The 57,671-nt window shown below is 65.1% G+C and carries 43 protein-coding genes (2 of these 43 cut by a window edge); 23 read left to right on the forward strand and 20 right to left on the reverse strand.

The features are described from left to right. Together EA187_RS06300 and EA187_RS06305 are read left to right on the forward strand one after the other, a co-directional pair. On the forward strand, positions 1-3,141 hold the 3' portion of the coding sequence (locus tag EA187_RS06300; RefSeq protein WP_164856060.1) for a DUF7107 domain-containing protein. Its footprint begins 249 nt before the window's first position; the window shows 3,141 of its 3,390 coding nt (coding positions 250-3,390); the start codon falls outside the window, past its left edge; it ends in the stop codon at positions 3,139-3,141. Positions 3,142-3,496: 355 nt separating this feature from the next. Continuing rightward, a complete protein-coding gene (locus EA187_RS06305) occupies positions 3,497-4,063 on the forward strand; it encodes a radical SAM protein (RefSeq protein WP_347343333.1) in 567 nt (188 codons plus the stop codon). 100 nt (positions 4,064-4,163) lie between these two features. Here EA187_RS06305 and EA187_RS06310 read toward each other — a convergent pair whose 3' ends face one another. Both EA187_RS06310 and EA187_RS06315 read right to left on the reverse strand, forming a co-directional pair. Continuing rightward, on the reverse strand, positions 4,164-4,469 hold the full coding sequence (locus EA187_RS06310; protein WP_488226193.1) for an HU family DNA-binding protein: 306 nt from the start codon (positions 4,467-4,469) through the stop codon (positions 4,164-4,166). 238 nt (positions 4,470-4,707) lie between these two features. Further along, the gene (locus EA187_RS06315; protein ID WP_115606691.1) at positions 4,708-5,985 is read right to left on the reverse strand and encodes a double zinc ribbon and FHA domain-containing protein; all 1,278 of its coding nucleotides are present in this window, start codon (positions 5,983-5,985) and stop codon (positions 4,708-4,710) included. 305 nt (positions 5,986-6,290) lie between these two features. On the opposite strand from EA187_RS06315, the gene rpmB reads away from it, so the two are divergent. The 3 genes from rpmB (at position 6,291) to EA187_RS06330 (ending at position 9,701) form a co-directional block, all read left to right on the forward strand. Further along, positions 6,291-6,533 carry a 50S ribosomal protein L28 gene (gene rpmB, locus EA187_RS06320; RefSeq protein ID WP_115606689.1) on the forward strand — a complete coding sequence of 81 codons (243 nt, stop codon included), beginning with the start codon at positions 6,291-6,293 and terminating at the stop codon, positions 6,531-6,533. Positions 6,534-6,796: 263 nt separating this feature from the next. Continuing rightward, complete coding sequence (locus tag EA187_RS06325) at positions 6,797-8,746, forward strand: GAF domain-containing protein (RefSeq protein ID WP_127779596.1); 1,950 nt, start codon at positions 6,797-6,799, stop codon at positions 8,744-8,746. A gap of 1 nt (position 8,747) precedes the next feature. Then, positions 8,748-9,701 (forward strand): HEAT repeat domain-containing protein, encoded by a 954-nt coding sequence (locus EA187_RS06330; protein ID WP_127779598.1) that lies wholly within the window; start codon positions 8,748-8,750, stop codon positions 9,699-9,701. 6 nt (positions 9,702-9,707) lie between these two features. Here the strand turns inward: EA187_RS06330 and EA187_RS06335 are convergent, their stop codons facing one another. Continuing rightward, positions 9,708-12,110: a YncE family protein gene (locus tag EA187_RS06335; RefSeq protein WP_127779599.1), complete on the reverse strand. Its 2,403-nt coding sequence runs from the start codon at positions 12,108-12,110 to the stop codon at positions 9,708-9,710. An 87-nt stretch (positions 12,111-12,197) separates the two neighbouring features. Then, positions 12,198-13,490 (reverse strand): YncE family protein, encoded by a 1,293-nt coding sequence (locus EA187_RS06340; protein ID WP_127779601.1) that lies wholly within the window; start codon positions 13,488-13,490, stop codon positions 12,198-12,200. A gap of 529 nt (positions 13,491-14,019) precedes the next feature. Between EA187_RS06340 and rpmG the strand changes: the two genes are divergently transcribed. From rpmG to EA187_RS06360, 4 genes are all read left to right on the forward strand, one after another. Continuing rightward, positions 14,020-14,175 carry a 50S ribosomal protein L33 gene (gene rpmG, locus EA187_RS06345; RefSeq protein ID WP_111731220.1) on the forward strand — a complete coding sequence of 52 codons (156 nt, stop codon included), beginning with the start codon at positions 14,020-14,022 and terminating at the stop codon, positions 14,173-14,175. 42 nt (positions 14,176-14,217) lie between these two features. Then, a complete protein-coding gene (gene rpsR / locus EA187_RS06350; RefSeq protein WP_115606679.1) occupies positions 14,218-14,460 on the forward strand; it encodes a 30S ribosomal protein S18 in 243 nt (80 codons plus the stop codon). A 391-nt stretch (positions 14,461-14,851) separates the two neighbouring features. Beyond that, positions 14,852-16,612, forward strand: a complete 1,761-nt coding sequence (locus EA187_RS06355; RefSeq protein WP_127779602.1) for a hypothetical protein — start codon at positions 14,852-14,854, stop codon at positions 16,610-16,612. Positions 16,613-16,874: 262 nt separating this feature from the next. Further along, the gene (locus EA187_RS06360; protein WP_127779604.1) at positions 16,875-19,013 is read left to right on the forward strand and encodes a WD40 repeat domain-containing serine/threonine protein kinase; all 2,139 of its coding nucleotides are present in this window, start codon (positions 16,875-16,877) and stop codon (positions 19,011-19,013) included. 21 nt (positions 19,014-19,034) lie between these two features. Here EA187_RS06360 and EA187_RS06365 read toward each other — a convergent pair whose 3' ends face one another. After that, positions 19,035-20,150 carry an MJ1255/VC2487 family glycosyltransferase gene (locus EA187_RS06365; protein ID WP_127779606.1) on the reverse strand — a complete coding sequence of 372 codons (1,116 nt, stop codon included), beginning with the start codon at positions 20,148-20,150 and terminating at the stop codon, positions 19,035-19,037. A gap of 402 nt (positions 20,151-20,552) precedes the next feature. Between EA187_RS06365 and EA187_RS06370 the strand changes: the two genes are divergently transcribed. The 4 genes from EA187_RS06370 (at position 20,553) to EA187_RS06385 (ending at position 24,918) form a co-directional block, all read left to right on the forward strand. Further along, positions 20,553-21,323 (forward strand): Stp1/IreP family PP2C-type Ser/Thr phosphatase, encoded by a 771-nt coding sequence (locus tag EA187_RS06370; protein WP_115606804.1) that lies wholly within the window; start codon positions 20,553-20,555, stop codon positions 21,321-21,323. Between the two features lie 24 nt (positions 21,324-21,347). Continuing rightward, positions 21,348-22,259 carry an RNase adapter RapZ gene (rapZ, locus tag EA187_RS06375; protein WP_115606672.1) on the forward strand — a complete coding sequence of 304 codons (912 nt, stop codon included), beginning with the start codon at positions 21,348-21,350 and terminating at the stop codon, positions 22,257-22,259. A 106-nt stretch (positions 22,260-22,365) separates the two neighbouring features. Next, entirely contained in the window at positions 22,366-23,817 is a 1,452-nt protein-coding gene (locus EA187_RS06380; RefSeq protein WP_115606670.1) for a multiheme c-type cytochrome, read from the forward strand. Positions 23,818-23,883: 66 nt separating this feature from the next. Continuing rightward, positions 23,884-24,918, forward strand: a complete 1,035-nt coding sequence (locus tag EA187_RS06385) for a nitrogen regulation protein NR(II) (protein WP_115606669.1) — start codon at positions 23,884-23,886, stop codon at positions 24,916-24,918. Between the two features lie 56 nt (positions 24,919-24,974). Here the strand turns inward: EA187_RS06385 and EA187_RS06390 are convergent, their stop codons facing one another. Together EA187_RS06390 and EA187_RS06395 are read right to left on the reverse strand one after the other, a co-directional pair. After that, a complete protein-coding gene (locus tag EA187_RS06390; RefSeq protein WP_115606667.1) occupies positions 24,975-25,478 on the reverse strand; it encodes a DUF2231 domain-containing protein in 504 nt (167 codons plus the stop codon). Between the two features lie 4 nt (positions 25,479-25,482). After that, complete coding sequence (locus EA187_RS06395) at positions 25,483-25,830, reverse strand: hypothetical protein (RefSeq protein ID WP_206524206.1); 348 nt, start codon at positions 25,828-25,830, stop codon at positions 25,483-25,485. 829 nt (positions 25,831-26,659) lie between these two features. Between EA187_RS06395 and EA187_RS06400 the strand changes: the two genes are divergently transcribed. From EA187_RS06400 to EA187_RS06425, 6 genes are all read left to right on the forward strand, one after another. After that, complete coding sequence (locus EA187_RS06400) at positions 26,660-27,838, forward strand: class I SAM-dependent rRNA methyltransferase (RefSeq protein ID WP_164856061.1); 1,179 nt, start codon at positions 26,660-26,662, stop codon at positions 27,836-27,838. A 157-nt stretch (positions 27,839-27,995) separates the two neighbouring features. Then, complete coding sequence (locus EA187_RS06405; RefSeq protein WP_115606664.1) at positions 27,996-28,679, forward strand: hypothetical protein; 684 nt, start codon at positions 27,996-27,998, stop codon at positions 28,677-28,679. Further along, a complete protein-coding gene (locus EA187_RS06410; RefSeq protein WP_127779609.1) occupies positions 28,676-30,352 on the forward strand; it encodes an FAD-binding oxidoreductase in 1,677 nt (558 codons plus the stop codon). The genes EA187_RS06405 and EA187_RS06410 overlap by 4 nt, the downstream gene beginning before the upstream one ends. Then, on the forward strand, positions 30,349-31,461 hold the full coding sequence (locus EA187_RS06415; protein ID WP_164856062.1) for an FAD-binding oxidoreductase: 1,113 nt from the start codon (positions 30,349-30,351) through the stop codon (positions 31,459-31,461). The genes EA187_RS06410 and EA187_RS06415 overlap by 4 nt, the downstream gene beginning before the upstream one ends. Further along, positions 31,461-32,663: a (Fe-S)-binding protein gene (locus EA187_RS06420; protein ID WP_127779612.1), complete on the forward strand. Its 1,203-nt coding sequence runs from the start codon at positions 31,461-31,463 to the stop codon at positions 32,661-32,663. Before EA187_RS06415 ends, EA187_RS06420 begins: the two co-directional genes overlap by 1 nt. 60 nt (positions 32,664-32,723) lie before the next feature. After that, positions 32,724-33,734, forward strand: a complete 1,011-nt coding sequence (locus EA187_RS06425; RefSeq protein WP_127779614.1) for a diacylglycerol/lipid kinase family protein — start codon at positions 32,724-32,726, stop codon at positions 33,732-33,734. Between the two features lie 15 nt (positions 33,735-33,749). Here the strand turns inward: EA187_RS06425 and EA187_RS06430 are convergent, their stop codons facing one another. Next, positions 33,750-36,227: a heavy metal translocating P-type ATPase gene (locus EA187_RS06430; protein WP_127779616.1), complete on the reverse strand. Its 2,478-nt coding sequence runs from the start codon at positions 36,225-36,227 to the stop codon at positions 33,750-33,752. 443 nt (positions 36,228-36,670) lie between these two features. Here EA187_RS06430 and EA187_RS06435 point away from each other — a divergent pair, with 443 nt between their 5' ends. Next, positions 36,671-37,543 (forward strand): M50 family metallopeptidase, encoded by an 873-nt coding sequence (locus EA187_RS06435; protein WP_127779618.1) that lies wholly within the window; start codon positions 36,671-36,673, stop codon positions 37,541-37,543. 31 nt (positions 37,544-37,574) lie between these two features. Next, entirely contained in the window at positions 37,575-37,988 is a 414-nt protein-coding gene (locus EA187_RS06440) for a J domain-containing protein (protein ID WP_115606652.1), read from the forward strand. A gap of 19 nt (positions 37,989-38,007) precedes the next feature. Here EA187_RS06440 and EA187_RS06445 read toward each other — a convergent pair whose 3' ends face one another. From EA187_RS06445 to EA187_RS06480, 8 genes are all read right to left on the reverse strand, one after another. Continuing rightward, positions 38,008-38,412 (reverse strand): PilZ domain-containing protein, encoded by a 405-nt coding sequence (locus EA187_RS06445; RefSeq protein ID WP_115606650.1) that lies wholly within the window; start codon positions 38,410-38,412, stop codon positions 38,008-38,010. An 81-nt stretch (positions 38,413-38,493) separates the two neighbouring features. Continuing rightward, positions 38,494-40,236: a carcinine hydrolase/isopenicillin-N N-acyltransferase family protein gene (locus EA187_RS06450; RefSeq protein WP_127779620.1), complete on the reverse strand. Its 1,743-nt coding sequence runs from the start codon at positions 40,234-40,236 to the stop codon at positions 38,494-38,496. Between the two features lie 20 nt (positions 40,237-40,256). After that, positions 40,257-41,186, reverse strand: a complete 930-nt coding sequence (locus EA187_RS06455; RefSeq protein WP_127779622.1) for a CDP-alcohol phosphatidyltransferase family protein — start codon at positions 41,184-41,186, stop codon at positions 40,257-40,259. Further along, complete coding sequence (locus EA187_RS06460; protein WP_127779624.1) at positions 41,183-41,950, reverse strand: phosphocholine cytidylyltransferase family protein; 768 nt, start codon at positions 41,948-41,950, stop codon at positions 41,183-41,185. The genes EA187_RS06455 and EA187_RS06460 overlap by 4 nt, the downstream gene beginning before the upstream one ends. Before the next feature lie 514 nt (positions 41,951-42,464). Continuing rightward, positions 42,465-43,748: an isocitrate lyase gene (gene aceA, locus EA187_RS06465; protein ID WP_115606644.1), complete on the reverse strand. Its 1,284-nt coding sequence runs from the start codon at positions 43,746-43,748 to the stop codon at positions 42,465-42,467. 136 nt (positions 43,749-43,884) lie between these two features. Then, positions 43,885-45,504 (reverse strand): malate synthase A, encoded by a 1,620-nt coding sequence (gene aceB / locus EA187_RS06470; protein ID WP_115606801.1) that lies wholly within the window; start codon positions 45,502-45,504, stop codon positions 43,885-43,887. A 185-nt stretch (positions 45,505-45,689) separates the two neighbouring features. Further along, positions 45,690-46,277 carry a molybdenum cofactor guanylyltransferase gene (gene mobA, locus EA187_RS06475; protein ID WP_115606642.1) on the reverse strand — a complete coding sequence of 196 codons (588 nt, stop codon included), beginning with the start codon at positions 46,275-46,277 and terminating at the stop codon, positions 45,690-45,692. Further along, positions 46,277-46,939, reverse strand: coding sequence for an START domain-containing protein (locus EA187_RS06480; protein WP_164856063.1), 663 nt, complete (start codon positions 46,937-46,939; stop codon positions 46,277-46,279). The genes mobA and EA187_RS06480 overlap by 1 nt, the downstream gene beginning before the upstream one ends. 304 nt (positions 46,940-47,243) lie before the next feature. Between EA187_RS06480 and EA187_RS06485 the strand changes: the two genes are divergently transcribed. Then, positions 47,244-50,729, forward strand: coding sequence for a S41 family peptidase (locus tag EA187_RS06485; RefSeq protein ID WP_127779628.1), 3,486 nt, complete (start codon positions 47,244-47,246; stop codon positions 50,727-50,729). A gap of 9 nt (positions 50,730-50,738) precedes the next feature. Here the strand turns inward: EA187_RS06485 and EA187_RS06490 are convergent, their stop codons facing one another. From EA187_RS06490 to EA187_RS06500, 3 genes are read right to left on the reverse strand one after another with little or no spacing between them, the layout of a single operon-like run. Beyond that, complete coding sequence (locus tag EA187_RS06490) at positions 50,739-51,815, reverse strand: hypothetical protein (RefSeq protein ID WP_127779630.1); 1,077 nt, start codon at positions 51,813-51,815, stop codon at positions 50,739-50,741. Beyond that, positions 51,812-52,690 (reverse strand): c-type cytochrome, encoded by an 879-nt coding sequence (locus tag EA187_RS06495; protein ID WP_127779632.1) that lies wholly within the window; start codon positions 52,688-52,690, stop codon positions 51,812-51,814. The genes EA187_RS06490 and EA187_RS06495 overlap by 4 nt, the downstream gene beginning before the upstream one ends. Then, on the reverse strand, positions 52,690-53,373 hold the full coding sequence (locus EA187_RS06500) for a hypothetical protein (protein ID WP_115606635.1): 684 nt from the start codon (positions 53,371-53,373) through the stop codon (positions 52,690-52,692). The genes EA187_RS06495 and EA187_RS06500 overlap by 1 nt, the downstream gene beginning before the upstream one ends. Before the next feature lie 288 nt (positions 53,374-53,661). On the opposite strand from EA187_RS06500, the gene EA187_RS06505 reads away from it, so the two are divergent. Continuing rightward, complete coding sequence (locus tag EA187_RS06505) at positions 53,662-55,749, forward strand: hypothetical protein (protein ID WP_127779633.1); 2,088 nt, start codon at positions 53,662-53,664, stop codon at positions 55,747-55,749. Positions 55,750-55,769: 20 nt separating this feature from the next. Here the strand turns inward: EA187_RS06505 and recD2 are convergent, their stop codons facing one another. Then, positions 55,770-57,671, reverse strand: the 3' portion of a protein-coding gene (recD2, locus tag EA187_RS06510) for an SF1B family DNA helicase RecD2 (protein WP_206524208.1). The gene runs 282 nt beyond the window's last position; 1,902 of the gene's 2,184 nt are visible here — the last part of the coding sequence; its start codon lies off the right edge, out of view — the gene reads right to left on this strand; its stop codon occupies positions 55,770-55,772.

Raw genomic sequence — 57,671 nt, forward strand, 5'->3', positions numbered from 1 at the left:
CAGTGCGCCGAAGATCAGATCTGTCAGGAGGGAAGCTGCGTCGACGACGGTCCGCTCTGTGAGAGCGCCGACGATTGCCAGCCTGGCGAGCGCTGCGTCGACGGGGACTGCCTGCCGCAATGTGAAGAAAACAGCGATTGTGAGAACGGCGAGCTCTGCGTCGATGGTTTCTGCTCGGAAACCTGCGAATGCGCCGAAGATTCTGATTGTCCCGAATCCCTCACCTGCGATGACGACGCCTGCCAGTGTATCGAAGAACCCGGCTGCCAGAGCGACGATGAGTGCGAAAGTGGCGAGGTCTGCCAGGATGGAAGCTGCGTCATTCCTCAGCCCGAATGCATCATCGATGCGCAGTGCGGCCCCGGTGAGCAATGCGACGACAACCGCTGCGTCCCCGCACCTGAATGCAACCTCGACCAGGACTGCCCCGGAAACGCCATCTGCCTCGACGGCACCTGCCAGGTATTGCCGCCGGAGTGCCGGTTTGACGACGACTGCGGCCCCAACGCCATCTGCCTCGACCAGATGTGCATGCCCATCGATGGCGAATGCCGAGTCAACGCCGACTGCCCGACCAACTTCAACTGCATCGATCAGTTCTGCGTCTTCGTCGGCGAATGCCTGCGCGATGACGAGTGTGCCTTCGGCCAGATCTGCCAGGACGCCACCTGCGTGGCACCCCAGTGCCAGGACGATGCCCAGTGCGGCCCGGGCGGCCAGTGCGTCGAGGGCTCCTGCATATTCATCCCCTGTCAGGGCGACGATCAGTGCCCCGATAACCAATCCTGCCAGGAGGGCATCTGCCAGCCGGTCGAGCTGGAGTGTCGCACCAACGCCGACTGCGGCGCCGGCGAAGTCTGCGCCGACAACGTCTGCCTGCCGCGCCCGCCGGAGTGCTTTGACGACTTTGACTGCGGACTGGGCCAGAGCTGCATCGACGGCCAGTGCTTCGGCGGCCCGCAGTGCCAGAGCGACCAGGACTGCCTGCCCACCGAGATCTGCCGCGCCGGCCAGTGTGTGACCACCCAGGGTTGCCAGATCGACAGTGACTGTGGCCAGGCCGAGATCTGCCTCAGCGGCGACTGCTACTTCGTGGGAGACTGCCGCGCCGATACCGACTGCCGCCGCGATGAGCAGTGCATCGACTTCCGCTGTGAGTTTACCGATCCCTGCCAGGCGATCTCGTGTGAGCCGGGCACCGCGTGCGAGCGTGGCGACTGCGTCCCGGTCGACGGCTGCATCGTCGATACCGACTGCCCCGCCGGCGAAGCCTGCATCAATGGCTCCTGCACCAACCCCAACGAGTGCAGCACCGACGCGGACTGCCGCGCCGATGAGTTCTGCCAGAGCGGCCAGTGCCTGCCCCAGGGCGAGTGCCAGGTCGACGGCGACTGCCGCGAGGGCGAGGTCTGCGAAAACAACTTCTGCACCACCCCGGATCAATGCCGCCGCGATGCGGATTGCCCCCCGGGACAAGAATGTGAATCGCTGACCCGCCAGTGCCAGCCCGCTGTCGAGTGCTCCAGCGCCAACGACTGCCCTGACGGGTTCACCTGCCTCGACGATCGCTGCGTAGACCTGCGCGAGTGCACCGTCGACCGCGACTGCCCCGCCGGCACCATCTGCAACGGCTTTTTCTGCCAGCCTCGCCCTGAATGCAGCGCCGACAACGACTGTGAGACTGGCGAGCGCTGTGACCTGGGCAACTGTGTGGCCACCCGCTGCCAGGGCAATGAGCAATGCCCGCCCTCCTGGCAATGTCTGGCTCAGCGCTGCGTCCCGCCCCTGGCCTGCACCGGCGACCAGGACTGCCCGCTGCCTAACCTTCAGTGCATCAACAATGTGTGTGTTGATCCGGGAGGCTGCCAGTCCGACGCCGAATGCTTCCCCGGCACCAGTTGTGTGGCCGGCATCTGCCTGCCCCTGCCCCCGCCGGAATGCAGCGCTGACAGCGACTGCCGCAACGATCAGATCTGCGAGTTCGGCATCTGCGCGCCGCGCCCCGAATGCACCAGCGATCGCGACTGCTCAGCCACCGAGCGCTGCCTGAACTACCAATGCCAGCGAGTGCGCGAGTGTATGCGCGACGATCAGTGCCCCGAAGGTTCGCAATGCATCGATGAGAGCTGTGTGGCTGTCGAATGCAACGCCGACGGCGACTGCGGCCCCGGTCAGCTCTGTGGCGCCGACGGCCAGTGCGTGCCCAACCCGCCGCAATGCAGCCTGGACGCCGATTGCCCCGACGGTTTTGAGTGCCGCGGCGGCAACTGCCGACCGATCGTCTCGGAGTGCTCCACCGACAACCAATGCGGCCCCAATCAGACCTGCCAGCAGGGCGTATGTGTCGACCCGGTGCCCGAATGCGTCGAAGACAGCGACTGTGCAAACGGCCGCGAATGCGTGCGCGGCTCCTGCCAGACCGCCCCGCCCTGCCGCCGAGACAGCGAATGCGCCGCCGATCAGATCTGCGACGCATTTAGCGGCCGCTGCATCGCCGAGACCACCTGCACCTCCAGCAACACGTGCCCCCAGGGTCAGACCTGCATCGGAGACACCTGCCGTCTGGTGCGCAGTTGCCAGGTCACCGCTGACTGCGCCGCCGGCACCGAATGCATCGAAGGCCTGTGCCGCGTGGCCACGACCTGCTCGATCGATGCCGACTGCTCCGGCGCCGAGCGCTGCGACGCCGGTTACTGCCAGCCCTTCGCCTGCCAGAGCGACAACGATTGCTCCAGCGGCTCGCTCTGTGTTGCCAACCGCTGCACCTCCGAGCCCTTCTGCGAATCCAACGCGGACTGCCCCGCCCCCACAACGTGCATCAACTTCGTCTGCCAGAACCCCGGCGGCTGCTCCGATGACAGCCAATGCCCCCTGGGTCAGGTCTGCTACGCCGGCGCCTGCTTCAGCTTCCCGCCCTCCGAATGCAACCGCGATACCGACTGCGCCCAGGGCAACGAGTGCAACTTCGGCGTCTGCGAAGACACCTCCCCGCCTCAGGCCTGCCGCATTAACTCCGAGTGCCCACCCGGCGAGCTCTGCATCGGTGCGGTCTGCATGGGCGGCACCGAATGCAACTCCAACCAGGACTGCGCCTTCCCCGAGGTCTGCCAGAACAACCAATGCGAGCTCGCCGCTCCCTGAGCGCGCCGTTCTGGCAAACGAGCTTCAACCGGCCATGACCATTGCGCCCGAGCCGCCCCCTGTACTATGGGGGCTGGCTCCGGCCGCCTCTTCGTCAAGGTAGGCCCCCCGCCACGAGCCAAACCCCGGGGCCGGGAAGATCGCCCGCGCCCTGCGCCTTCTTCATCCGCCTGAGCGCCTCAGGTCCCCGCCCCTCGCCCGACCCTCCCCAGGTTTTCTCATGTCTCTGACCACGCCCGCCCAACGCGCCGCTGATATCGCCCAGGAGCGCGGCACCCCCGAACGTGAAGAGCGCAGCTGGCTGCGCCTCACCGAGATCTTTTTCAGCATCCAGGGTGAGTCCAGCTTCGCCGGCATGCCCTGCACCTTCGTGCGCCTCTCGCGCTGTAACCTGCGCTGCACCTGGTGCGACACCACCTACTCCTTCAACGGTGGCGACCGCACCGAGATCGACGACATCATCGATCGCCTCGATGCGATCGGCTGCAAGATCGTCGAGATCACCGGCGGCGAGCCCCTGCTCCAGCGCCCGGTGCATACCCTGATGAGCCGCCTCTGCGACCTGGGCTACACCGTGCTCATCGAGACTTCCGGCTCCCTCGACATCGCCCCCATCGATGAGCGCGTGCACATCATCATGGATCTCAAAGCCCCGGGCAGCGGTGAAGTCGACAAGAACCTCTTCAGCAACATCGCGCACCTCAAGCCCACCGATGAGGTGAAGTTCGTGCTCCTCAACCGCGAGGACTTCGACTGGGCCATCGCCACCATCGAGGAGCATCATCTGCTGGAGCACGCCCAGATCATCTTCTCCCCCGTCCATGGCGAGCTCTCCGGACACGAGCTGGCCAACTGGATCCTGGAGAGCGGCAAGACGATCCGCCTGGGACTGCAGATCCACAAGTTCCTCGACGTCGAATAGATCGCCGAGCGCGCCCCCGCGCCCCGGACAGATATAAAAGCCGGCAGCTCGTGATGAGCGCCGGCTTTTTTGATCTCCCCCTTACAATGCTCGCTCAGGTTCAGGCACCTTCAAGCGTATCGACACGCTCGCGCAGCTCCTTACCCACCTTGAAATGCACCGACTTCTTGGCCGACACCTGCACCTCATCACCGGTGCGGGGGTTGCGTCCCTTGCGCGCGCGGTAGTTGCGAATGGAGAAGCTTCCAAACCCGCGCACCTCGATGCGCTCATCCTCCATCAGCGCGTCGCTCATCGCATCGAAGACCGCGTTAACGATCTCTTCGGCGTGGTTTTTAGGAAGATCAATACGTTGCGACACCAACTCAATGAGTTCCGACTTCGTCATTCTACTACTCGTCCGAATGCAGTTCAGCGGGCACAAATAAGAACATGCTGCCCTTTACGAAAGGCAAAATCCTTAATTCCCACAGCACGTTATCAACACCGGCGTTGATCTGCCACGCCCCCCTTCCGATGTCAACCCGCGATACCCCTTAAGGATGAACACAGGCGCGCACGCACACCCCGACAAAAAAACGCCTCCCCGTAAAGGGAGGCGTTGATGAGGCCGCTCGCCACGGGCATCTGCCCGGTCAGCGCGTTTAGTTCTGCTGCTCCTGATGCACGCGGAAGAGCTGCTGGCCCATAAAGATGTAGTCGCGATGACGCAGACGCGTCTTCTCCCAGATCTTGATCCAGGTGCCGTTCGACGAGTTCAGATCGACCAGGTAGCAGTGGTTATCTTCCCCGGCGTAGATCTGGGCGTGACGACCGCTCATGAACTTATCGTGCGGGAAGACAATATCGCCCTTCTCGCGCCCGAGCACCGCGCCGGCCTCCGGCAGGCAGTAGACATTCTGAATGATGCCGCCGATCCCGACCTGCAGGATCTTGAAGGTGCCCCCCGGTGCCGGGCTCCCCATATAACGGGTGCCGTCACTGCTCTTGGTCTTCGGCGTGATCGACTGCTCAAAGCGCTCAAAACGCAGCACCTGTCGCCCCATCAGGATGGTGTCGCCGGCGGTGAGCCGGGTTTCATCCCGAAGTTTGATGAAGGTGCCGTTGAGGCTGTAGAGATCTTCGATAAAGAGCCTGCCATCGACCACGTGGAAGCGGGCATGACGCGGGCTCAGGAAGGCGTCGGTGGGAAAGCGCTGATCGCCCTCGCGACCCACCGTCGTCTCCAAGAACTCCAGGGCGATTGCGCTTCCGTCGCTGCCATCTTCGTTGATCGAGATGAGCTGAATCGGCCAGGGATTCTTCTGATGGGCAGCTTCGGAGGCCGGCGGGGCTTCGCGACGCTTCTCCACCAGGGCCGAAGCGCCGGCGCCACGGCCGCGCAGGCTCACCTTATGGGTACCGGGCTTCTTGGGCGCGGCCAGCGCACCACCGCACTCCACACAGAACTTCATCGAAGCCGGGTTTTCCGCGTGGCAGGAGGGGCAAACCACCGGGCGCCGACGCTCTTCGAGCGGCTCCACATCGACCATCGGCAGGCTATCGCTGCTCTGACCGACATCTCGCCCCGTGATCGAAACCTCGCCCAGATCTTCAAGCGGCGCCAGGATCACCGGCTCGGCCGTGGCTTCCAGCGCATCGAGCAGAAACCCGGCGTCGACATCCGACGAGCCCTGATCGCTATCGAGGGTCGGCGCGTCTTTAAGCGCCGCACCGCTGAGCGCCGAACTGCTGCGAAAGCGCTTGGCCACCGCGGCGACCGCTTCGTCATCGTCAGGCTGGTAGGTGGGGAGATCGAGGCCACTGGAGCGCGGCGCGCGAATGCGCCCGCCCAACTTAAAGGATAGCCCCTCTGCGCGCTCCTCATGTGCCGTCTCTGTCTGTTCGTCTTTCAACTTCGACGACAGCTTCTGGTCGCTCACCGATTGCCTCCGGAGGTCGATGTTTCGCGAGCTTCCCTCGTGTGGGCGTGCTCGTGGATGGAACGCCCGCAATCTACAAGAGCCCCCCCAACCTTTCAAGGCTGACCGGGGCGTCACCCCGGCGCCCAGGGGAGCTATCTCCCCGCAGTGATCGGAGTTTTAAGACGATCGACTTGACATCACCGACCGGCGCTGCCAGTCTCCCGCCTCCGTAGCGCGCCCGCTTTAGCGCGCCCGGCCAAACGCTCAATGAAGTTGTAGTCACGACACCACGTCGCTGAGACCGTTGATTCATAGGAGATCCCATGGCTCGCAAATGCAAACTGACCGGTAAGAAGCCGCTTGTTGGCAACCGCGTCTCCCACGCGAACAACAAGACCAAGATGCGCCAGCTGCCCAACCTGCAGCAGAAGCGTATTTACATCCCCGAAGAAGACCGCTGGGTCCGCGTGCGCCTCTCGGCCCGCGCGCTGCGCACGGTCACCAAGAAGGGCCTGCTTCCCTTCCTGAAGTCCGAAGGCCTCGCGCTTAAAGACGTGATCGCCTGAGCTTGAAGAGCCGCGACTCCTTCGCGGTCTCTACGCGCTTTTAAAAGCCGCCGCCCCAGCAGGGGTTGGCGGCTTTTTTTTGCCCGCGTCACGCCCTCACAGGGCTCAGGGCCTGTGTGTGACGTCGCGCCGGCATCGGCGCTGTGTTAGGCTTTACGGAGCGCAGCGCGGCGATCGGCCGCTCTCCCCCGGCGTACGCGACGATACGCGACGATAGACGTCGGGTTTTATTGCCCTTTGTTGACGTAGTGCAGGCCTCCGCGATGTCTGAGAAGTCACTAAAGACCCCGCTTCGCGCCCGGCGCGTGCGCCAGATCACCGGCGCGCTCGCCGCGATCCCCACCGCCGCGCCCGATACCCCCGAGATCCTGCGCGATCCCGGCCAGCTCACCGAGCTGAGTCTTCGCCTGCTCAGTGAGGGCGAGAAGATCGAGTTGCTGCTGGCCTTCCGCCGCCAGCTTCAGAAGCAGCAGCGCCGCTACAGCTCCCTCCTGCAGATCAGCAGTTCGCTGGGAGCGACGCTGGATCGCGAGGAGTTCTTAGAGATCACCCTGGAGCAACTCACCGAGCTGATGCGCGCGGAACGCTCCACCCTCTACCTCATCGATCAGAGCACCGGACAACTCTACGGTAAGATCGCCCAGGGCTCCCAGACCCAGATCGTGCTCGACCCGGGCCAGGGCATCGCCGGCTGGGTCGCCCAGAGCGGCCAGAGCATCAACATCCGCGACGCCTACAATGATCCCCGCTTTCACTCCGAGGTCGACTCCCGCACCGGATTTCAGACCCGCTCGATGCTCTGCCAGCCCATTCGCAATATGGAGGGCGAGATCCTCGCGGTGGTCCAGGTGCTCAACAGCGCCGGGGGTAACTTCTCTGAAGACGATGAGAACCTCTTAAGCGCCATCGGCGGCCAGATCTCGATCGCCCTGGAGAACAGCGAGCTCTACCACTCGCTGGTCGACAAAAACGCCCAGCTGCTCAACACCAAGGAGCGCCTGGAGCATAAGATCGCCGAGCTCGACCTGCTCTACAACATCCAGAGCAAGCTGAGTCATCACAGCGATCTGGAGAGCCTGGTGCAGACCATCACCCAGGAGACTCTGGAGTTGGTCAACGGCAAAGCCTGTGCGCTGACCCTGCGCGAGGAGGGCTACCACCGGGTGCATGTGCTCATCGATCGCAGCGAAGATCAGTCCAGAAATTGGGACTTCTACACCCGCGCGGTCACCGACGAGAACACCATCGGTCAGGCGGTGATCGCCAGCGGCCAGCCTTTTGTCTGCCATAGCCAGGCCTGCCAGCATCTGCCCGGTCCCACCAGCGAGGCCAGCGGCCTGCAGGTCGAAAACATCATCGCCGTCCCCCTCTTCGACGATGAAGTCTGCATCGGCGCACTGGAGGTCTTTAACCTGGTGCTCCCCCAGCAGGAGTGTCTGGGATTTACCGATGACGACGTGAAGATCATCACTCTGATCGCCTCCCAGATCGCCGGCACGGTGGCCTCACGCCGCCACCGCGAAGCCCAGGAAAAGGAGCACCGCCTGGCGAGCATCGGGCAGATGATCTCGGGGATCCTGCACGACTTTAAGACCCCCTTCTCCGTGATCAGCGGCTACGTGCAGCTGATGGCCGACACCGACGAGGCCGACGAGCGCCAGGAGTACGCCGGACGGGTCAAGCATCAGATCCAGCAGCTCAACCAGATGACGCGCGAGCTCTTAAAATTCGCCCGCGGCGACTCCCGGATGCTGCTGCGCAAGATCTTTGTGAACGCTTTGATGGATGAGACCCGCGAGCTGCTCGACGCCGAGCTGCGCGACCGCAACATCGAACTTGGTATCGATCTGAACTACCGCGGGGAGGTGCGCATCGATGTGGTCAAGATGAAGCGCGCCATCCTCAACCTGGCCCGAAACGCCGCCGACGCCATGCCCGAAGGCGGCCGCTTTACCATCGGCGTGGATCGCCAGGACGACCAGGTGATCTGGCGCTTTAGCGACACCGGCCAGGGCATCCCGCCGGAGATCCGGGACCACCTCTTTGAGTCCTTTATCACTCAGGGCAAGCAAGACGGCACCGGCCTCGGGCTGGCCGTGGTCAAGAAGATCGTCTCTGACCACGGCGGCACCATCACCTTTGAGAGCAGCCCCGGCCAGGGCACGACCTTTGAGATTCGCACCCCGATCCATCCCCCGGAAGAGCCGAGCTGAGATGAGCACACAACCTCTCCCCCGCACGCTCCTGGCGCTTTTGCTCTGCGCCGCATCTGCCGCCTGCGAGCCCTCCGAGCCCGCCCAGAGCCCGCCGGTAACCGTGCCCGGTGCCCCCAGGCTCGCCGCGTCCAGTCCTGATACATCCACACCACCCGCCTCCCCCGAAGGTGCCGAAGGCCAGCCAGCTCAAGGTGACAATACACGCGCTGAAGACCCGCCGGCCCGCCCCCCTGCAGAACTTCCGCCCGGTACCCCCGAACAGCAGGAAGCCCTGATGCAGGCGAAGATGGCGTTTTTGCAAAATCGCCTGGTCGAGGCTGAAGAGCGCTTTAAAGACATCGCCACCTCCGAGCCCCTCACCAGCGATACGGTTTCGGCAGCGATCGCCCTGGGCCAGATCTACAGTGAGACCGACCGACGTCAGCGCGCGCTGGAGCTCTACAACGATCTTCGCAAACGCGTCAGCGATCTTCCCGAGGTCCTCCTGGTGCTGGCGCGCACCATGGCCGAACTCGACCGCCCCGAGGAGGCCATCGCCACCTACGAAGAGGCGCTCAAAGCGCAGCCGGACTATATCTTTTTGCTCACCGAACTGGCTGAACTGCATATCAAGCAGGGTGATCAGGAGAAGGCCGGCAAGCTGCTCTATACCTACGAGCAGCGGGTGCACACGCTGGCCAACCGCCTCGAAGATCACACCACGGCACCCGAAGATCGCCTCTACCTGGTCGACGTCTTCTCCTTTGTGGACGATGAACGCGGCTACCGCGCGCTGATCGAGGCGCTTAACGATCCCCACCCCCAGGTGCGCCGCGCCGCAGCCATCAGCGTGGGAGAGTTGCAGCTGGATGAGGCGCGCAACATCCTGCAGCGCGTCGCCATTGAGGATGAAGCCACCGAGGTGCGCCTGGCCGCCCGCACCGCTCTGCAGATGATGCAAGAGCAGCGCTGAGCGCCCTCAGCGCACGAAGTTGCCGCCGGTGGTGATGTTATCAAGGGGCGCGACGTAAATGGTGCTCGTGCCCGCATCGACCAGCGCGATCTGGCGGCCAGCACCGATCTCGTCAATCACGATCAACTCCGAGGGGAGTACCGTGCCCAGCGAGGCTCCGGCGACGGCAAACGCCCGGTCCACACGGAAGGTGTAGCTCAACCCCTCACGCGCGCCGACCTCCCCCTCACGGATACGCAGGGTCAGGTAGGGGCCCTCCCAGAGCTCGCCGGAGGCCACCCGGCCCTGGACGCGACCATGGAGCGCGTCATCCCTGAGCACGCAGGTCTGCCCCTCGCGCTCCCACACCGAGGCGAACCCGCTCTGGGTGCCGGTCGCGATCCACTGCTGATGAGCGCGCACCTCGTAGCGCAGGCCCGTATCAAAGCACTCCCGGGTGGGGAGCATCGTCGCAAACCCCTCCTGGTCAATCGGGCTGATCGTCAGCGTTGTCGCGCCGAGCTCGGTGATTTCATAGGTTAAAAACGTCTCACTGCCCTGGAAATCCGCGCAGCCCGCGCCGGCCGCCGGCTCGGAGAGGATACGCAGGCGATCGCCCACCTCCACGCCGGCCGCGCAGTAGTCGACGCCGCCGGAGAGAAATGCCCCTTCGCCCTCGCTGCTGATAAGGCCCCGCTCCTGGCTTCCCACCCCGGGCAACGCGCCCTCGTAGGTGAGCGACCAGCTCTCGTTGCGCAGGCGGACGTCAAAGACCTGACGGTTGATCTCAGCCTCGACACGATTGCCCTCCACCTGGAGCTGAGTTCGGGCAAGCTGCATAAGCTCGGCGCGGGGAGCGTCGATAAAGTTGCGCAGCTCGTCGTCGACGTCGGGTGCCACCGGCTGATCGATGAGCGGGGAGCCACACCCCAGCGCGGTGGACGTGCCGGCCGAAGCCTGACTCATGGCCTCGCGAAGATCATCGGGCTGCTCGCAGCTCGCGCGGCCCACCAGGCGGCCCTGGGTGCCAGCGCCATCGCGCAACGCAAAGACCGGAGTCATGGCCAGCGTGCGATCCTCATCCTCAACGATGCGACGCTCCAGGAGGGCTTCATCGGAGGTATCGGCGCTCGCTTCGAGCGAGGCCAGCGGAAGGGCCGGGAGCTCCAGACAGCGGGACTCCGGATGGGCGTCTCGGAGCTCGATGTTGGCAGCGAAGTCCTCATCGCTGAGCAGCCCCTGGGGCGCCTCAAAGGCGCACTCCACATCGAGGACATCGACGCGGTAGAGGCTGCCGTTATCAGAGGCGACCATCACGCCATAGCGATGCGCCACAAGCGCGGTCGGACCATCGACGAGCACCCGACGCTCAAGCACCGGCACCATCGTGCGGGGCTGGCGCACAAGCGCAATGCCCGGGACATCGGAGGCGCCCACAGTGGTGGGCTCGCTGGCCAGTCGCGCGTCAATGAGCTCACCGCGCTCCCGGTCAATGACCACGACCTGACTCTCAGCCTGCTCAAGCACGTAGATAAACGCGCCGGCCTGATCAAAAGCCACCTCGGTGGCACCAAAGACGGTGCCGCGCTCGCCAGCCCAGTCGATACGGGCGATTTCACAGGGGGCGGCATCACCTTCCAGGCAGCTCGCATCCCCGAGGGCCTCCTCACTCAGCGCAATGAGCGAGAGATCGGCGCGGTCGCGGTAGACGATCGCCGCCACACCTTCCCGTGCGTCGAGCGCGATATCGATGGGCTGTCCGGGCAGCGCGAGTTCCACGGCCGCCTGCTCACCCCAGGTGCAATTTTCGGGGGTATGATCGCGGCGATCGATGGTGCCCTCGGGGCGATCGCAACCGAGCGAGGGCCCAACCCACAGGGCGTTGGGCTCGGCCAGCAGTGCGGCGCTCCCGGCACTCGACGCGTTCTCAAAAGTCTCAATGGCCAGGGGCGTCCCCGGAAGCTCCACGACCTCGGGGAGCGCGCGCATCGTCCAGAGATCGATAGCGCTCAGGGTGCTATCGCCCTGGTTCGCAACCAACGCAGCGGTGCCATCGCGGTTGGCCGCCACATCGATCGGACGCGGCCCCACCTTGACCTGGGTGATGCCCGGGATACGGGTGTCCAGGTTCACCAGACGCGGGATCGACGCCGCCAGGTCAACCACTCCCACACGCTCCGAGACGGTGTTGACCACCAGCCCGAAGCCGCGGGGGCGCTCAACATCGGCACAGCGCGGCAGTGCGGCCGAGGGAATGGAGAAGTCCTCCACATCGAGCGCAGGCAGGCACACCTCGCCACGCACCGCCTCGATAGCCACCGGTGCGTTAAGCCCCTGCGGAGCCACCCGCACCTGCTCCTCACAGCCCGCAGTGGCCAGCGTAAGAAGTCCCAACCCGCTAAGAATCGCGATCGTCCTGGCGTTGCTCATACGCGTTCACATCGTGTGCTACCCACCCCTTCTGCTCGACCCTTATCACCCGGAGTAAACGGGCGGCGAGCCTGTGGGGAGGTGGGGTTATTGAATATGATCGATGACCTGATGAAAGGTCTCACTGGCCGGGTCGAGATCGATGACCGCGATCGCCCCGCAGCTCTTATCGTCGTCGTCACAACGCTCGCCCTTCTGATCGCCGCGCTGGTCAAAGAGCGAGACATAGGCCTGACAGCGATCGCCAGGAGCGTTGCAATAGGCCGGCGAGGGATCGATCACCATATCGTAGGGGCTGCGCCCCACATCAATGATGTCGACCACGGCGCCGAGCTGCGGTTCGACGACCTGAATGATGCCGTTTCGGTACGAGGAGACGTAGACTCGCTCCACCCCGTCGGCGCCCTGATGCACCACCACGCCCGAGGCCTTCGGCTCAAGCGGGATGGTATCGATCACCTCGTGGCGAAGTCCGTTGGTTTCGTCGATACCCACCACAAAAAGCGCTCCGGGATTGCGCGCGGCCACATAGAGACGATCGCCAGCAGCATTGAACGCAAGCCCTCGCGCATCCACCTGGGTCACGGCCCGGGAGAGCTCCACACTACCGCGACGCACGATGGCCTCGACCTTGCCCTCTTCGTTGACGAAGGGCTGGAACATCGCCACCACATTGGTGAAACGTCCGGCCACGTACACATCCTGCGTGCCCGGGCGAATGCGCGTCTGGTTGCCCCCGTTTAGTAGCGCCGCACTGCTCATCGACGCGCCCTCGATCTCCCCTTGAGGGAAGCTCAGCGAGGTCACCTCGCTGCCCTGCAGATGAGAGAGATGCACAAGGTCAAACTCCACCGACTCGCCACCCACCTCCCGGGTCACTCGCCCCACCGAGAGGCCGAAAGGATCGAGGGGAATCTCGGCACCCTCGCGCACATCCGGCACCCGGCGCACCACGCAACTGCGTGTGTCGCGCTGCGGCTGACCGTCGACCTCGCAGAAGATCGCCTGCCCCTCGGAGGCCACATCAAGCACCGTCACCTCGCTCTGCTGACGGCTCGTCACGTAGGCGCGCGTGCCGTCTTCATTGAGCTCAATATGACCGGCAAACGAAGGGACGTATGGCGAGGCGTCGGCCAAAATGGTGTTCGTTGTGGTATCGATCACCGAGACCGTGCCGCCCATCTCTTCGTTGAACTTCAGGTCGAAGTTGCTGTTGGTCACATATAAAAAGCGTCCGCTCGGGTGGAGTTCAAGCCCGATCGGGTAGTAGAGCGCGTCGCGAGGCGGCAGGGGCTCTTCGTAGCGCTCCCCACATCCGCTTATACCCAGCGCGCAGCCGGCGGCCGCCATCAGCAGCCGCACTTTCATTCGGTCATTCATACCAGTCCAGATCGCCCTGTTTTCTTCTATCGATGCCCGCACAAGCGGCGAGTGCGGATTAGCACCTGCGCGCCCGCCAGCGCAAGCGCGCCCGCTGGAGAGCGGCGGCATCATGGTAAGCGGCACCTACGCTCCGAACGGACGAGCCCATCCGGCGATCGATTCGGGAGGACACACGATCGCCTCCACGCCCTCGGCGATCGGCCCGGGCGCGAAGACCTCCGCCGCTCTATTTTAGCCTCACTGGCCCGATAACCCCACACGGATCCCCCCCTGAATTCGCGCCGAAAGCCCCCTTCGGGCACGCAGCATCGAGCGCGTATGCCTGCGCCCCCCTTCGCTCTGCCCGCCCCGCATCCAGGCCCCTCAGACCCCGGGACGTGCTTTCGGGCACACCCGGCTTGTTTTTTTCCTCAAGGCCCGTTATGTAGTCCTCCGCCCACCTGCTGGGTCAAAATTTTGCGACGCCGACTTCAGGCCTGTGAAGCCTTCGCGCTTTTGAGCGCCACGATATTCTGGAGAGTTTGTCATGCGAGAGAAAATCCGACTCGTTTCGTCCGCCGGCACCGGCTACTTCTACACCACGACCAAAAACAAGCGGAACACCCCCGACAAGCTTCGCATCAAGAAGTTTGATCCGAAGGTCCGCAAGTACGTCGAGTTCGTGGAAGCCAAGATCAAATAATGTAGGCCGGCGCTCCCGGCTGACCCTTAAGAGGAATCCCCTATGTCCAAGTACGGAAAGATCAACTGGCGCCGCCGTCGCAAGATCGACCCCTTTGAGCAGAACCCCTCCTGGCGTCTTGATTACAAGAACGCCGAGCTGCTCAAGCTCTTTGTGACGACCACCGGCAAGATCCTGCCGCGTCGCATCACCGGCGTGAACGCCGTGAACCAGCGCCGTCTGCGCCGCGCCATCCTGCGCGCTCGCCAGATCGCGTTGCTGCCCTACACCACGCACAAGTCGTAAGGGTTGTGCGCGCGACCGCCTCTCTTCGGAGGCGATATCCGCGCGCCAGGGCAACATCGACGGCGGCCCCCTCCCCCATCGTTCTGCTCAGGCGGATTGGGAGGGCGGCCGCCGCGTTGCTTTCTTGGCGCTCGCAGCCTGCCCCCTGGGGTCCTGATCGGATCGCCCCGAAAGCGTCTGCAGGCCTGACCTTTCGTTGGGTTACGCTTTATTACAAGGGCCGCAGCGGCCGACCGCACGCGAAAAATCGACACATGCAGCCTGCATGAGCCCCGAAAGGGGGGCAGAGGCTGTAGACACCGCCCGGGCTCTCCGCTAGCCTTGCGCACAACCAGAAGCTCCTCAACCTGCTGGATAATCAGCGCTCTTCTGAAACGACATGAGGCCAGATATGGGATGGAACGTGCCCGGCGCCCCGCGCCTGTTGACCGCGACCCTGGGGCTATGCACCGTCGTGGGCATCACCGCCTGCAACGAGTACCCGGTTCAGCTGACGCGCTCGACCAGCGCCATTGAGTTTATTCAACCCCAGACGGCCAACGGCACCAACAAAGCCGACATCCTCTGGATGATCGATAACTCCGGCTCGATGTGCCAGGAGCAGAAGCTCTTGCGCGAAGGCTTTGCCGACTTTGTTGAGATCCTGGGTGAGGTTAACCTCGATTTCCATATCGGTGTGACGACCACCCACTTTGTCGATGACACCGTCGACAGAGGGCGCGAGCCGATCGCCGAGCCCGGTTATCTGCAATCAACCCCGCAGCCCATCCCGGGCGCTGACAACACCTGCTATTACGGGCTGAATGAGGACGGAAGTCTCAACTTAAATGATATGTCGCCCATTCTTGATTCCATCGCTATCGCCGTGGAGTGCACGACCAACCCGGGCGACTATCAGGATCTTCTCAACCCGCCACTGTCTGAGCTGCGTTGCACCTTTGACGAGTTTAACTGGCCCGAAGAATGTACCGGCGACGCTCGTCTGGCCGAGTCCTACTTCCCTCCTTCCTCGGCCTACCGCCCGATTCCCAAGGTACTCCGCGCAGAGGATTATACCGACGAACGTGGCGAGCTTGAGGTTAACCGCCTCGCCGAAGACTTCGCGTGTATGAGCCTGGTTGGCGTGCGTGGCTGGGGGTTTGAGCAGGGGCTGGCCGCTGTCGCCCGCGCCTTCTCGCCGGAGTTGACCGGGGGGCCTGACGGCGATCCGTCGCAATACCCCAACGCAGGCTTCTTGCGTCCCGATGCAGAGACCGGGGTGATCTTCGTCTCCGACGAGAATGACTGCAGCCACGATGGCACGCTCGACTACCAGACCTACTGTGGCGTCAGCGAGTGCACCTACCAGGAAAACCTGGGCGACGCCGGCGCACTATTGCAGGTCAACACCCTTCGCGACGAGCTGCTTGCCAACATCGCCGCCTCCCGCGGTGTGAACAGTGTCGATCCCAATACTGAGGTCATCATGGCCTCGATTCACGGCCGAGATCGCCGCTTCTTGGAGCCTCGTCCCGAGCCCGACTGCCAACCCAAGACGGCTAACGCCGGTGACCACGTCCCCATCAGCTGCGCCAGCGTCAACGGGGAGGCGTATTCGGGCCACCGCTATGCAGAGTTTATCAGTGCTTTTGAAAGGTCTTTTCCCAAAGCGCCCTCGGAAAACGAGCCGATGACCGGGCTTATCTGCAGCGACTTCACCCGTGCGCTCGATCAGATCGCCGATCTCTTCTCACCCAAAGCCTCCGCTTGCATCGACGACATCTACGCCTGCGACGGGCCCGAGGCAGCCTGCCCGGCCAACCCCTTCACCGGCGAGGCCGGCACCTGCCGTCCCTACCCCGTTGAAGCCGGCGTGGACCCCCTGGGCACCTACTACTGCGATACCGGTCTGCAGGTGCGCATGAAGCTTCCGGCCGCCGGTGCCGAGGCCGACCTGACGCGTCTGGAGACCACCCAGTACTGCCTGGAAGGCACCATCGGGATGCCCGAGTACCCCCGGGGCTGTGTGGTCGACCCCGCCAACTACCAGCTCAATGCATGTCCCGGCGGTCGCTCCGGGGTGATCATCGACTGGAATGACGAGCAGTGGTTCAACATCCTCTCCGGTCTTGAGGTTGAGGCGCGGTACGCGCGCCTTCCCAGCGAGCGTTAATCACGCCTCCACACGCCGGCCTCGAAGAGCGGGTACACGAGAATAAACGAGAGCAAAGCCACCTCCTGCGGCAAGGAGGTGGCTTTATATTTGAGTCGACGGGACGAGTATTGAGCCAGGGCCTCGACAAGATTTGACAAAAAGGCGCTTGGCGATCTCAAATAGAAGTCATTAGCATACCGGCGCATGGGCCAGATACGTGGGGGGACGATTGTGGTTTGTGTCCCGTGTCACCGATGTCGACGCTGTCAGGGAGTGCATCATGTCCAACCTGGGTTCGTCCTCCGGGACAGGCCAGCATATCCGCGCGTTACGCGAGGCGCGGAGGCAGAAGCTGCGAGAGAAGAGCCCGCAGCATCACTGCCCGAGCTGCATGTCGGTGGTTTTCGCCGATGAGCCGCAATGCCTGGAGTGCGCTCTGAGTTCGCCCGAGGCCGGTTGGCCCTCGCTCGAAGAGGCCAACGACCCGTGGCTTGGGCGGGTGATCGACAAGCGCTACCTGGTTGCAAAACCCCTGGGCCGCGGTTCGTCGGCCGCGGTCTACCGGGCGGAGTCGCTCTCGATCTCCCGCCATTTTGCCATCAAGATCATCGCCACCGACAAAGGTCAGGCCGACCAGATCATTGAGCGCCTCAACCGCGAAGTCGAAGCGCTGAGCCGACTTCGTAACCCGCATATCGTCTCGTTTTACGAGATTCTTGATCTGAAGGGCTCCTACGTCGCCGCGATCATGGATCTGATCTCGGGGATGACGCTCGAAGATCTGGTGATCCGCCAGGGCCCGCTAAACATCCAGCGCGCCTGTGCACTGCTGCGCCAGATTGCCAACGGCCTCTTTGAAGCGCATCAGGCCGGCATGATTCACCGCGATCTCAAGCCGGAAAACATGATGGTCGAGCGCCTGCCGGCCGGCGACGACTTCATGCATATCCTGGACTTTGGCATCGTGCGCCTGACCGACGACTCCGGCGTGAGCATGACCCACGGGTTTATCGGCACGCCCCTCTATGCCAGCCCCGAGCAGGCCATGGCTAAAACCGTCGATCGCCGCAGCGACATCTACAGCCTGGGGGCCATTCTCTTCTTTATGCTCACGGGCAAGCCCCCCTTTATCTCCAACAACGTCTACAGCGTGCTACGCATGCACGTGCGGCAGAAGCCGCCACGTTTAAGTGAGGCGCACCCGGAACGCATCTTCCCCGAGGAGTTGGAACGCCTGGTAGCGCGAATGCTGGCCAAAGAGCCCTCGGAGCGCCCCAATGATCTCTCGGAAGTGATCGCCGCGCTGGACACCTTTGCCAACTCGCAGCTCTCCTCGGAGGTGACTTCCTCATCCCGGGTGGGTGCCGACCGGAAGACCCCGATCGCCGGGGTGTTCGGGGCGAACAAAACCACAGTCGCCTCAAGCGTCGAAGGCGCGGCGGCTTCCCCCGACGAACCTCACGGGTTTGCACGCGAGGATCACACCAGCGCAGCCACCCTGCAGGCATTCGCAAAACGACAGCCCGCCCACACGCCCGTCTTCTCCCGCACGGACACCCCGCAGCACCATGAGGGCCTCAAGGCCATTCCCGCCCAGGTCCGCTATGCCTCGCACGAGAGCAGCTCGGCCACAGCCGTGCCCGCGACGACGCATACCCTGCGGGTGAGCCCGGCAAACGTGGTGGCGAGCGCTCGCAGGGAAGGTTCCTTCGTGATTCTGGAGGGCGGCCCCCACGAAGCGATGCTCTTTGAAAGGACCGCCAGCGGTCCACGCCCCCTGGCGGTGGCAACCGCCTCGCGCGTAACCGCGCTGGCGTTGGGCGATGATGCCATCTTCGCCGGGCACCGCGACGGCTCGATCTCGCGCACCTGCCTCGATAAAGCTCAAACGCGCACCCTCTTCCAGGATGTGCGGCGCGCCTCCATCGCCTCCATCGCGGTGAGCCCGTGCAACAAGAGCGTGATCGCCGGCTCGACCTCCGGTCGGGTTTATGTCCACCAACCCGGACGCGCCAGCGCCAGCGAGTGGGCGCGTATCCGCAACGGTGAGGCCGTGCGATGTGTGACGCTGGGCGCAGGCGGCGATACCGCCGCCATCAGCCGCCGTGACAACGGCGTTGAAGTCATCTCGCTGGGTTCGCCGCGTCAGCCCACGGCCCAGTTCCGCACCGAAGCGCCGATCACCGCCATGACGCTCTCGCCGGATAACTACCTGCTGGCCGCGGCGCTCGCCAACCACACCCTGGCGCTCTTCCAGATTCCCACCGGGCGCAGGCTGATGAGCCTGCCCACACGCCATCTTGATGTCCTCGCCCTGCTCTTTGCTGACGGAAGCACTCCGACGGCCATCTGCGCGGTTGATCGTCAGGTCCAACGCCTCTGCTTTGAGCAGATCAGCGCCGGCACCGCCGCGCTCTAGGCCGCAACACCGGCCGTCCCCTCAACGCGGCGCTTCCCAACCCAGCCAACGCACTCGTCGCGAGCGCAACAGCCCGGCCTCCGCCTGATCGAAGAGCTCTTCGAGCCTTGCGAAGAGCTCACTGTTGTCGCGCGGCTCATAGCCTTGCAGCGCCTCGCGGTAGCGGGGCAGATCATCGACAAAATCCACAAGATCCGTCGGCCCCATCCTCCGGGTGTAGGTGCCGTAGCCCAGATCTTTGAGGTAGCGCGCGTTGAGCAGCTGCTCAAACTGCCCGCCTACCGGCGTCGCCAGGTAGGGTTTGCGCAGGTGCAGTGCCTCGCCCATCAGCGTAAAGCCCGCCGAGCCGATGACTCCGGCACAGCTGGCCAGATCCTCGACAAATTGCGTCTCGCTAAAAGGCCGAAAGGTCAGGTTCCCGTGGCGCTGGTCCTCTTTGATATCGCGGCGAAGTCCATACACATAGACCGGGCGCGTGAGCCCGGCGAGCATCCGTGGAAGATCCGAAAAACTCGGAGAGGTCTGGTAGACGAGCAGGTGCTCCCCCTCGGAGGGCTGCGCGTTGAGGAGCTCGGGACGCAAGATCGGTGGCACCAACGTGGTGCGCTTCTTGCGCACCCTCGGCTCGACGAAGGTCGTGACCACGTAGTGGGCCGCGCGCGGGCATTTGGCTTTGACGATCGATTTGGCCAGCAGAAACGCGTTCATCTCCTCACCGATGATCTGCTCTTCGTGCCAGCAGCGGTTGATGAGCTGAATGTTGTCGATGCAGATCAGCGGGATGCGATGAACTTTGGCAAAGAGCCAGCTCCAGCTCTCAAAGTCACTGATCACAAGATCCGGTTCGAACTTCGCGGCCATCTCGAAGTAGCGACGCACATTGGCAGGCCAGCCCTCCATCGCCCCGCGCAGGTTGTCGACGGCGGTGGCCATCCGACGCACCTCATTATTTTCCATGGCCATCGTCAGCCCCCAGATCTGGTCGACCTCGGGCACGCGCGCTTTGAGATAGTCATGGGCGCGCCCGGAAGCGACGACCTGCACCTGATAGCCCTGCTCCAGCAGCCAGGCCAGAACCACCCCGCTGCGCATCGCATGCCCCATGCCCTCGCCGACCACGCCATATAAAATCTTCATACCAACTCCCGGGCTTCGCCTCTCTTCGACGGATAACGCCCCCCTTGTACCGCTCACAAAGCGCGCGCTTCAAGCGTATCGCGGCCGGTCGCGGTGACACTTTAGAAACGCTCTGTGGCCTGGCAGCGCGCTCCTGCATCTTCCTTGCTCGATGGCCCCCCTCGAAGTATTGTAACGCCGATCCATGATGATGCGGCGGCGTCCGGTGGCGCGCACCTCCTGCCCATTTTGCCGGCGACACAAGGCCGGCCTTTTTCAGCGCCACGATTCCGCTCATCGTCGACCGCTCCAGCCGGGAGCGGCACCTGCCAGAAGACGACATGAATCACTGTGCCACGCGCCGGAGCTTTATTGGGGACACCCCACCGAGCGCTGCCGTCAAACGGGGTCAAGACCGTGCCGATCAAACTGCGATACGCTGGAAACACCCACGTCGGGATGAAGCGGGGCCATAACGAAGACAACCTTCGTCTTGTGCCTGAGGAAAACCTCTACATCGTCGCCGACGGCATGGGAGGGCACGCCAGTGGCGAGGTCGCCTCACAGCTGGCCGTCGACACCATCGCCGAGTTCTTCATGGAGACCAGCAAGGATGAAGATCTGACCTGGCCTTATAAAATGGAGAAGGGGCGCACCTACGAGGAGAATCGCCTGGGCGCGAGCATCAAGCTCGCCAACCTGCGCATCTTCGAGACGGCCAAAAACGACCCGAGCAAGCATCACGGCATGGGTACCACGGTCGTCGCGCTGTGCATCTGCGGAGAAACCATCTACGTGGGCCACGTCGGCGACAGCCGCGTCTATCGGCTGCGCGGCGAGGAGCTCCATCAGGTCACCGAAGACCACTCGCTGCTCAACGATTACATCAAGATGAAAGATCTCACCGAAGAAGAGATCGAGAACTTCCCGCACAAAAACGTCATCGTGCGGGCGCTCGGCATGAAAGAGACCGTCCAGGTGGATGTCTGCCACGAGGAGCCCCAGCACAAAGACCTCTACCTTTTGTGCAGCGACGGGCTCAACGGGATGATCAACGACAAAGCCATCCGTCAGATCATGGTGGATAACCGCGACAACCTGGAGGTCTGCATCGATAAGCTCATCGAGGCGGCCAACAACAACGGCGGAACCGACAACACCACATGTGTGATGGTGGAGATCTTCAAAGAGTAATTCCTTCTTCGCAAAGGATGGGTCATGTCCGAGGAGCTCGACGAACGCAGTGAGCCGGGCGCCGGGGCGCCGCGCGTGGTGATCGTGTCCGGGCTGAGTGGCTCGGGCAAATCCACCGCGATTCGCGCGCTCGAAGATCTGGGCTATTTCTGCATCGACAACCTGCCGGTGCCCCTGCTGCCCAAGGTGCTGGAGCTGGCGCAGAGCGGCCCTTCGCGCCAGGCGTGGCGACGGCTGGCCTTTGTCGTCGATACCCGCGATCACGTGCATCTGGATCAGGCCAACGCCACGCTCAAACAACTCCGCGACGAGGGGATCGACGTGCAGGTGGTCTTTCTGGAGGCCACCGACGAGGTGCTGGTACGCCGTTTCAGCGAGACGCGCCGGCGCCACCCCGTCAGCGAGGCGCGTAACGTGCCCGAGGGCATCCGCCTGGAGCGGGAGTTTCTCGACGATATCCGCGCGCGTGCCGACGTGGTCGTCGACACCTCCACGCATACCGTGCACACGCTCAAAGCCCTGATTCAAGAGCGCTTCAGCGATGATGCGCCCCCGCCCTTCTCGATCTCGGTGCTGAGCTTTGGCTTTAAGTACGGGCTGCCCATTGAATGCGATCTCGTCTTCGATCTGCGCTTTCTGCCCAACCCCTATTTTGTCGAGGAGCTGCGCCCGAAGACCGGACTCGATGCCGACGTGCAGCATTATGTCCTGGGCTTGAGTGAGACGGCGACCTTTCTGGGGCTCTTTCAACAGATGGCCGAGTTCACGCTTCCGATGTACGAGCGCGAGGGCAAAAGCTACCTGACCATCGGCATCGGATGCACCGGCGGGCAGCACCGCTCGGTGGCGATTGCCGAGACGATCGCGCGCCGGCTCTCCAACCGGGGCTGGAATGTTTCAACCCGCCACCGCGATCTAGAACGCAAGTCGCGCTGAGCGTCAGCCTGTCGCTCAGCGCTCTTCGTCTTTCCTCGATCTTCGCCCCCGCTGATTCGCCCACCTGCCCGGGGCGATCTTCTGAAATTGCCGCACTGAGGCACTGATGTCTGCACGTCGTCCGGGTCTCAAACCCATCGTGATCGCGCTGGCCGTGATCGTCTTCGGGGTGATCGCCGCACTCAACATCGAGCCGGTGCCCGCCCCCGGCGCTCCGCCTGTCGCCCCCGATGAGCTCGCCACCCTCTCGCCAGCAGAGGCCCTGGCCGCCGCCGACGCCTTCTACAAGAGCCGTCCCCTCTACGAGCGCCCCCACCCCTACACAGACGTGCCCGAGGGCCTCCCCGACCTGCGTGCCGAGACCTGCGGGGCCTGCCACGCCGAGATCTATGCCGAGTGGCAGCTCTCCACCCACCGCCGCGCCTGGCTCGACGACGCCCAGTTCATGGAGGAGCTCGCCAAATCCCGTGGCGAGCACAACCCGCCCGACGCCGAGCGCCATGACGTCAGCTGGATGTGCGTCAACTGCCACACCCCCCTGGTCAACCAGCTCGAAAAACTCGTGGTGGGCCTGGAAGAAGGCGACATCTCCAAACCGATCTACGTCGATAACCCCACCTTTGATGCCGAACTGCAGCTCGACGCCATCACCTGCGCCACCTGCCATGTGCGCGATGGCGTGGTGCTCGGCCCCCGGGGTGACGCCACCGCCGCGCCCCACCCGGTGGCAAAAGGCGATCACCTCCTCGACGAAGAGAACTGCGTGCGCTGCCACCAGGCCGAAGCCCTCTTCCCCGAGCAAACCCTGGGCTGCTTCTTCACCACCGGCGAGGAGTGGTCCCGGAGCGCGTTTGCCGAGAAGGGCCAGCACTGCCAGGACTGCCACATGCCCCAGACCGAGCGCCCCATCGCCCGGGGCTATAATGTCCCCGTGCGCAAGACCCGCCACCACTGGTTCGGGGGCTCGCTGATTCCCAAAAAGCCCGAGTATGAGTCGGAGATCGCCCCTCTTCGCGCGATCTTTGGCTCCGGTGCCTCCATCTATCTGGAAGGCCCCGCCGAGAACTGTGCCGGCAACGGCTGCGCCGATGCCCGGGTGGTGGTGCTCAACGATAAGGCCGGCCACCGCTTTCCCACCGGCGACCCGGAGCGCCACGTCGACGTCAGCGCCCGCGTCCTCTCCCCGGAGGGCCAGGAGCTGGTCCGCCAGGAGATGCGCATCGGCGCGATCTTTGACTGGTGGCCCGAGATCAAGCTCCGAAGCGACAACCGCATCCTGCCCGGCGAGTCCCTTGAGATGGGGCTCTCCTGGGAGGAGCACCAACTCGCCATGCAGGATGAGCCGGTGATCGTGGAGATCGAGGCCGTCAAAGAGCGCATGCACGAGGAGGCCTTTGACTTCCACGAGCTGGAGGGGCGCTACGTGCGCGGACGCCACTTCCACCGCTCCCGCTGGGAGGTGGATGCGAATGGGGAGGTGCGCCTGCTTGAGATCGAAGACGATTTTGGCGCCCGCCAGACTCTGGCCCCTCAAGAGGCGTCGCCCTCGCCAGACTGAGTGCTTAGCTTTAGAGGGATTGTGCCGATCGCAGTGCTCTGCGGCCCCCGACCTCCGAGGCTTTCCATGCGCCATGCTACCACTGCCGCCCTGCCCCGCTCCGCGGAGGCCTTCTCCGCCTTTTTTCTGGGCGCCCCCTGGCCGATGCATCTCGTCGACGCTCAGGGCACCCCGGGGGTCTGCAACCCGGCGCTGGTCGAGCTCCTGGGCCTTGAGGATTCCACCCCTTCCCCCGAGGAGCTGCTCACCCCGGAGGCCGCCCGCCAGCTCGCCCGGGCCAGCCGCCTCCTGGCTCAGGGGGAGCGCGATTTTGTCGATCGCGCCCTGACCTACCTTCACGCCTCCGGCACCCCCATTCGCGCCGCGCGTCAGCGCCTGATCCCCCTGGAGCGAGAGGAGGGCGCAGAGCCCACCTACCTGGCCATGCTCAACGAACTTGTGCCGCCGCAGCCCTTCAGCCGCGCCACCCTGCAGAGCCGCATGGCCCAGGCCATCGCCCACGACTTCAACAACGTGTTTACGGTCGCGGCCAGCTACGTCGATCTGGTGCGCCACCAGGTCGAGGACGATCCGCATGGTCAGCAGCTGGAGCGCGCGCTCAGAGCCTGCCGACGGGGCATCGCGCTGGTCGACGCCCTGCAACTTCTGACCTCGCTTGACGGGCTGCCCCCCACCGAGACCGATCTCAACGAGCTCTTAGAGCGCCAGCAGCGCGTGCTCAGTCAGACCCTCTCCCCGGGCCCCAAACTCCACGTCAGCTGTGAGGAGGATCTGCCCATTCTGCGCGCTCATCCCTCCCGGGTCGGCCAGCTGGTGGCCGATCTGGTGGCCAACGCCCTGATGCGCTGGCCGCAGGCCAGCCGTCTGGAGCTCAGCGCGCGACACGCCCGCGCCGAGCACCCCGGTGTGGAGCTGACCATCGGCGGCCCCGACGACCCCAACGCCGTCTACGAGGGGCCCTTCTGGCCCATGCTCGTAGGACGCGTGGAGCACAACGAGCATATGACGCGCGTGCCCGATGTGATCGCCGAGTTTTCCGTGGATGTGATCTGCGATCAGCACGCCATCACTGCCTTTTTGCCCGCCCCCACCCTGCACTAAGCTCCGGTCCATCCTCCAGGTCGGCCCGCCCCCCTGCCCGGAGCTCGCCCCTCTCCTCACTCAAACTCCGTGCACATCTCCGAGGGGTGATACACTGCAGCGCCCTGCTGGTAGACCAGCTTCGCTCCCAGATGTCCGACGTATCCTAACAACGCGATACCAAGACAAAGCCCCAGAGCGATCACCACCCGAAGAGCCAGGCGCAGGCCCCTCGACAGGCCTGTAACCCCCCGGACAAACTCCAGAACGGTGGCGACCGTGAAGGTGATGGCACAGATCCAGGCCAGGTTCTCATGGCGCTCCACCACCGTGGGATCACATAAGGTCCGAACAACCTCCGCGTCGGCCAGATCTCCGGTATAGACGGCCAACCAGGCCCCGGCTGTGCCCACACTCAGGGCCAGCCGGGCGGCCGGACGCAAAAATCCCCGGGGCCCCCCGGGGTTGGTCATCGCGCCGGCCAGCCAGGCCAGCACCCCGAAGATCAACACGCCAATGGGGAGATGCACGACGAGCGGATGCCACAGCTCCACTCGCCACATATCGGGGAGCGCACCCATCGCGTTACTCGAGGATCGTGACAGAGATCGGGTCGAGGCGCTTTCCGACCTTCTTGATCTCGACTTCGACCTTCTGCCCCTGCTCCAACACACCGAACTCCGCGGGCTGCCCGCCCTTCGTCAACGTCGTCTCGTCGATGAAGTAGAGCTCGAGCTCCTGGCCATTCGCATCGACGTAAATCTCTTTCTCATCGGCGTTGACCTTCTTGATCGTCCCCTCGTACGTACCGCTTTCGACGACGGCGTGCTCCTCGGCGTCGCTGCCGGAGGGCTTTTCGCAGCCGATCAATGCGCTGCCGGAGAGCGCCATAAGCGTGATCGTGAGCATCATCATTCGGGACAGGGTTTTCATCGTGATCTCCTTTAAGAGGCATCATGTCAGCGGTCCGACGACCCGACACGACGTCGAGACGAAGGGCCCACACCATAGGGCTCGGGGACCGGAGTGGCCATACTAAACCCGGGCACGCCGCTGGCGAGCAAGCGACGAGTCAACCAGGGGCGTTCCGACGCATGGCCACCACGTTCGCTGGCGGCCTCGCAAGGGCGGCCGGCGCGTTGTAACGCGCCAGGGCATACCCTTTTAGGGGGTTGAACCCCCTCCCCTTCCGTCCGCGGACGCCTCCAATCGGGTCGGAACCTCGTCGGAGCCGTCCCGGGACACGGTCGCTTCATGGTTCTACCCCCCGGAACCCCGTCCGCGGACGCCTCCAATCGGGTCGGAACCTCGTCGGAGCCGTCCCGGGTCACGGTCGCTTCATGGCGCTTCGCCAGCCGAGGCGTCCCGGGGCACGGTCGCTTCATGGTCCTACCCCCCGGAACCCCGTCCGCGGACGCCTCCAATCGGGTCGGAACCTCGTCGGAGCCGTCCCGGGACACGGTCGCTTCATGGCGCTTCGCCACCCGAGCCGTCCCGGGACACGGTCGCTTCATGGCGCTTCGCCACCCGAGGCGCCCCGGGACACGGTCGCTTTATGGCGCTCCGCCATGTGAGGCGCCCCGGGGCACGCTCCCTTCGCATCGCTCCGCCATCTGAGGCGCCCCGGGGCGTCCCGACACAGGTGCGGCCGGCGGCGGTGGCGCCCGCGGGCAACCTGGGGCATGCTCCCGCCACCCGAGCCCGGGACGCCCGGGCCCCCATGCCCCCACCCACTCTGAATCACCCTCCTGCCGAGTGTGTTATGCGTTATTACCCCCGCGTCGATCTGACCCAACCTCTGGAGAATGTGCTGCGCGCCGGGCACCCCTGGATTTTCGAAGACGCGCTCCGTCACCCGGAGCTTGAGGCCGGCGACGCCGTCGACGTCTACGACATGCACGGCGCCTGGCTGGGGCGAGGCATCATCGATCCCGACTCGCCCATCCGCGTGCGCCTGTGGACGCGTAACCCCCAGACCGAGCTCGATAACCGCCTGCTCGACCAGCGTATCCGCCAGGCGATGAAGCGTCGGCCCTTTCCCACGGCCGATACCAACGGCTTTCGCCTGCTCAACGGGGAGGGCGACCGGGTGCCGGGCCTTGTATGCGATATCTACGGGGATGTGGCCGTGCTGCGCCCCGACGGGCTGGCCGCCGAGCGCTGGCTGAAGCCCGCACGCCAGACGATCAGCAAACTTTTGCCGGTGAAACACTGGGCGATCAAACGCTCGAACCTCCACCGCGGCAAGCTCCCCCGCGCCGAATGGTGGGAGTGCGAGGCCCCGGCGGAGACAACCTTTGTGGAGGGCGGGCTCACCTACGTGGTCGACCCGATGGAGGGCCAGAAGACGGGCTTTTTCCTCGATCAGCGTGCCAACCGCCGCCGCCTGGCCGAGCTCTGTGTGGGACGCCGGCTGCTCAACCTCTTCGGGTACACCGGGGCGTTCTCGCTGGCGGCGGCGGCCCGGGGGGCGGCGCGCACGACCACTGTGGACCTGGCCGCGCCGGCCATCGCCGACGCCCGACGCAACTTTGAACGCAACCACATCCCGGCTCCCGCCCACGGATTTGAGGCCTGCGACGCCTTTGAATACCTGGAGCAATTCGACGCGGAGCGCGCCCCCTTTGAGGTCGCCGTCTGCGATCCGCCCAGCTTCGCCCACCGCCACAGCGACGTGCCGCGGGCGACCGAGGCCTATACGCGAATTTTCCAAAAGTTGATTGAGGTCATGCCCACCGGCGCTACCATTGCTCTGGCCTCGTGCAGCAGCCATATCGATCGGGGGCGTTTTTTGAACATCGTCTCCGCCGCAAGCCAGCGCGCCGGGGCCGAGCTGGTGCTCACCGGCACCTTTGGTGCCGACGTCGATCACCCCACGCTGGCCGCCTTCCCGGAGGGCGATTATCTGCAGTTCAGCGTGGGCACGCTCTGCCGCGACTGAGCTCGCTGGCGAGCGGGCTGCTGGCGCATCAAGCCAGCTCGCCTTGTCAGCACGGGGGGTGCTGGCCGATGGTGGGCACCTCGACACGACGTAACGCAGATCCCGAGTCTTAGAGCGCCGCCCGAAAAGGGTCCGGGGCGCAAGGTTGGAGGAGAAGGTGGCAAAGGGCTCAAAATCGGGCGGGTTGGGGGATTGGCTCTCCTCGGTATGGGGGGCGGTGGAGCGGGTGCCTCAGCTGGAGGCGCGTGTGGTGACCTGGGTCCCCACCCTTTTTGCCGCCAGAAGTGCCACCCGCGCGCTGGTGGAGCTGGGCCGAGAGACGCTCGGCCCCCTCACCGACGAGGAGCGAGCCTGGAAGCTCCCCGACAGCGAACTCGCTGCGCTCGTGGGCGCGATGGCCGAGCTGGCCGACGCGCTGCCCGCCCTCGATAAAGCCGTCCCGAGCTTTCAGGAGATGAGCCAGCTGCGCGCGGAGGTGGCCTCCGATCCGGCCACCCATGAGCTGGGCATCAGCCTGCTCAAGAGCCTCGAAGAGCTCGCGCAGAGCGGGCTGACAAAACTCGTGGAGCTGGCCTTTTTCTCGCGCGAGACCCCGCAGAGCGAGGCCACCGCCGAGCGGCTCACCGCCCTGCTCACGCGGGTGGAGCAGGCCGCCGACAGCCTCCTGGCCGCCGGCATCGAAGCGATGGCAAAGCCCCCCACCGATGGCAGCGCCGATAACGCCCCCTGCCCTCCGCCCTCCGAGCCCCCCTCGAAGGACGAGGACGAAAACGACGAGGGTGGGGCCGACGTCGACGCCCCCGATGTGGCAGTGGACCCCCTTTCCCCTGAGGATTCATGAGCCTGAACCCCGCTCCCAACCTCTCTGCGGCCCTGCAACGCGACCTGGAGGCGATCGTCGGCGCTGGATGGGTGCGCAGCCAGCTCCCCGATCGTCTGGCCTACGACAACGACTGCTGGCCGCGGGGCATCATCCTGACCCGCGGGCGACGCCTGGGCGTGCACCGTCCCTCGGCGGTGGTGCAGCCGGCCGACGAAGAGGAGGTGGTGGCGCTGGTGAACTGGGCGCGCACGACCGGCACGCCCATCATCCCCTTTGGCGCCGGAAGTGGCGTGTGCGGCGGCACCGTCGCCCTCGATGAACGCGCGATCGTCATCGATCTCAAGCGTATGGACCGGCTCCTGGAGGCCGACGCCGAGCGCCTGCTCATGCGCGCGCAGCCCGGGCTCATCGGCATGAATATGGAGCGGGCGCTGAACTACCGGGGGCTGACCCTGGGTCATTTTCCCTCCTCGCTCTACTGCTCGAGCGTGGGCGGGTATCTGGCGGCGCGCTCGGCCGGGCAGTACTCCAGCCTCTACGGCAAGATCGAGGATATGGTCGTGAGCATGCGCGTGGTCACCGGCCGCGGCGAGTCCATCGACACCGCCGCCAGCCCGCAGCACCCCGGAGTGCAGGAGGGCGCCGCTGGCGAGGCGATGCTGGCGGAGAGCACGCAGCTCTTTGTCGGCAGCGAGGGCACGCTGGGGCTGATCACCGAGGCCACGCTGCGCCTGCAGCCTCTGCCCTCGCGCCAGCTCTACCGCGGGTTTCAGTTTCCGACCCTCCAGGGCGCGCTCGACGCCATCCGCGAGCTGATGCAGCAGGGGCTGCGCCCGGCGGTGGTGCGCCTCTACGACGAGTTCGACAGCCTGATCGCCGGCAGCGGCCGCAAGCGCGCCCGCAAGGCCGACGCCTCCACGCTGAGCACCGTCCCTCCGGGCGGCGCCGCGCCAACGCCGAGCGCCGGCGAGCTGCTCAAGGGCCTGGGGCGCCTGGCCCGTCGCACGCTGGGGGATCTGGGGGTGGCCGCCCCGATGGAGCGCCTGGTGGAGCGAGCCTCCCGCGAGCTGTTGAGCCGCGCGGTGGGCCAACCGCTTTTGATCAATCGCCTGGCCGAGCGGGTGCCCGCTCAATGCCTACTGGTCATCGGCTTTGAGGGCCATAACGAGCTCATCGACGCCGAGGCCTCCTACGCCTTTGATCTGCTGGGGCGCTACGGGGTGGACCTCGGGGAGGGGCCGGGCAAGCACTGGCTGAAAAACCGCTTCTCGGTCAGCTACAAACAATCGCCGATGTTCGATGCGGGCACCTTTGTCGACACGATGGAGGTCTCCACGACCTGGGAGAACGTGCTGCCCCTCTACGAGGCGGTGCGCCGGGCGGTGGAGCGGGAGGTCTTTATCATGGCGCATTTCAGCCATGTTTACGCCGAGGGCTGCTCGATCTACTTCACCTTTGCCGGCTTTGGCAGCGACCTCGACCAGACCCTTCGCACCTACGAGCTGACCTGGAACCGGGCGCTGGGAGCGGTGGCCGACGCCGGCGGTTCCATTGCGCATCATCACGGCGTGGGGCGCTCCAAGGCGGCGTTCACCGCCCGCGATCATCGGGGCGGCGAAGCGTTCTTTAAGGTGCTGAAATCCACGTACGATCCGGACGGCATTCTCAACCCTTCCAAGGTCTACCTGTGAGAGAGACATCGACGTTGAGCGCGCCCTCCCGCCATCATTATGAGGCCCGGGGGCTGGATCTCCCGGCGGAGGAGCGGATCGTGGAAACCCGTCAGCAGCTCATCGAGAGCTGCCGGGAGCTCGATGGCGCCGGCCGCGCGTCCGTTCTGGTGGGCGACGGTCAGCACCTTCGCCACCGGCTCGACGGGGCGGTGGTGCTGCGCACCGAGGGCCTACATCGCATCGTCTCCATCGACCGCCACAGCGGGCTTGTACGCGCGGAGGCCGGGGTGCGCTGGCGCGACTTCCAGGACGCCCTGCACGCCGAGGGGCTCTCGGCCGGAGGCTACGCGCTGCAGCCCTCCACGGCGACCCTGGGGGGCCTTCTGGCGCGTTTTCGCCCGGGGCCCAAAACCCTGGGGATGGGCTCGTTGCGCGACGGCTGCGTGGCCTTGAGCGCCTTTTCCCCCGAGAGCGGCAGCTACGATTATCTGGTGGCGCCGCGCAAGGCGGCCGGCCCCGATCTGCGTTACCTCTTCATCGGTGCGGAGGGCCGCCACGGCCCGATTTTAGAGGCTACGCTGGTCGCTCGCCGACCTCTGGAGAGCGAGCTTTTGATCTTTGAGGGCCTTCCCCTCTCCGAGGCCCTGGGGCTTTTGGAGGCCATCTACCGCGCCGGGTTGCGCTGGCAGTGGATGCACTACGGCGCGAGCTCCGAGCGCCTCCAGATCGCGCTGAGCGCGCCCGGAGCCCTGTTGCGGGGGCAGATCCGGTGGATCGAGGCCAACCTGCGCCTGCCCGACGCCCATCTGGAGGTGGAGGCGCTGCGCGCGCGGCGGCGCTGGCTCGAAGATCGCCACCCGGCCCGGCGAGCGTACAGCCGCGCGGAGCGCGCGAGCGGACTGTGGTGTACGGCCCGCGCGCTGGAGAACCCGCCCCTGGACCGGAGCACCCCGGGGGTAGACGATCTGACGATCACCGCGTTTACACCCGACCGGGTGGAGCTTGTCGTCGAGCACCACGCCCCGCTCGATGTGCCCATGCCCGGGGTGATCGCGCGCTGGCCGCTTCGCCAGAATCTCCCGCTTGTTTCATTCACCGCCGCACCCACCGGCACGGAGGCCAGCTGATGCGCCACGACGACGCCCCCCCTCTAAAAGACGCTCCGCAGGGAGACGCCCCCCCGGGAGATGCGCGGCCGGCTGCGCCTCCCGACGCGATCGCGCGCATGAGCGCCTACTGCACCTACTGCCCGAAGATGTGCCGCTTCAGCTGCCCGGCATCGGCGGCGGAGTCGCGCGAGACGGTCACGCCCTGGGGGATGATGCGGCTCCTGGAGCTGACCGGCGATCAGAGCGTGGCGTTAAGCCCGGAGGTGGCCGAGACCTTTTACCATTGCACCGGTTGCCGGCGTTGCCAGGCGTTTTGCCGCCACGACAACGACGTGCCCCGCGCGCTGTGGCGGGCCCGCGAGCAGGCCGCAGACGCCGGGCTGATCCCGGCGGCGCTCACAACGCTGCGCGAGCACTTCGATGCGCATAGCCGCCCCTACGCCGAGGCGATCGACTGGCGCCCGGACCCGGAGGTATTTGACCCCGAAGCGACCGTGGGTTTCTGGCCGGACTGCGACACCCTCGCCACCAACCCGGAGCTTATCGATCGGGTGGGCAGGCTGCTTGAGCGGGTGCTCGGCGAAAAGGTGCGTCTGATCGGCACCGGCCCTGATCACCTGCCGGTATGCTGTGGATTTCCCTTAGGCGCCACCGGCGACCGTCCCGCTCTGGACCATCACCTCAAAGAGCGCTGGCCCTCGCTCAAGGGGCTGACCGAGCTCTACACCGACTGCCCGGCGCTCTGCGCGTGGGCCGAGCCGGGGAGCTCCTGGCCGGAACTCTCTCACGGCGATCCGGAGCGCCTCAAGCCCACCCATCTGGTGGAGGTGTTGGCCGAAGCCGTCGGCCAGAACCCGCCGCCGGAGAAGCTCGATGTGAGCGCGATCATGGTGCACCACAGCTGCATGATGACCCGCCAGGCCCCGCTGGCGACACCGAGCCTCAAGCTCTTACGGGCGCTGGGGTCCGGCGAGCCGGTGACCATGATGTTTGACGGGGTGGAGGCGGAATGCTGCGGGGGCCAGGCCGTCTACCGCGCTCTGGAGCCCGAGGCTGCGCGCCGCCAGGCCGCGCGGGTTGCCGAGCAGCTGCACCAGCATCCCACGGCCACACGTCAGGTGAGCACGGCGGCGACCTGCGCCTGCGCGCTTGGCGAGGCCCGCGCGGATCTCGACATCACCTCGCTTCTGGAGCTGGTCTGCGAAGCCTACACGATTTAGATTTACGACACTGTGAGCCAGCGTTGACGCCGTGCCTGCTGCCCTCGATGGGATCTTTGTATGAGTGAACACTCCGCACATCTTCGCACCTTCGTTGTCGCCAACCCGGTCGCCGGGGCGGGCCAGGTCAAAGAGGACTGGCCGCTTTTGGAGCGCCTTCTGCGCGCGAACCTCCCGGAGGTCGACTTTGCCTTTACCGAAGGTCCGGGCCACGCCACGTTGCTGGCCCGCGAGGCGTTGCGGACCGGCTGGGAGATGGTCGTAGCCGTCGGCGGCGACGGCACGCTCAACGAGGTCGCCAACGGCTTTTTTGAGCGCCCTGATGCCTCCACCTGCTACTCGCTCGATGACGAGGGCTGGGTGCGCCGCCTCGACCTGAGTCTAAAACCTGTCAACCCCGAGGCGGTGCTGGGGCTTGTGCCCCTGGGTACCGGCGGTGATTTTCGCCGCTCGGTGGGGCTGATGGCCGGGGCCCCGGAGGCGATTGAGCGGCTGCGCGGCCGCGAGACCCGCTCGCTCGATCTGGGGCAGGTGGGATTTCTCGACGCCCGCGACCGCATCGCCACGCGCTACTTTGTCAACATCGCCAGCGGGGGCATCAGCGGGCTGGTCGACGCGATGGCCAACAGCACCTGGAAGGGACTGGGCGGCCGGGCGAGCTTCACCCTTGCCACGGCCCGGGCGTTTGCGCGCTGGAAGAATATCGAGGTGGAGCTGCGCCTGGACAACACCGCCGAGCTGCGCGAGCGGGTGCTCGACCTGGTCGTCGCCAATGGTGAGTACTTTGGAGGCGGGATGTGGGTGGCCCCGGGCGCTGAGCTTGACGATGGCAAGCTGCAGGTCATCGTCATGGGGGATCTGAGTAAAACCCAGGCCATGCGCATGTTCACCGACATCTACAAGGGCAAACACTTAAGCCACCGCAACGTCGGCCGTCACCGGGCCCGGCAGGTGGCGGTACGCCTGATCAAAAGCTCGCCAAACGCGCTGGTGGATCTGGACGGGGAGCAACCCGGCAAGCTCCCGGCGACCTTCAACGTGCATGCCGGTGCGATGACCTTTAAAGCCTGATCGCGATTGTAGAGATCAGGCCGCCAGCGCCGGCTCATCGACCTGCGGCGCGGGCGGAACGGCCGGCTCGCGCTGGCGGCGAAGCAGGCGCATCGCGTTGAAGATCACGATCATGCTGGCGCCCATGTCGGCGACGATCGCCATCCAGAGCGTGGCCCAGCCCCCCATCGCCAGCACCAGGAAGATGGCTTTCAGCCCGAGCGCCACGCTGATGTTCTGCAGGATGATCGCGCGGGTCTTTTTGCCGATGGCGATCGCCTCGGCCAGACGGCTCAGGTCGTCGCCCATCAGGGCCACATCGGCGCTCTCCAGGGCCACGTCGGTGCCGGCGGCCCCCATCGCCACACCGACGGAGGCGGCAGCGAGCGCGGGGGCGTCGTTGACGCCGTCGCCGACCATCGCCACGCGATCGCCGCTCAGGGTTTTGAGCGCTTCGACCTGCGCGATCTTGTCGTGGGGGCTCTGGCGAGCGAAGACCAGGTCGGGCGAAAGGCCCAGACGCTCGGCCACAGCGAGAGCGGCCGGGCGGCCGTCGCCGGTGAGCATGGCGATGTGCTCAATGCCCGCCTGCCGCAGCGCCGCCAGCGCCGCGGGGGCCTCGGCGCGCACCCGGTCACCGAGGGCGATCACGCCTAAAAGCTGCGCGTCGCGGGCGACGGCAACGAGCGTGTGGCCGCGCTCCTCAAGCGCCTGCGCTTTTGCCAGGAAGTCTTCTTCAAGCGCCACTCCCAGCTCCGAGAGCCACGCCAGCTGACCCACCCGCAGGGTGGGCATCGCCCCCGGTGTGGCGTTCTCGTCGCGAGCGCTTCCCCCATCGTCGCGAAGGCGCGCTTCGATGCCCGCCCCGACCACCGCGCGCGCGTCGACCACCTGATCGACAAATCGCCCGGGTTCAAAACGCCCCATCGCCGCGGCCACAATCGCCCGGCCGATGGGATGTTCGCTGGCCGCCTCTACCCGCGCGGCCGCCAGCAAAAGATCATCCGCCTCCACTCCCGGGGCGACCTCCATCGCCTCCACCACGAGCTTGCCCTCGGTCAGCGTCCCGGTCTTATCAAGCGCCAGCGCGCGCAACCCGCCCAGCCGCTCCAGCCACTTTCCGCCCTTGACCAGGATGCCCCGGCGCGCAGCCCGCGCCAGCCCGGCCACGTTGGCGATCGGCGTGGAGATCACCAGCGCGCAGGGGCAGGCGATCACCAAAAAGACCAGCGCCCGGTAAAACCACAGCTCCCCGCCGCCGCCGGCGACCAGCGGCCCGATCAGGGCAACAGCCACCGCCAGCGCGACCACCGCCGGGGTGTAATAACGCGCAAAACGATCGATAAACTGCTCGGCCGGCGAGGCCTGGGCGCGGGCCTCTTCGACGGCGTCGATGATGCGGGCGAGCGTGCTGCGGGAGGCCGGCTCGGTACAACGCATGCTGACGCGCCCGGCCTGGTTGACCGTGCCCGCATAGAGCGCATCCCCCTCGACCTTGCGCACATGACGCGACTCCCCGGTGATGGTCGACTCATCGATCTCGGTGACGCCGCTTAAGAGCACCCCGTCGACCGGAACGCGCGCTCCGGGGCGAAGCTCCACCTCGTCGCCCGGTCGCACCTCGGCCACCGCGACCTCTTCAAAGCCCTGGCCGCGTCGCACCCGCGCCACCGGCGGGGCCAGCGAGACGAGCGCGCCGATGGCCTCACGAGCTCGCACCATCGAGCGCGCCTCCAGCCACTCGGCAAACCCGAAGAGCAGGATCACCGCCGTGGCCTCAAACCACTCCCCGACTGCAGCGGCCCCGATCACCGCAATGGTCACCAGGATGTTGATGTCGATACGACGCTGGCGCAGCGCATGAAAGGCCTGCCGGTAGACATAGACGCCGCCGATGATGATCGCCGCACTCAGCGCCAGCTTCTCGGCCACCGCCGCGCCCTCGACGCCGAAGCGCAAGAAGGCACCCAGGGCTGTAAGCAGCGCGCCGGCAACCATCGTGAAGAAGCGGCCGTCGAAGGCCGAGCCGGAGGGCGCGGCGCGGCGGCCGGCCTCCCGGCGCGCGTGGGCCTTAAGCCCCACTCGCCACAGCGCGGCGACCGTGGCCTCATCGCGAGAGCTCTGCCCGTCGTGGTAGACGGTCAGCGTGCCCGAGGGCACGCTGATGCGCAGCTCTGAAACACCCGGAGCGCCGCGCAGCGCGTCTTCGATCAACCGAACTTCGCTCTGGCAGCACAACCCCTCCACATCGAAGACCGTGCGCGCGGACGCCGAGTTGACCTCCGGTCCCCCGACCTCATCCCCCTGGTCAGACGACGCGTGACCCGCGGCGCAGTCGTGATCACCGTGGTCATGATGGGCATGATGGGCATGATCGTGCCCGGCGTGATCGTGATGATCATGCGGGTGCTCCTCGCCCCGTTGAAGATCCACAGTGTCCCCGGCACGCGGCGCGTCGGAGGTACATCCCGCACTGCTACAACAGGTCGAGCTCTGGAGTGGGTCACGATCCACGAAAGACTCCTCAAAAGGATACAGCTTTTACGAGGCCTGGCCGCCGGAGGACCAGACGATGGTCTACATGATGACGCCGTGAGCCAGCGTTGACGTCGCATCTGCTGCAGTGAGCGACATCGACTTCTGCTCACGGCGTTGTAAAGACGACGGAGCGCAACGAAGCCTTACACCGCGCCCCCCCGTCAACCCGCAGCAGGCCCGCGCTATGCCTCAGACCACCGGGGAATGCGCCCGGGAGCGCGCGGCGTTCTTGTCGATGCGCCGATACGCGCGCCCGCGGCTGGCCCGCTGAGGATCGCGCCCGGGCTGGCAAGCGTCGCGTCGGTTGGTATGTTTAGCAACGTCGATTATACCCTGCACCACCTCGTGCTGCCGCGCGTTGCGATGTTCTCGTTGAGATCGTCCGACGTACATGCACACCGCACCTTCAGGAGCACCTCATGACCTCAACCAAGTTTAATCCCCCGGCGCGCACGCTCCTGCTCTTTGCGGTGGCCCTGGTGGTCGTGACCATGCTGGTGCCCTACGGCTACATCGTGGCCTACCCGCTGCGCCTCTTCGGCACGTTTGTGCACGAGACCGGCCACGCGCTGGCCACCGTGGTCACCGGGGGCTCGGTCAGCGGGATGCACGTCAATCTGGACACCAGCGGTCTGACGTTGAGCCGCGGCGGTGCGAGCCTTCTGATCAGCTCGGCGGGCTATCTGGGCACCGTGGCGCTGGGCGCGGCGTTGCTGGTTGCCGGGCGACGCCAGGCGTGGGCGCGCAAGGTCCTGATGGTGCTGGGTGTGGGCACCCTGCTGGCCACCGCCATCTTCGGCGGCTACGGAAGCTCCATGCTCGCCGTCGGTGGCTTTATTCTGGGTGTGGGGTTGTGGGCGCTGGGGCGCCGGCGCTCGCGGGCCGACCAACCCGCCGGCGCGCTCTATGCCGGCGGCGCGGTCGCCACGCTTGCAGCGCTGGCCTACCTGGGATTCTCCGGAGCGTTGCTGACCTGGATCATCGGGCTTGTCGCCGCCGCGCTTCTTCTGGGCGTGGCCTTTTACGCCGCGCCCTGGGTGCAGCATATGCTGGTGATCGCGCTGGGCGTGCAGCTGAGCTTCGACGGGCTGCACTCCATCCGTTACCTCATCGACCACACTGTGGCCGCGCGCGGCCACTCCGACGCCGTCAACATGGCCCAGTTCACCGGCATCCCGGCCACCGTCTGGGCGGTGCTCTGGGCACTGGTAGGCGTGGCGATCGTCGTGGTGGCCTTCGCCCTCTTCTGGCGCGAAAACAAACGCGAGAGCTTTGAGGCCTCCATCCAATGACCTGCCCTTCGGGCCCCGGAGTTGTATCGCCATGAGTGAGCTTAAAGACCGCCTGATGCGCACGGTGCGCGCCAACCTCAACCACCTGCTCGATAACGTGCAGAAGTTCGAGGAACGCGGAGGCCTGCGTTCGATCATCACCCCGGAGGGCACCGACGAGGGCTGGGAAGATATCGGCCAGAACCCACGGAAAGCCTCCACCTCCACGGCGCCACCTGTCTCCCAGGGCCCCAAAACTCTGCGCGACTACTACGCCAACCTGGAAGTCCCCTACGGCAGCGATCTACCTACGGTTAAAGCGGCCTACCGCACCATGATGCGCCGCTACCACCCGGATAACTTCGCCAACGATCCGGAGATGGAAAAGGTCGCCACCAACCTCTCCCAGGAACTGGCCGTCGCCTACCAGGCCATTGAGCGCTACCTGCGCACCGGAAGCTACTGAGGCGCCCACCTGACGCGTGTCAACCCGAGGTGCCCTGGAGCTGCGCCTCGTAACGCTCAAAGAGCGCATCGATCAAGGCCTTGCTCTCACCACTCAAGCGCGTGAACGCCACCCCCATCCCCATCTCCGGGCCGCTCGTCTCCACGCGCACCACCTCGCCCTCGCCCTCGACCGTCTCGACGTCATCAAGGATCACCGAAAACTTCAGGGTCACCCGGGTGCCCAGCTCCAGCGGCTTCTTGGAGCGGATGAACACCCCGCCGCGCGAGATGCTCGTGACATACTCGGCGATGTAGGCATCGATCACAGCAAACTCGCGGTTGACCGGCACACGATCATGTTCGCGCCGCTCCTGAGAGCTCGCACGCTGCGTGGTGTTGAGGAGTTGCGGGGTTGCCGCGCCCGGGCGATTCGCTTCGCTCATCGCAATACCCTGATTCGCTGTGGAGGTGTTCGTTAGGGCGAACAGCTTTCAGAGTAACGATTCATTAAGCTGATGGCGAGCTTAGAGCGCATTGGCGAGCACGAAGTCGATGTGCAGGCGCTCGGCCTCGCGCTTACCGAAGCGATGCCGTCGCGCCGCAGCGGCGGCGCGGCGCGTAACTCCGTGAGCCTGAGCGTCCTCGCTGACCCGGGCGTAGAGCTCGCGGGCGGCCTTGCGCCGGCCCTGCAGATCGAGCGCCCATCCCAGGTAAAGCCCCACCTCAGCGCGGCGTCCGCCCTCGTCAATCGCGTCGAGCGCGCGGCGAAACGCTCCCTCAGCCCGACGACCGCGTAGCGCGCTCAACGCCACAAGCCCCGCCAGCACATGATAGCGCGCCGACGCGGGCTCCAGCGCCACGGCGTACTCCAGGGTGATCAGCAGACGCTGCGGATCTTCGCCTTCGAGGTAGAGGCGGTAGGCATTGCGATAGTAGTCGGCAGCGCGCCCGCGCGCGCTCTCCTGCCAGGTGGGCCAGGCCTGCACGGGCGTCTCGCGCCTGTCGAGTTCAGCGCGGGCCTCGCCATGGGCGCCGCGCAGGCGCAGCGGCACAAACCAGCGCAGCGAGGTCGGCGCGCGCCCGGCCGCCACCCACAGACGACCCGCAGCTGGCTCGAAGATCACCGACATCACCTCGGCGACGCGAATTGCGTCGGCGCCGGGCGCAGACTCGATGTCGCCTCCCAGGCCACGGGCGAGCTCCACCAGGGGGAGCGATCGATCGGAGCGCCACGTGGCGAGCAGGCTGCCAAGGTGGGCATCGCGCCGCGCTTCCTCCTGCGCCAGAGCTGGCGAGCGCTTCAGCTCGGCAACCGAAGGACCGCCACGCACCACAAGCCCCCGCGAGGTCTCAATCTCCACGCCCACCCTCAGCGGGCTGACCTCCACCTTCGCACAACGCCCACTCGCCGCTTCGCTGAGCATGTACGTCCAGCTGGTCATCGGCGGGTGCTGTCGAAAGATCGCGACGGCCTCCTCAATGGTGCGCGCCTCATTGAGCACCTGCAACGCCGCTGGCCCCAGCGGCACACCCCCGCGATCCCCGAGACTCGCAGGCCCCGGGTGCGTGCTCAACGTCAGGCCGGCGGCGTTCATACCGGCCGGCAAGCCCGTCAAAAACCCCAGCGACGTCACCAACGCATAGCTAAACCCCTGATCGGGGTGCATCACCACCACGCGGGCGGCCCGGTCCCAGCGCTCCACTGCGGCGTTCTCAAAACTGAATGCGTGCAGTATCCCGCGCTCATCGGAGGGCACCACCACCGCACTGGAAGCCAGGAGTGGGGAGTGGGTACGGGCCTTAAGTCGCCCCTCCACCAACCCTCGGACGTTACCGGCGCGCGCCCACGCCCACTGGTCCCAGATCTGCTGGGTGGCCAGCGCCTCCTCCACATCCAGCCCGGCCCCCTCCGCGAACGCAGTGAGCATCTGAAGATAGGGCGCGGGAAGTTGCTGGCGCAGCAGACGCGGCAACACCGCCCCTCCCACCACACGCCCGGCCGCAGCGATCATACGTGAGCCGCTTTCAGCGCTGATGCGTTGCACGTAACCATCAAAGGCGCGGTAGGCCCCCTCGCGAAGCTCCGGGGCGAGCCGCCTCCCAAGGTCGCGACTGGCCGAAGTCAGCGGACCGTTGATGTTGGCCACATGCACATCCCCCACCGGCGTGGTCACTCGGCCCAGCCCTCCGGCACGCTCCGGATAATACACCGCCTGGGCTCCGGCCGGCGCCGAAGAGCGCGCATCATCGGGGGAGGTTGAGCTCATTGCGTCGTCTCCCTGCCCCATCAATGCTGCACGTCGACAGGTGCAGCGAACCCGCGCGAGCGCCACATCACGACGGCCATCAGCACGTTAAATACCGTCGCCAGCACCACCTGCATGCCCAGCGCCGCCTCAGGCATCATCGCCATCAGCGCAATGCCCCCGTAAATCACAAACATATGCGTGCCGAGTCCCATCCAGCTCGCCAGACGCATCGTCGGACGATGCGCATCCCGGTAGCGAGCGATCGCCGCCGGATCATTCACCTCGCTGCGCTTCTCGGTGCTCCCGCTGGCAAAGCGCTCCTGCACCTGCAGATAGCCCACGTAGACCCACAACAAGAAACGCTCGAGATGTTGGCCCTGCGCGCGGGCCTCAGCCAGTTCGGCCCGTACTGCCTCCACCGTCTCGGTGCCCTCACCGCCGCCAGCCTGCGGCATGGTGTGGGCCAGGTAGAGATTTTTGAGCTTGTCGTAGATGATGCAGTGAATCCAGGTGGAGAAACCCGCCACCGCCGCCGCCACAAACCAGCCGCTGCCATAGAGGTGGCGTATCCCGAACCCCAGGATCACATAGGCGGGCAGGAGCACCAGCACGTCGACAAAACCATCCAGAATGCGCCCGACCCGCGTACCGCCCCCCTGCGCTCTGGCGAGCTGACCATCGGCACAGTCGAGGATCACAGCCCCAAAGAGAAAGAACGCCGCGACCAGCCACCCCATCGAGCCGCCCCAGCCTCTAAAAAAGCTGAAGTACAGCGCCACCGAGCCCGTCCAACCACTGATTAAGCTCATCAGCGTGACGTGGTTGGGGCCCAGCCCCGTCGGGATCAACGCTGCCGCCACCGCCGCCGCTACCGGACGATGAAAGTAACGATCGATGGGCTCTTCCACATCGAGCGACTTAAAGGCCAGGGCCTGACGTACCCGCTCGCTATAGGTCAACGTGCTCATGCCACGCTCCAGCTCTGGTAGAGCGCGCGGGCTGCCTCCAGATCTTCGATCGTGTCGATCTCCGTCCAGCTTCCCGGTGCGACTTCACGGGCATAGAAGGCATGCCCCTGCGGGATCAGCTCCGCAAACACATCTTCATAGTACAGGCGCACCCGCTCCTCGGCGTTAAGCGCTTCCAGGCGATCTTTAAGCGCCTCAAACGCAGAGGGCCCCACCTTCTGCACCCCCAGCGACTCACCATGCGCGCGTGCCGGGTCGAGCCCTTTGCTCAGGCCTTCGATCGCCTTGTCATCTCCGAGGCGGATCTTCATCTCTTCCTGGCCCAGGGATTCAAAACGAATCATCGTGAGCACGTTCTCGCGCTCGTCAGCGAGCAACTCCGCCACCCAGGCGGTCTGGCGCAATAAGATATCGCCGTCGCAGAGCAAAAAAGAGTCGCCCTTGAGCGCACGCATCCCCACCAGGGTCGAGATGGCGTTGTTCTCACTGGCAAAGGTCGGATTGGGCGCAAACGCCACATCAAGCCCCAGTTCCCAGGACTCCACCTGAGCGACCATGCGCTCATGCAGATACCCGGTGACCAGGATGGCACGCTCAATGCCTACCGCGGTGAGCTGGTCAAGAAGGCGCTTGAGTAACGCCTCACCGCCGACTTCCAGCAGGCACTTGGGGCGGTCTTCGGTCAAAGGTCGCAGGCGACTTCCGGTCCCGGCGACCAGCAAGATCGCCTCGCGGGGCGAATGAGAAGGACGTGTGTTCGACATGGGTGAGCTCCGGCAAGGGCATAAGGCGCGCCGAAGGTAGTCCTCGTAAAATAGCGTGTCAAACCGCTCATTCTCCCCATCGCATCAAAGAATTAGGGCCCCTCCAACACCGCTCATCGAGCAAAGCATGGGAGGGGCCCCGGCTCCCCCCAGGCCAGTTGTACAGCAACTTGTACGACAATCTTTGCGATGCATCCCGGCGCGCGTCGGTGCGCATCGTCATTGTTTAAAGGGGCGGCGCGAGCGAGCTGCGCTACGCGCCGCCGGGGAGGTCAGCCGAAGGCGGAGGCGTCGGCCCCTGCGACGTCTCCGCCCTGAGCGCGGCCGGCAACTCGCCGGCGCACCCGGCACATCGACCGAAGGGGGCAACAACTCCCCCCTTCCGCAGGCTGCCCGCCCCTCACGCCGGGCAAACCTGGCTCCCCCCAGAGCGCTCGCTGTCGCAAGCGCCCCTCGCCCCCCCTTTCCCCCGCTGCTCGCCCACCACTGACTTCGGGCGAACTCAGAGAACTTTTCAAAATTGATCTTCTTCGGTCGACCCGCGCATCGCCACCGTCTCAGACTCCCCGCCGGTGATCGTGAGCTGCACTTCATCGAAGTAGCCCGCCCCCACAAAGGCCTGGTGGCGAACCGCGCTGTAGTTTTGCTGACGCGCCAGGTCGAATTCATGCTCCTGCAGCTGCGAGTAGGCGGCCATACCCCGCTCCCGATAGTCCAGCGCCAGCTCAAACATCGCCGCGTTGAGCGAATGCCAACCCGAGAGGGTCACAAACTGCAGCGCATAGCCCATCTCCCCGAGCTTCTCCTGAAAACGCGCGATGGTGCGATCATCGAGGTTCTGTCGCCAGTTAAAGGAGGGAGAACAGTTGTAGGCCAGGAGTTTATCGGGGTACTTCGCCCGAACTTCCTTCGAAAACTCCTCCGCCTCGCCCAGATCCGGCGTCGACGTCTCACACCAGAGCATGTCGGCGTAGGGGGCGTAGGCCATCGCTCGCTCAATCGCGAACTCCAACCCGCCACGGATGGTGAAGAAACCCTCGGCGCTACGTCCGCTCTCGGTCTTGATGAAGGGACGATCCATCGGATCGATATCGCTGGTGAGCAACTTCGCGGAGTGGGCGTCGGTGCGCGCGACCAGCACCGTGGGCACCCCCATCACATCCGAGGCCAGACGCGCGGCCACCAGCTTCTGAATGAACTCGCTGGTGGGCACAAGCACCTTGCCGCCCATATGACCGCACTTCTTGGCCGACGAGAGCTGGTCCTCAAAATGCACCCCGGAGGCGCCGGCCTCGATCATCGCCTTCATAAGCTCAAAAGCGTTGAGATTGCCCCCAAAGCCCGCCTCCGCGTCGGCCACAATGGGCGCAAACCAGTCGCGCTTCGGCGAGCCCTCGATATGAGCGACCTGGTCCGCGCGCTGCAAAGCGCGGTTGACCCGATCGACGAGCTTGGGCACCGAGTCCACCGGGTAGAGGCTCTGGTCAGGATAGACCCCTCGTGCCGAGTTGGCGTCACCGGCGACCTGCCACCCGCTGATGTAGATCGCCTCCAGCCCCGCCTGCACCTGCTGGATGGCCTGATTGCCGGTGACTGCGCTTAAACAGCGCACAAAGGGACGGCCGTGAAAAAGCTCCCACAGCCGCACCGCACCGCGCTCGGCCAGGGTGTAGGTGATCGGTACGCTGCCCCGCAGTTTAAAGACCTGCGAAGCCGGGTAGGGGCGCTGCACGCCACGCCAACGCGGATCGTTATCCCACTGTGCCTGCAACGCCTCAGAAGATTGGGCCTGACTCATCTGCTGCTCCTGTTCTCAATCAAGTCGATGATGAACAGGCCGCCATGAGGGGAGCGCATCCTGCGCACACCCGCCACGACGTCGCGGCCTTGTTGAAGTTCGCTCTACAGCTTCCTGATGCTCGTCTGCCCGAAACTCAAAGTGCCTGGTACGCCACCAGGGTAAAGAACTCGGGAAACTCCTCGGAGGTCGCCACCTCGTCGAAGATCTGGCGTGCCTGCTCAAAGGGAAGCGCCTCATAACGCTCGCTGCCCATCGCCTCGCGGATCGCCAGGAGTTCCTCGTCAACCAGCCGCTTATAGAGTTCTCGATCGACCCGGCGACCGTCGTCGAGCACCACATCGGGGCGATGCAGCCATTGCCAGATCTGCGAGCGGCTGATCTCTGCGGTGGCCGCGTCCTCCATCAGGTTGTAGAGCGCCACCGCCCCCAGGCCTTGCATCCACCAGGCGATGTACTGCAACCCCACGTTGATGTTGGTGCGCAGCCCCTCCTCGGTGATGCGCCCCGCAGCAACGCGGAAGTTGAGCAGCTCCTGATCGCTAATGGCGCTGACCTCACGCCGACGATCTTTCTGGTGCGGCCGCCCCTTCAACACCTGCTCAAAAGGCTCACGCGCCACCGCCACCAGATCCGGATGCGCCACCCAGGTGCCGTCAAACCCGTCGCCAGCCTCGCGCTCTTTATCGCCGCGCACTGCCGCCAGCGCGCGCTCGTTCACCGCCTCATCGCGACGCGACGGGATAAAGGCCGCCATTCCCCCGATCGCGTGCGCCCCGCGTTTATGACAGACATGCACCAGACGCTCCGCATAGGCGCGCATAAAGGGCACTTCCATCGTGATCTGGGCCCTGTCTGGCAGCACCATCTCCTGACGCGCACGAAAGGTCTTAATGACGCTGAAGATATAATCCCAACGCCCGGCATTGAGCCCCGCGCTATGCTCGCGCAGCGCGTAGAGGATCTCCTCCATCTCAAAAGCCGCGTGAATCGTCTCCACCAGCACCGTCGCCTTAATCGTGCCGGTCTCAATTCCCAGGCGCTGCTGGGCCATCACGAAGACGTCGTTCCACAACGCCGCCTCCCGATGACTCTCCAGCTTCGGAAGGTAGAAGTAGGGCCCGCTGCCCCGCTGCACCAACTCCTTCGCGTTGTGAAAGACGTACAACCCGAAATCAAACAGGCTCGCCGAAATCTCTTGCCCGTCCACGAGCACATGCTTCTCGGGGAGGTGCCAGCCCCGGGGGCGCACCATCAACGTGGCCGGGTTCTCGTCGAGCTTATAGTCCTTGCCGCGCGCCTCATCTCGAAAGTCGATCTGACGGCGCACCGCATCAAAGAGGTTGCTCTGCCCCTCCACCACATTGGACCAGGTCGGGGAGGTCGCGTCCTCAAAGTCCGCCATGAAACTATCAGCCCCGGAATTAAGCGCGTTGATGATCATCTTGCGGTCGACCGGGCCGGTGATCTCTACGGTGCGTCGCTGCATATCCTGAGGCACCCGGGCCACCTGCCACTCCCCCTGGCGAATCGCCCGTGTATCAGCCGGAGCGCCGGGGTTGGCTCCGCTGTCGATCGCCTCCTGACGTCGACGTCGGTCCGCAAGAAGTTGGCGTCTGCGGCCCTCGAACTCCCGGTGCAATGCCGCCACAAATCCCAGCGCCTCCGGACTTAAAATACGTTCATAGCCGGGGGCGACATCACCGAGAATCGTGATCGCGTCGGGCAGGCCGGTGCCTTCTGTGGAGGGCTGCATCATCGGAAGTCTCCTGATGGTGGAGGGTTAGCTCATGTCCGCTACAGCGCGACATGGCGTGGTCAAAGAGCACACAACGCTCGCTGCGAGCGCTATCAACAACTCGCCAACTGCGCCGAGACACCCCCTGCGTCGACTTCCGTCGGTGTCACGATGAAGCCAAGTTTAAACACGTTAAAGACCTGTCAACGATCGCCCCTGAGAATCTTCTGCGCTTTTTCGCGCGCCCGCGCCAACGCTTGAGGATCGTTGATACCCTGCCCGCTCTCCCACCCCCCGGGGGCTTCGATGCGCCGCGCTCCGACCGCCTCTAAGAAGCGCCACACCGAGCGCTCTTCGCCCTCCATCGCCGCCTCAAGCTCAGGCGCAAGCTCGGCCCGATACCAGCCAAAAAGCGGCTCGACACGGCCCTGATGCTCAAAAACCACCGCCGGTGCTCGCCGCGCCTCCCAGAGCTGCTCCACCCACGCTGCGCGCGCCCACACCGCATCGCAGCTCGTCACAAAAAACCACCCCTGACCACGATCGAGCGCTGCCGTCGCAATGCCCCCCAGAGGCCCCTGCCCCGGCCAACGATCCCCGATGGTGCGTACCCCCAGATCCTCATAGGCCCCGGCCTCAGCCCCCACCGCCGTCCAGCCCTCCACCCCCGGCGACAACCGCTCGCTGACCCACTCCAGCAGCGTTACCCCCCGGGCCAGCTGCGCGCGGGCCTTATCCTCCCCCAGACGTCGCGCCTGGCCCCCGGCCAGCACATACCCCACGCGCTTCATCACGGCGTGTGCCAGTCGGCCACCGGCCCGTAGAGCGGCTGATCCCCCTTCTTGGCCTGACGAATCAGACCGCCCAGCGTCTTCGAGGGCCAGTCGCGCTGAATGCGGTTGACCAGCCAATTCGGCAGAAGCCCCTTGGGATCGGTGTGGACCTCCACAATCATGCGCGTACGTTCCCCCTCCAACGCCTCAAAGCGATAGTAGGTTGAGTAGGTCATCGCCCGCACACAGCAGTCGTTCTCCGGCCGACGCGCGTCGTCCACCGACTCGATCGTCGCGATGAAGACCTGATCGTCCTGGTTCAGCCGCCCGTTGGTTTGCAGCACGTAATCCCGATCCTTGATCGGAAAGGGCAGCCCGAATCGAATCCAGTAACGCTCGCTGAGCTCACCGCGATCCAGCGTGCCGTGCTCGTCGTAGCGATCCACCCAGTGACGGCGCTGGTCGCCGTCAGCAAACACCGTCAGGATCTTGCCGATATGCACATCGGCGACAATCTCGCCGCGAAACGCAAAGACCGAAGAGCCCTCTACCTGCATCCGCGAGATCGCCACTCCGTCAGAATCCCCCAGCGCCTCCCAGTTGCCACCCTGCTGGGCGGTCGCAGGTGCGCTGAACGCGAGCATCAAAAGGATCGTCAGAACCGTAGGAAAAAGACGCACAGGCAACCTCCGAAAGATGGGGCAAACCGAAGTCATATGAGTACGCGCAGTGAGCCGAGAATTCGGCTTGCTGCAGGCCAACTTAATCGAGCGCAAGTGACGCACGATACTAGCGTGATACGCCCACACCACAAGGCCTATTCAACTCGCCTAAACCCGCGAATTCCTTGCCGCAGTGCGTCATCTCGCCCGCTGCGTGATTGAAATGTCCTTCCTCATGCAATAGAGCTGTCCCTCTGCGCGCCCGACCGGGCGTTTTGGATATTGCGTTGCCCTGAAATGAACCTGCCAGGATGTGCACCACATGAGCGAAGTTAGCGCGACCACCCCCGATCTTCTGCCCGACGACCAGGGCTACTACCGCTACCCGAGCGTGCATGGCGAGCGGGTCGTTTTTGTCAGCGAAGACGATCTCTGGGAGGTCCCACTCCACGGGGGCTTCGCACGTCGCTTAAGTGGCTCGCGGGGCCAGGTCAGCACCCCGGCCCTCTCCCCGGATGGGCAGTGGCTCGCCTACACCTCCACCGAGGAGGGCCGCCCCGAGGTCTACGTGATGCGCGCACGCGGGGGCCCTGCCAGAAAGCTCACCTTCAACGGTGCCTCGCGTACCTGGGTCTGCGGATGGAGCCCCGACAGCGAGCGGGTGATCTTCACCTCCAACCTGCGCGAGCATGTCTCTCGCCAGCTCGGACTCTACGAGGTTCCCCGCCAGGGCGGCCCCACGCGCCGCTTAACCCTGGGTGCAGCCCAGGGGCTCAGCTTCGAGCCCGCCGGCCCCGGCCGCGTACTCGCCAGGCACACCGACGATCTGGCCCGCTGGAAACGCTACCGCGGCGGCACCGCAGGCGTGCTCTGGATCGACCGCAAGGGTGACGACCACTGGGAGCGTCTGCTTCCCGAGATCACCGCCGGACTCTGCCGCCCCCTCTGGCGCTCCGGGCGCGTCTACTTCATCAGCGACGTTGACGGGCACGGCAACCTCTACTCCTGCCTGCCCTCCGGCGAGGATCTGCAACGCCACACCGACCACCTCGGCCACTACGTACGCTTTGCTTCGGCCGACGATGCCACCATCGTCTACAGCGTCGCCGGCGATCTTTACCGTTTCGACATCGCCTCGCAGACGGAGGCACGCATCGAGGTCGACTATGCCTCGCCGCGCACCGCCCTCAACCGCCGCTTTGTCGACGCCGAAGTCTTCCTCGACGACTTCACCCTGCACCCGCGCGGCCACTCCCTGGCGCTGACCTCCCGCGGCAAGATCTTCAATATGGGCGGCTGGGAGGGGGCCGTCCGCCAGACCGGCCATGAACAGGGCGTGCGCTACCGCCTGGCCCGCTACCTGGGCGACGGCCAACGCCTCCTGGTGGTCAGCGACGAAGGTGGCGAAGAGCGCTTTGAGCTGCACAGCGTCGATGGCTCCCACGCCCCACAGCCCCTCGACACCGGCGAGTTTGCCATCGGCCGCCCCGTCGATCTTCTGATCTCGCCATGCGACGAGAGCGCGCTCTTTACCAACCACCGCCACCAGCTCATTCACCTTGATCTCCAAAGTGGCGCCTGCCGGGTTCTCGACCGCAGCGAGTACGCCCGCATCGCCGGCGTCAGCTTCAGCCCCGACGGGCGCTGGGCGGCCTACGGCTTCTTCACCGGCGTCTACACCGCCCAGATCAAACTCGTGGAACTGGCCTCCGGCGAGCACCACACCCTCACCGATGGCGAGTTCCAGGACGTGCAGCCGGTCTTCGACCCGGCCGGGCGCTACCTCTACTTTTTGAGCTACCGCCATTTCGATCCGGTCTACGACCAGGTCTTCTTCGAGTTGAGCTTCCCCCGCGGCACGCGCCCCTGCGTCATCACTCTGCAGGCCGACGCCGACTCCCTCTTCTTACAAAAGCCTCGCCCTTTGAGCGGCGACGATGATGAGGGCGACGACGCCTCCGATGAGGCCTCGGGCGAGGGCGATGACGAGGATGCTTCCACCGACGACACCTCCGAGATGCGCGCCAAATCTGACGATGCCGCCGGTGATGCCGCCACCACTGAGGCTGAGTCCGACGCTGAAAGCGAAGCCTCCGAGGACGATGATAGTCCCAAACCCATCCGCATCGATCTCGAAGGCATCGGCCAGCGCGTGGAGGTCTTCCCCGTGCCCGCCGGCAACTTCGGAGAGCTCGCCGCCACCGAAGAACGCGTCTTCTGGACGGTCTACCCGGTCACTGGCGCACTGAGTAGCGACGACGACGATGACACTCCCGGGGTGCTTCGCTACTTCGGGCTGAAATCCCTGAAGCAAAAAACCTTCGCCCGCGGCGTAAGCGCCTTTGAGATCGGCGCCGACAACAAGACCCTGGCCCTCTTCGGCGAAGACGGCGTTCAAATCGTAAGCGCCTCGGCCGAGAGCGTCTCCAACGAAGACGACGACGAGAGCGAACCCTCACGCGAGTCGGGCATCGTCGATCTCGGGCGCGTCTCGGTGCAGGTCGACCCGCTCTCGGAGTGGACCCAGATGTTGCGCGAGGCCTGGCGTTTGATGCGCGACCACTTCTGGCGCGAAGATATGGGCGGGGTGCGCTGGGAGGAGATCTGGGAGCGCTACAGCGCACTGTTGCCCCGCGTGGGCAGCCGCAGCGAGTTCTCCGACCTGGTCTGGACGATGCAGGGCGAGCTGGGCACAAGCCACGCCTACGAGATGGGCGGCGATTATGAGCGTCCGCCGCAGTATTCACCGGGATTTCTGGGGGCGACCCTGCGCTGGGATCCGGACTGGCGTCTGGCAGCCGATCCGCAACGTTTTGAAGGCGCCTACCGCATCGACACCATCCTGCGCGGAGACACCTGGGAGCCCTCCAAATCCTCGCCGCTCTCCCGTCCCGGATTGGGGTTGAGCGAGGGCGACGTGATCCTGGCCATCAACGCCCGCCGCGTCGACGCGCAGTACAGCGTCGAGGAGCGCCTTGTGAACCAGGCCGGCCAGAACATTGAGCTGCTCGTCGCGGCCAGCGATGGCCTCAGCGAGCCGCGTCAGGTCACCACGAAAGCGCTTCGAGACGAGTCCGAGCTGCGCTACCGGGAGTGGGTCAACCACAACCGCCGCCGCGTCCATGAGGCCTCCCAGGGCAAGCTCGGCTACGTGCACATCCCCGATATGGGACCGGCAGGCTACGCCGAGTTCCACCGCCACTACCTGAGCGAAAACACCCGCCAGGGCCTTGTGGTCGATGTGCGCTTCAACGGTGGAGGCCACGTCAGCCAGCTCATCCTCGAGAAGTTGGCGCGCCGCCAGGTCGGCTTCGATCTTCAGCGCTGGGGTAAACCGCTGGCCTACCCGATGGAGTCGATCGCCGGCCCCATCGTCGCGCTGACCAACGAGCACGCCGGCAGCGACGGCGACATCTTCAGCCACACCTTCAAGCTGATGAAGCTCGGCCCCCTGCTCGGAAAACGCACCTGGGGCGGGGTGGTGGGCATCTGGCCGCGCCACACCCTGGTCGACGGCAGCGTGACCACCCAGCCGGAGTTTTCCTTCTGGTTTGAAGACGTGGGCTTCTCGGTGGAGAACTTCGGCACGGAGCCCGATGTGGAGGTCGAGCTTCCGCCCCAGGCCGACACCACCGGGGAAGATCCCCAGCTGGAGGCCGCCATTGAGACGGCGATGGCCTTGCTCAAGGAGCAGCCGGTGCAGCTTCCTGACTTTGCCCCCTACCCCGATCTTCGGGCACCGCAGACCTTGCCGCCGCGCCCCTCGCCGGCTGGACGCGCTGCAAGCAGCGAACCGGACGAGCGCTGAGCCTTCGGCTCAACGGGGCGGCCAGCTCTTCTCAAAGCCATAGAGCGGACCGTCCAGTCCGTAACCGGGCCAGCGGCCCAGGTCGCGGTCGATGGTATGCAGCGCGTCGATGAGGCGGCGGTTGAGGTAGGCATCAAACTCAAAATACGCCCGCTCATCGGCGTGCACCGCCCAGACCGCCTCCACGCTGTGGCCCGCGCTGCGGGCCACTTCAAAGAGCTGTGTGGCGATCGATCGGAGCGCGGGGCTGGCACCGGCGAAGAGGGCGATCATGTGTAGGGGTTTGCCAAAATACGCCTGGAAGGGTCCGTGCGCGTACTGCAAGGCCTCAAACACCGGCGGAAGCGGTCGCCACAAGCCCTCCATCAACTTCCAACTCAACCCCTGGAGAAGTTCCGTCGTTTCGCCCACGCTCACCAGGGCGATGGGGTACGCCAGCCAGAGCGAGGGATCGAGCGGGGAGTCTTTGAGGCGTTGATCCCGCAGTGCTGCGACCGCCTCAGGCACCTCCCGAAGTCCCAGCCCAAAGCGCGGTGCCCCCACCCGCTCGGCCAGCGCGTCGGCCAGTCTAAACGCGGTCAAATGAGCAACTGCCGGCGTCTTCACGCGCAAGAGCAGGCCGTCTTCGCGATCCGGTGGGATGGTCAGCACCGCCAGGCGACCACCCTCCAATGCCGGCCCCAGCCAGGCGCAGCGCGCCACCAGCTCGTCTTCATCAAGCCCCGTCACCACCAGCGCCTGCTCGGCACGTGCGGCCGCTCGAAGCGCCAGAAGCGCGTTGGGGCAGACCCCGTGGCTGAACACCACCAGCGTGCTTGTCTCCACCTCCGGCGCTCCGATCGCAAAGCGCGAAAGCGGTACAAAACGCGCCGCCAGACCCACCCGTCGACTCACGAGCTCGGCCAGCACCCGCGCCGGCCCCTCCGATAGCCCCACCCCGCAGACCAGCATCCCGGAGGCCGGCACCGACCTCAGCGGCCAGATAAGCGGCCGGCGAGCCTGCTCGCGAAGAAGTTGCGGGATCGCCTCAACGCGCCGGGCCACCAGCCCTACATCGCCCCTTCTCGGTTCTGGATGAACACTCACATCGCCTCCGTGGCTTCGCCGCTCCCCTCGTTGACCTCTCCTTGCGGCTCTTTCTTGCGGTCGCGCATCGCCTCGAAATAGGTCCAGATCGAGGCCAACTGCTCCTGACTCAGATCTTCAAAGGGGGGCATCTGACTGTAACGAAAAGCCTGCGCGTTCTGGATGAAGCGCAGCGTCTGCTCCCGCTCCCGATACTCGGTGACGTTCATCGGCAGGTTGAGCTCCGGCCCCACCCGCCCCCCGCTGCGGTTGATGGCGTGGCATTGAACACAGAGCGACTGAAAGAGCTGGTAGCCATCCCAGGCCTCATGCTCCTCATCGAGCCCCAGCGGCGCGATAAGCTCTCGGCTGCTCTCTGGCGAGGCGATCGCGATACGCCGAAGTTGCCAGGGGCGCGGGTAAGCTGAGGTGTCGTTCTGGTGCTCCCCCGTCCAGACCAGATAAAGCGGTGCCGGATCCTCCTGTTCCGGGCCAATCGGCTCCCAATTCGGCGAGTACTCCACGTCCTGAAAGGCCAGATAGGCACCGGGCTCGGTGAGGCGCTCTCCCGGAATCGGAGCGGCGTAACCATCGATGGACTCCAGCACAAAGTCCTGACGGGCCAGCTCCGCACTGCTCATGCCGTAGGCCTCCTCCAGAAGAGGCAGCAGTTCGACGGCACGAAAGGTCTTCGTATGCTCGTAATACGGGTCCTCAACCGTGATCTGCTCGGTAGGCCCCTGCGGAACCCCCTTTCGCGTAACCTCCTGCGAGCCCCGGGCAAAGATCAACGTGGCTCCGTCGCCGTCTCTGGCACCGTCGGGTGCCTCACACCCCGCGCTGAACCACGCCAACGCTACCGCCATCATCACCTGTATGCGCATCCATCGAAGCATCAGCGATCCTCCAGAGGTGGAGCGCTCAACAACACCACCGGCAAAAAGAGCGCGTAATACATCAAGTTAGGGATCATCCTGAGCAGATGTCCCACATCCAGACCGGCCAGAATCACCACATCGGCCCCGGCCCAAAGCGCGTACTGCACCATCACGAAGATCGCGACACGACTCAGCCAGCGCCGCACCGGATCGCCCGGCGGCATCGCCCCGAGTACCCGCACCCGCCAGACCAGCGCGACCACCCCCAACGCGACAAGCTCATAGGTCAGATAGAGCCGCCGCGCCGATGCATTGAAAAGATCACTGGAGACGCTGATAAGCCCCACCACCACCGAGGCTATCAACGTCCAACCCAGCGCCCGCCACCACACCCCGGCCCCTCCCGACCAGCTCTCAGATCGAGCCCGTCGGTAGCGCTCCAGAAGCAAAAAAACCCGGTAGTCCCCCGCCAGCACAAAGAACCAGGAGAGCCCCACATAGGACGGATGCGCCTGCCCGCCGAGCTGGCTCCAGCCGCCGGTGATCATCGCATCAGCCGCGCTCACCACCACCGCCCCGATGATAAAGGCGTAAAAAAACGGCAATCGCCTCAGCATCACCCCCAGCACCAGGGCTGCCGACAGCCAGGCCGCCCCGGGATGATGCAGCGAATGAAGGTACACACGCTCCCAGATCGACACGTCGACACGCCTCCGTATCACCCACCCATGACGCCAAACCATCCATCACCCCGCCAAGCGTAACCACCCTCCACGCCGCGGAAAGCTCGCCGCCTTCGTTGCCCCCGACGAGCCTGCTGATGATTTGGTGGCCTCTGCCAGGCGATTACATTTCCTCAATGTTCGAGCGCACTTAGCCCGAACCCGGAAGCAACCCAACGCAGCCGGGCCCGCAGGAATGGATCGCCACGCGCTATTGGCCCAGGTCCGCTGTGTCCTATCGCGACGTATGACGTCAGGAGTGCAGCCATGAACGCAATCCGGCAACGTAAGCTGTTGAAGAGTGCGGCCCTTCTGGCCGCCGCGCTGGGTATGACCCTTAGCACGACCGTCCAGGCCCAGACGCCCCCCTCCACCGACGACCAGCCGACCCACTACGCGCAGTATCCCCCGGCTGGCGAGCAGCCCTCGGAGTCGACCGAACCGGTCCCGCCGGACAATCAGCCCGAGCAGCCATCGCAAGGGCAGGCATCGGGCGACGCGATGCTCAATAGCGATGTGCAGGCCTTTAAAGACTTTGTCGATAATGAGGCGCCTCAAAGCAGTGAGGAGGCTCAGGTTCAAGAGGACCAGGCCAAAGCCATCTCCACCTACGTTGAAGACGGCACCAAACTCTTGAGTGACGCCATCGCCACGCTGATCCCCGAGGAAAACAAGGTCCTCAAAGAGCGCCATAAAGCCTGGAATGGACGCATCGATATGCTCGGCGACCACAATGAGGAGAACTACTCCCAGCAGGCCCGCGACGTGCTCATCGAAGGCGCTCAGCTGCTCACCGCGCTGCAGGTCGACGCCTACCCCGGTCAGTCCCAGGGCGTCAGCCAGCTGATGGAAAGCGCCGAAAACATCGACGCCGAGGCCGAGATCACCGAGCAGCAAAAAGCCTTTGAGAACTACCTCACCCAGGCCTCCGCCCTGGTCGAGGAGATGGACCGCGCCCGCGAGACCCAGACCAGCGCGCTGACCCCCTCGCTGGTGCCGGCCTCCTACCCCATGCTCGCCCAGAATGACGGCGCGCAGGATGAAGGCATGCCTGCCGAGGAAAGCGAAGACGGCATGTTCGACTGGGTGCCCGGCGTCGGCGAAGATGAGCCGAAGAAGTCCGCCGACAAGTTCTCCAACTTCATTCAGCGCACCGAGAATGAGGGCATCTCCAATCACGGGGAGTTCGTGCGCGAGGGCATCAAAGCCATGGATGACGCGATCTCCCAGGTTGTGCCCGACGACAACCAGGTGCTCAACGACGAGCTCAGCCGCCTCAAGGATAAGAGCGGCGAACTCGATGACACCGCTGCGGATGACTACGTGGAGAAGGTGCGCACGGCCTTCTATGATCGCGCCATGCTCATGACCGCCATCCAGCAGGCCGAGTTTCCCGACCACGGTGCCCAGGTCCAGTCGCTGCGCATGGCTGCCGAGTCCATCGACATCAACCAGGGCCTCGCCGAGCAGGACCGGGCGCTGATGAACTACTTCAACACCGCCTCCGAGACGCTCTCGTCGATGGCCGACATCGAACAGGACGCCACCGCCTCCGCCGAAGGCATGGAGGGCGCGCCCCCCGTCAATGACACCATCGAAGAGCCCATGTTTGAAGATGAGATGGCCTACGACGAAGAGCTCGGTCAGGCCGAAGAAGACCTCATCATGGAGGAGGAGCAGGCCATCGACGATGACATGGCCTTCGACGAGGAGCTTGGCCTGAGCGACGAAGAGCTCACCATGGAGGAGGAGCAGGCCATCGAAGATGAGATGGCCATGGGTCCGGACTCCTCCGTCGAAAGCGAAACCCCGATGGGCGCCGAAGGCGAGATGCCCCGCGAAGGCATGCCCGAAGAGAACATCGGCGGCGGCCCGGCCCTCACTCCCGAGGTTCAGGCCTACGTCGACTTCGTGGCCATGACCGGGGAGATCGACATGAGCATGAACCCCGAAGACGTCGCCGTTGAAGGCATGCGCCTGCTCGACGGCGCGCTCAGCAGCTTCATTGAGTCCGGTCAGCAAGACATCGAAGACAAACGCGTCGAGTTGACCAAGGCCATCGACAAACTCGAGGAAGACCGCGGCGATGAGGCCTTCACCAGCACCCTCAATGAGGGCATGGACAAGGGAGTGTCCCTCTTTGAGGCCATCCAGCAGAACACCTACCCCGAGTCGTTGGAGATCGTCAGCCAGATTGAAATGGCCTCCGATCGGTTCAACGAAGATATGCCGGTAGAAGAGCAGACCGATGCACTGCTGAGCTACTTTGAGTCCAGCCGCGACGCCGTCCAGACCATGGACATCCAGCGTCGGGGCGCGCAGGCCCAACTGATCGAGCGGGGGCTCTTCTTCTAAGCTCCGCTCGAGCTGAAGTGCTAGACCGTGTCGCCTCGGAGTCGCCGCGCAAGCTGCGTGTAGCGCTCTGAGGCGCGGTCGTTCTTGAGCGCCAGCCGCACCGCTTCCTCACTGCCCACCACCACCACCAGCTCCCGAGCCCGGGTCACCGCGGTGTAGAGCAGGTTGCGCTGCAACATCATATAATGCTGCGTGGACATCGGCAGCACCACCGCACGGTACTCCGAGCCCTGGCTCTTGTGCACCGTGATCGCATAGGCCAGCACCAACTCATCGAGGTTGGCCCGGTCGTAGGTAACCTCGCGCTCCTCAAAGCGCACGCGCAGCTGATTATCTTCGGGATCGACGGCCACTACCTGGCCGACGTCTCCGTTAAAGACCTCGGCTTCATAGTTGTTGCGGGTCTGCATCACCCGATCGCCCAGACAGAAGCGGCGCTGACCGCGCACAAGTTGCGGGCCTCCCTGATAGAAGGCCTCCTGCAAAGCAGCGTTCAGCCGCGAGCAGCCGACATCACCACGGTGCATCGGTGCCAGAATCTGCACATCCTGCAAGGGATCGAGGCCGAAGGCCCGGGGCATACGCTCGCTTACAAGCTCCACGATGCGCTCGTGAGCCCGGGCAGGCTCCTCGGCGTTAATCGTATAAAAGTCGACCAGCTCCCCCGGCGAGCGCGCCGGCACCACGGGCATCTTCCCGGCGTTGATGCGGTGGGCGTTGATCACGATGGTGGAGGCCTCGGCCTGGCGGAAGATCTCCGTGAGGCGCGTGACGCCGGCCACGCCGCTCTCAATGACATCGCGCAAGACCTGGCCGGGGCCCACGCTGGGGAGCTGATCGATATCCCCCACGAGCACCAGGCTGGCGCTGGCGGGCAGCGCCCCGGCCAGCGCCGCAAGCAAGTAGGTATCGACCATCGAGGCCTCATCCACGATCAGAAGATCCGTCTCCAGCGGTCGCTCCTCATCGCGTTGAAACCCGCCGGCATGAAAGCTGTACTCCAGCATCCGGTGTACCGTGGTGGCCACCCGGCCGGTCGTCTCGCCAAGGCGACGCGCCGCGCGTCCGGTGGGCGCGGCCAGGGTGACCCTCCGGCCGAGCAGCTCGGCCAGCTCACAGATCGTCTGCACGATCGTGGTCTTACCGGTCCCCGGACCGCCGGTGATCACCGACACTTTATGTTCAAAGACCGAGCGCACAGCCTGACGCTGTAGCGCGGCGAGCGCCACGCCCAGGCCCGCCTCCACCCCGGCCAGTGCCTGATCATCGGGGCTCCCGACCAACCCGGGCGACTGGAGAAGGCGTCGAAGAAGGCGCGCCGCACGCTCCTCAAGGGCCAGCGCGCCGGCCGCATACACGCGCGCCTCCCCGGCACCGGTGGCCTCCACGCTGACGCGCTCCTCCTGACGCAACACCTCGAGCGCGTCCGCCAGAAGATGCTCACCCACCTCCAGCAGTGCGGCGGCGCGCTCGCGCAACATCGCCCAGGGCAGATACATATGCCCCTCACTCGACGCCTCACCCAGCGTGTGCAAGAGCCCGGCGCGCAGGCGCGCCAGGGCTGTGGGTTCGATCCCGGTCTTCATCGCGATGCGATCGGCGCTCTTAAAGCCGATCCCGAAGATCGCCTCGGCCAGCTCATAGGGGTTCTGCTGGATCACCTCGACCGCCTGCGCCCCAAAGGTGCGATAGATGCGCACCGCGTTGGCATTGGAGACGCCGTGCGAGCGCAGGAACACCATGATCTTGTGGATCAACCGCCCCTCCTCCCAGGAGGCCGTAATGCGCGCGGCGCGTTTTTTGCCGATGCCCTCAACCTCTTGAACCCGCTGCGGCGCGGCGTCGAGAATCTCCAGCGTCGCCTCGCCAAAATGCGCCACGATGCGCCGGGCCAACGTCGGGCCGATGCCCTCAATGAGATC

Source organism: Lujinxingia sediminis (assembly GCF_004005565.1).
GTDB classification, from domain to species: Bacteria; Myxococcota_A; Bradymonadia; order Bradymonadales; family Bradymonadaceae; genus Lujinxingia; species Lujinxingia sediminis.

Excerpts from the sequence above, each read along its gene's own strand:
- EA187_RS06305 (WP_347343333.1), top strand. The coding sequence starts at position 3,497 with ATGCCCTGCACCTTCGTGCGCCTCTCGCGCTGTAACCTGCGCTGCACC.
- rpmB (WP_115606689.1), top strand. The coding sequence starts at position 6,291 with ATGGCTCGCAAATGCAAACTGACCGGTAAGAAGCCGCTTGTTGGCAAC.
- EA187_RS06325 (WP_127779596.1), top strand. The coding sequence starts at position 6,797 with ATGTCTGAGAAGTCACTAAAGACCCCGCTTCGCGCCCGGCGCGTGCGC.
- EA187_RS06330 (WP_127779598.1), top strand. The coding sequence starts at position 8,748 with ATGAGCACACAACCTCTCCCCCGCACGCTCCTGGCGCTTTTGCTCTGC.
- EA187_RS06335 (WP_127779599.1), bottom strand. The coding sequence starts at position 12,110 with ATGAGCAACGCCAGGACGATCGCGATTCTTAGCGGGTTGGGACTTCTT.
- EA187_RS06340 (WP_127779601.1), bottom strand. The coding sequence starts at position 13,490 with ATGAATGACCGAATGAAAGTGCGGCTGCTGATGGCGGCCGCCGGCTGC.
- rpmG (WP_111731220.1), top strand. The coding sequence starts at position 14,020 with ATGCGAGAGAAAATCCGACTCGTTTCGTCCGCCGGCACCGGCTACTTC.
- rpsR (WP_115606679.1), top strand. The coding sequence starts at position 14,218 with ATGTCCAAGTACGGAAAGATCAACTGGCGCCGCCGTCGCAAGATCGAC.
- EA187_RS06355 (WP_127779602.1), top strand. The coding sequence starts at position 14,852 with ATGGGATGGAACGTGCCCGGCGCCCCGCGCCTGTTGACCGCGACCCTG.
- EA187_RS06360 (WP_127779604.1), top strand. The coding sequence starts at position 16,875 with ATGTCCAACCTGGGTTCGTCCTCCGGGACAGGCCAGCATATCCGCGCG.
- EA187_RS06365 (WP_127779606.1), bottom strand. The coding sequence starts at position 20,150 with ATGAAGATTTTATATGGCGTGGTCGGCGAGGGCATGGGGCATGCGATG.
- rapZ (WP_115606672.1), top strand. The coding sequence starts at position 21,348 with ATGTCCGAGGAGCTCGACGAACGCAGTGAGCCGGGCGCCGGGGCGCCG.
- EA187_RS06380 (WP_115606670.1), top strand. The coding sequence starts at position 22,366 with ATGTCTGCACGTCGTCCGGGTCTCAAACCCATCGTGATCGCGCTGGCC.
- EA187_RS06385 (WP_115606669.1), top strand. The coding sequence starts at position 23,884 with ATGCGCCATGCTACCACTGCCGCCCTGCCCCGCTCCGCGGAGGCCTTC.
- EA187_RS06390 (WP_115606667.1), bottom strand. The coding sequence starts at position 25,478 with ATGGGTGCGCTCCCCGATATGTGGCGAGTGGAGCTGTGGCATCCGCTC.
- EA187_RS06395 (WP_206524206.1), bottom strand. The coding sequence starts at position 25,830 with ATGAAAACCCTGTCCCGAATGATGATGCTCACGATCACGCTTATGGCG.
- EA187_RS06400 (WP_164856061.1), top strand. The coding sequence starts at position 26,660 with ATGCGTTATTACCCCCGCGTCGATCTGACCCAACCTCTGGAGAATGTG.
- EA187_RS06410 (WP_127779609.1), top strand. The coding sequence starts at position 28,676 with ATGAGCCTGAACCCCGCTCCCAACCTCTCTGCGGCCCTGCAACGCGAC.
- EA187_RS06420 (WP_127779612.1), top strand. The coding sequence starts at position 31,461 with ATGCGCCACGACGACGCCCCCCCTCTAAAAGACGCTCCGCAGGGAGAC.
- EA187_RS06425 (WP_127779614.1), top strand. The coding sequence starts at position 32,724 with ATGAGTGAACACTCCGCACATCTTCGCACCTTCGTTGTCGCCAACCCG.
- EA187_RS06435 (WP_127779618.1), top strand. The coding sequence starts at position 36,671 with ATGACCTCAACCAAGTTTAATCCCCCGGCGCGCACGCTCCTGCTCTTT.
- EA187_RS06440 (WP_115606652.1), top strand. The coding sequence starts at position 37,575 with ATGAGTGAGCTTAAAGACCGCCTGATGCGCACGGTGCGCGCCAACCTC.
- EA187_RS06445 (WP_115606650.1), bottom strand. The coding sequence starts at position 38,412 with ATGAGCGAAGCGAATCGCCCGGGCGCGGCAACCCCGCAACTCCTCAAC.
- EA187_RS06450 (WP_127779620.1), bottom strand. The coding sequence starts at position 40,236 with ATGAGCTCAACCTCCCCCGATGATGCGCGCTCTTCGGCGCCGGCCGGA.
- EA187_RS06455 (WP_127779622.1), bottom strand. The coding sequence starts at position 41,186 with ATGAGCACGTTGACCTATAGCGAGCGGGTACGTCAGGCCCTGGCCTTT.
- EA187_RS06460 (WP_127779624.1), bottom strand. The coding sequence starts at position 41,950 with ATGTCGAACACACGTCCTTCTCATTCGCCCCGCGAGGCGATCTTGCTG.
- aceA (WP_115606644.1), bottom strand. The coding sequence starts at position 43,748 with ATGAGTCAGGCCCAATCTTCTGAGGCGTTGCAGGCACAGTGGGATAAC.
- aceB (WP_115606801.1), bottom strand. The coding sequence starts at position 45,504 with ATGCAGCCCTCCACAGAAGGCACCGGCCTGCCCGACGCGATCACGATT.
- mobA (WP_115606642.1), bottom strand. The coding sequence starts at position 46,277 with ATGAAGCGCGTGGGGTATGTGCTGGCCGGGGGCCAGGCGCGACGTCTG.
- EA187_RS06485 (WP_127779628.1), top strand. The coding sequence starts at position 47,244 with ATGAGCGAAGTTAGCGCGACCACCCCCGATCTTCTGCCCGACGACCAG.
- EA187_RS06495 (WP_127779632.1), bottom strand. The coding sequence starts at position 52,690 with ATGCTTCGATGGATGCGCATACAGGTGATGATGGCGGTAGCGTTGGCG.
- EA187_RS06505 (WP_127779633.1), top strand. The coding sequence starts at position 53,662 with ATGAACGCAATCCGGCAACGTAAGCTGTTGAAGAGTGCGGCCCTTCTG.